This window comes from Intrasporangium zincisolvens (assembly GCF_034724055.1).
Classification (GTDB): domain Bacteria; phylum Actinomycetota; class Actinomycetes; order Actinomycetales; family Dermatophilaceae; genus Monashia; species Monashia zincisolvens.
The window spans coordinates 1-54,691 of sequence record NZ_JAWIIL010000014.1 but is presented as its reverse complement, the minus strand read 5'-3'; the positions used below and the strand labels follow the sequence as shown (position 1 = coordinate 54,691).

Below are 54,691 nucleotides of genomic sequence, written 5' to 3'. Positions count from 1 at the left end.
CGGGCCTCGCCCACGAGTCGGCGCGGCTGCTGCTGGGGGTGGGCTGATGTCCGACGGCCAGGAGCGCACCGAGCAGGCCACCGACAAGCGGATGCGGGAGGTCCGGTCCAAGGGCCAGCTCGGCCGGTCGCAGGACCTCACCGCGTGGCTCGCGGTCGGCATCGGTGCCGTCATGCTGCCGCTCACCGTGTCGCGCGCGGCCGACGCCGGGGCCGGGCAGCTGCTGACCCTCGGCTCGGTCGTCGCCGACCCGGACCCCGGCCGGGCGCTCGCCGCCCTCTCCGAGGGGCTCGGGTCGGTCGGGAGCACCCTGCTGCCGCTCGTCGGCGCGGTGTTCGCCGCGGTCGTCGTCGGCGGCATCGTCCAGGGCGGCGTGCACGTCAAGAAGCTCGCCCCGTCGTTCGAGCACTTCAACCTCGTCCAGGGGTTCGGCCGGATGTTCGGCAAGCAGGCCCTGTGGGGCGGCGCCAAGGCGATGCTCAAGACCGCGGTCGTCGGGCTCGTCCTCTGGATGGTCGTGCAGGACCTCGTGCCGATCCTGCTGACCGCGGGCGGCCTGCCGGTGTCGGGGCTGCTCGCCGCCACCGGTGACGGCGCCGCCTCGCTGCTGCGCTTCGCCGTCGGGGCCGGGCTCGTCCTCGCCGCCGCCGACGTCATCGTCGTCCTGCGCCGCAACCGGAACAAGACCCGGATGACCAGGCGCGAGGTCAAGGAGGAGACGAAGAGCAGCGAGGGCGACCCGCTGCTGCGCTCGCAGCGCCGCTCCCGGCAGCTGGCGATGTCGCGCAACCGGATGATCGCCGCGGTCTCCGGCGCCGACGTCGTGCTGCTCAACCCGACGCACGTCGCCGTGGCGCTGACGTACGAGCCGGGCAAGGCCGCCCCCCGCGTCGTCGCCAAGGGTTCGGGCACCATCGCCGCCCGGATCCGCAAGGAGGCCGAGGGCCAGCGGGTCCCGATGGTCCGCGACATCCCCCTCGCGCGGGCGCTGCACGCCGGCTGCGAGATCGGCCAGGAGATCCCCGTCGAGCTCTACACCGCCGTCGCCGGCGTGCTCGCCTTCGTCATGGCGCTCAAGCTCCGCGGCGCTGCCGCGGGCGTCCACACCGTTCCCCGACGCGTCAGCACCCCTGCCGCGCCCACGCGCCGCACCGCCCACCCCGGCGCACCCACCGCCCGACCAGGAGGAGCCACCTCGTGAACCGCGACCTCGCCCGGCTCGCCGTGCCGCTCGGCATCGTGGGCATCGTCCTGCTCCTCGTCGTGCCGGTCCCGGCGGCCCTGCTCGACGTGCTCATCGTGTGCAACATCGCGCTGGCGCTCGTCATCCTGCTGACGAGCATGTTCGTCACCAAGCCGCTCGACTTCTCGGTGTTCCCGTCGCTGCTGCTCGTCGCGACGCTCTTCCGGCTCGGCCTCAACGTCGCCTCGACACGCCTGGTGCTCGGCGAGGGCTTCGCTGGCCACGTCATCGAGGCCTTCGGCAAGGTCACCGTCGGCGGCTCGCTCATCATCGGCTTCGTCGTCTTCGTCATCCTCGTCGTCATCCAGTTCGTCGTCGTCACCAAGGGCGCCGAGCGCGTCGCCGAGGTGGGCGCCCGCTTCACCCTCGACGCCATGCCCGGCAAGCAGATGGCCATCGACGCCGACCTCAACGCGGGCCTCATCACCGACGTCGTGGCCCGCGAGCGGCGCGCCCAGGTGGCCGCCGAGGCCGACTTCTACGGCGCGATGGACGGCGCCTCGAAGTTCGTCAAGGGCGACGCGATCGCCGGCATCGTCATCATCGTCGTCAACATCGTCGGCGGCATCGGCGTCGGCATGGTGCAGCGCGGCCTGTCGCTCACCGACGCCCTCAACACCTACAGCCTGCTCACGGTCGGCGACGGCCTCGTGACCCAGATCCCGGCCCTGCTCATGGCCGTGTCGACCGGCATGATCGTCACCCGCTCCGGCGCCGAGACCGACCTCGGGCGCAGCGCCTCGGTGCAGCTGTCGCAGTCGCGCACCGCGCTGCTCGTGGCCGGGTGCGCGGCCATCGTCATGGCGCTGCTGCCGGGCATGCCGCCCCTGCCGTTCCTCGGCGTCGGCGCCGCCCTCGTCATCGCCTCGCGCCGGGTGCGTTCCGTCGCCGGCGCGGGCGCAACCGGGGCCGCCGGCACGGGGGCCGAGGGGGAGGGGCAGGCCGCCGAGCGCGACCCGAACGAGGAGATCATCGAGCGGATGCGGGTGCAGCCGCTCGAGATCCTCCTCGCGCCCGACCTCGTCGACCTCGTCGGCGGCTCGCCCGACGACCTGCTCGGTCGCGTCAAGGCCCTGCGCCACACCATCGCCATGGACCTCGGCATCGTCATCCCGCCGGTGCGAACCCGCGACAGCGTCGACCTGCCGCCCTCGACCTACGCGATCCGCGTCGCCGGTGTCGAGGCCGGCCGGGGCACCGCCCCTCCCGGCAAGCTGCTCGCCCTCGGCGAGGCCCTCGACGCCCTGCCCGGCGTCTCCGTCATCGAGCCGGTCTTCGGCCTCGCCGGCAAATGGGTGCCCGCCGAGCTGCGGCACAGCGCCGAGATGACCGGGGCCACGCTCGTCGACCGGGTCAGCGTCCTCGTGACCCACCTGTCCTCGATCGTCGGCGCCCACGCGTCGCGCCTGCTGTCGCGCGAGGACGTCCGCGTGCTCACCGAGGGCGTGCGCGGCATCAGCCCGGCGACCGTCGACGAGCTGACCCCCGCGCTGCTGTCGCTCGCCGAGGTGCACCGCGTCCTGCAAGGGCTGCTCGCCGAGCAGGTGCCGATCAACGACCTCACGCGCATCTACGAGGCGCTGACGTTGCGCGCCAAGGCCGGCGGCGACCCCGAGTCGCTCGTCGAGGCGGCCCGCGCGGCCCTCGGCCCGGCGCTCGTCGCGCGGTTCGCCGACGGTGGGCACCTGGCCGTCATCACCATCGAGCCGGGCCTCGAGCAGAGCCTCGTCCAGGACCTGCGGCCCGCGGAGGGGGGCAGCCAGCTCGTCGTCGACCCGACGCGTCTGGACGCGGTGCTCGCCTCGCTCAGCTCGGCCGTGGCCGCGGCGGAGTCGTCGGGGAAGTCGGCGGTGCTCGTCTGCGCGCCGGTGCTGCGCCCGGCCCTGCGCCGGCTGCTGCCGCCCGCCCCGCGCGGGGTGCCGGTCCTCTCCTACGCCGAGGTGACCTCGGCCGACGTCACCATCGAGACCGTCGGGGTGGTGCGCGTTGGCACCGCAGTTCCTGCTTGAGGGCCGCTCCCTCGACGAGCTGGCCCGCGAGGCGACGCACCTCTACGGTGACGGCGCCCGGATCGTGCGCGCCGAGCGGGTGCTCGACGCCGGGATCGCCGGGTTCCTCGGCCGTCGCCACCTCGAGGTCACCGTCGACGTGCCGGACAGCCGCGTGCCGCGCGTCGTGCCGATCCAGCCGGCCCTGCACGTGCTCGGCGACCGCGCCGGCATCCTGGCCCTGCTCGACAGCGCCGACCGCGCCGAGGACGACGTCAACGCCGACGTGACCGCCGCCGCCGACGCAGATGCCGGTCGCGACGGCGAAGCGCACGCCGGCCCGCACGTCGGGAGGGACGGCGACGGCGACCCGGTGTCGACCGAGTCCGCCGGCCTGTCGGACCTGCTCGCCCGCCTCGGTGACGACCGCGATCGCACGGGCCGGCCCGCCGAACGCATCCCGGTGCTGCTGTCGGCGCCCGGTGACCTCGTCCTCGTCGTGGGGCTCGAGGACACGGCGCGCCATGTCGCGGCCGGGATGGTCGACGCGTCGACGGCCGCGGACGGCCACGTCGGCTACGACCTCCACGGCTCGGGGGCCACCGACCCGCGCGGGCTCTCGTACCTGGCCGGCCGCTGGGACGCCGCCCGGGCTCGGGCGCTCGCCGTCGAGTCGGGCACGACGGTCCTCGTGGCCTGCGGGCTCGGGCCCACCTCCGCGGGCCTGCCGCACCTCGAGGCGGCCGCCGCACTCGGGGCCGACCAGGTGTGGCTCGTCGTGGACGCCCGCCACAAGCACGACGACACGAGCGCGTGGGTCGACCACGTGCTCGGGTCGGTCGAGGTCGACGCCCTCGCGGTCGTCGGTGCCGGCGATTCCCGCTCGGCGCACACGGTGAACGACCTCGGCCTTCCCGTAGGCTGGAAGGACGGGGAGCCGGCACCACGGACGGTGCTCTGAGCCGCGTCGGACCGGAACCACCCGGCACCGACCACCGCACCCACGGAAGGGGATCCATGCTCGTCCTGACCCGCAAGCCCGGCGAGAAGATCATGATCGGCGACGACATCGTCATCACGTTCCTCGAGAGCCGAGGCGGCGACGGCATCCGCATCGGCATCGACGCGCCCCGGCACCTCGAGATCAAGCGCGAGGAGATCTTCGGCGCTGTCGCGGACGCCAACCTCGAGGCCTCGAGGGCCACGGCCGACGACGTCCTGCGCGGCCTCGGCAACGCGCCGACGGACCGGCCGGAGCCGGGTTCCGGGCCCGCCGTGTCGTAACGTTTTTCCCGCACCTGCCGATAGATCTCCGTCGAATTTCGCGTTTTCGATACAAAACGGACAAATCGCCCCAAACTGGACTCATTCGAGGGGCACGGCAGACATCCTGCTCGCCCCTCGGTCGCGTGGTCATCGTGATCGTCAGAGGGGTCCAGTGGATAAAGCGGAGCGCAACCGTCTCGTCGTCGACAACCTTCCGCTCGTGGGCTACCTCGTCTCCGAGCTGTGCGGTCGGGCGACCCACCTGTCGCGTGAGGACCTCGCCTCGGTCGGGGCCATCGGTCTCGTGCTGGCGGCCGACGCCTACGACCCGTCGACCGGGGTGCCCTTCGGGGCCTACGCGAGACGCCGCATCACCGGGGCGCTCGTCGACGAGCTGCGCTCGCTCGACTGGGCCGGCCGCGGCACCCGCCAGCGCATCAAGTCGCTGCAGTCGATGACCGAGACCCTCGCCGCCCGCCTCGGTCGCACCCCGACCCACGACGAGATGGCCGCGGCCCTCGGCCTGACCCGCGAGCAGGTGCGAGCCTGCCTCGCCGACGCCGCCCGCACCGTCGGACCGCTCGACGGCGCTGCCGAGGCGCTGGCCGCCGAGACCGTCGCCCCCGAGGACTCGACGCTCGAGCGTGAGCGGGTCCGCTACCTCGGCGCCGCCGTCGAGGCCCTGCCGGAGCGCCTGCGCCTCATCGTCACCCAGATCTACCTCGAGGGCCGGGCCGTCAAGGACGTCGCCGCCGACCTCGGCCTGACCTCCTCGGCCGTGTCCCAGCAGCGGGGTGAGGCGCTGCGCCTGCTCCGTGGCGGACTCGAGCTGCACTACGCCGACGACGCCCATGACGCCCACGCGCCCGGTCGGGCCGGGGGTCCGGACCACGCCGCCGTGCCGACCCCGCGTCGGGCCGCGTACCTTGAGACCCTCGGTGAGACCGTCCACGGCCTGCGCTGCGTGCACGCCCGGCCCGCCGGCGTCGGGCACCCGGCACCCGCCGCGGTCCCCGCCCGCGTCCCTGTCACCGTCCCCGCCGCCGGCGCTGTCGCCGTCCCGGTGCCGGCCTCCCCGGTCGCCGCCGTGCCGGCCACGCTCGAGGCTGCCGGCTGATTCCCAGCCGGCGCGCAGGGTGGCGTCGGTGAGCGGCGCCTATCGTCGCCTGTGGGTACCCATCGCCTCGACGTCCGGCGGACGGTGCGGCTGCTCGCCGCCTTCCTCGCGGCGTCGGTCGCCGTCGGTCTCCTCGGTGCCGCGCTGTACGCGCCGACGGTCGCGGCGATCGGCGGGCTGTCGAACGCCGGCAGTGAGGCCTTTCTGTCGCTGCCGAGCACCTTCACGATGGCCCAGCTCGTCCAGGGCTCGCGGATCCTCGCCGCCGACGGTTCGGTCATCGCCACACCGCAGGACCAGTACCGCGTCGTCGTGCCCCTCTCGCAGGTCGCGCCGGTCATGCGCACCGCCCAGGTGGCCATCGAGGACAGCCGCTTCTACGACCACGGCGCCATCGACCCGCAGGGCCTGACCCGCGCCGTCATCCAGGACCTGCGCACGGGGCAGGCCAGCGAGGGTGCCTCGACCCTGACCCAGCAGTTCGTCAAGCTCTCGCTCCAGGCGCAGGCGCTGCGCAACGGGCAGGGGGGCGCCGCCGCGGCAGCCGTGGCCAAGACCATCCCGCGCAAGCTGACCGACCTGCGCTACGCGGTGGCCCTCGAGCGGTCGTGGACCAAGGACCAGATCCTGCAGGGCTACCTCAACCTCGCCTACTACGGCGACGGCGCCTACGGCGTCGAGGCCGCGGCCCGGCACTACTTCGGCGTCCCGGCCCGCCGGCTCACCCTGACCGAGGCCGCCACCCTCGCGGGCCTCGTCCAGAGCCCGAGCGCCACAGACCCGGTCACCCACGCGCAGGCCGCGCAGGACCGACGCGACGTCGTGCTCGCGCGCATGCGTGCCCTCGACGAGCTGACACCCGCGCAGTACGAGGCGGCCGTGCGGCGTCCCATCGCGAAGGACCTGTCGGTCACCGACCCGCCCGCGACGTGTGCCGCGTCGGCCGAGCCGTACTTCTGCTCGTTCGTCATCGCCTGGCTCGAGCAGCAGCCGGCGCTCGGTCCGACGCAGCAGGCCCGGCGCGACCGCCTCTTCCAGGGCGGGCTGACCATCCGCACCACGCTCGACCCGGCCGTGCAGGCCACCGTCGACAAGGCGTTGCGCAAGGTCGCGCCCGAGCACAACTCGCTCGGTGTCGCGGCCGCCGCGTACGTCACGGCGCCGGGGACCGGAGCGGTCGTGGCCCTCGGGCAGGACACGCAGTACGGCACGAGCGGTGGCGCGACCGAGCTCGACTACGCCGTCGACCAGCGGTTCGGCGGCTCCGGCGGCTTCCAGTTCGGCTCGACGGCCAAGGCGTTCTCGCTCGTCACGGCCATGGAGCAGGGACTGGGCACCAACGCGTCGGTCGACGCCCCGGCCGCCGACAACCAGCAGCCGGCCACGTTCCGTCCCTCGCAGTTCCCGCAGCCGTGCGGCCTCGGCAGCGACTGGAAGGTCTACAACGACGAGGCCTGGCGCGGCGGTCGGATGTCGCTCAAGCAGGCCACGGCGAAGTCGACGAACACCGCGTTCGTCGCGCTGGCGAGCCGCATCGGTGTCTGTGCCATCCACTCGACCATGCTCGACTTCGGCATCCACGGCGGCGACGGCTCGCCGCTCGGCACCTACCCGCCACAGGTGATCCTCGGGGCGCAGGCCATCTCGCCCCAGACGCTGGCCGACGCGTACGCCGGGCTCGCCGACAGCGGCACCGTGTGCCAGGTGCACCCGGTCACGAGCATCGCGCAGGCCGGCAAGACGCTGTGGACGCCGGCACCCAGCTGCCGGCAGGTGGCCGACCCGAGCGCGGTGGACCAGGCCACGCAGTACCTCGAGTACAACATGACCCACGGCTCCGGCATCCTCAACCAGCTGGCCGGCCGCCGCTCGGCCGGCAAGACCGGCACCGCCGACGGCAACGCGCAGTCGTGGTTCGTCGGATACACGCCGCAGCTGACGACGGCGGTGTGGGTGGGCAACCCGGTGAACCCGACCCGCCGGATGTTCAACGTGTCGATGGCCGGCAAGTCGTGCACGGCGATGACCGGCGCCTGCTACGCCGCGCCGATCTGGCGACGCATCATGGACGGCGCCCTCGCCGGCGAGCCCGCGCTGTCGATGCCGTGACCGCCGCGCGTGCGGCGCCTAGAGGGTGGTGCCGAGGGCGTAGCCGCCGAGGGCCGCCGCGAGGCCGGCGACGAGCGACACGCCGACGTTGGCCAGCGCGACGAGGACGGCCCGCGACTCGAGCAGCCGCAGCGTCTCGTAGCTGAACGTCGAGTACGTCGTCAGGGCCCCGCAGAAGCCCGTGCCGACGCCGAGGGTGACGGCCTCCGGCAGGTCGTGGACGACGGTGAGACCGATGAGGAGCCCGAGGACGAGGGAGCCGATGACGTTGACCGCCAAGGTCCCCCACGGCATGAGGCTGTCGTGGCGGGACTGGACGGCGCGGTCGGTGAGGTAGCGCGCGGGGGCGCCGACGGCGGCCCCGGCGCAGACGAGCAGGAGTGCCGTCACCGCTCCGCGCCCTCGGCGTCGGGGGAGGCGTCGGGGGAGGCGGCGTCGGAGGTCGACGCGTCGGGGCTGGGCCGGAAGGTGTGGTGCACCACGCGCACGTCGTCGATCGTGACCAGCCCCTCGCCGACGACCTCCTGCACCTGCGGCAGGAAGGTGTCGATGCGCTCGGCGGTGTCGATGACGACGACGGCGACCGGCAGGTCCTCCGACAGCGACAGCAGGCGCGAGGTGTGCACGAGGTGGGAGGAGCCGAAGCCCTCGATGCCGCGGAAGACGCTCGCGCCGGCCAGTCCGGCGGCGTGCGCCCGGTGCACGATCTCGCTGTGGACCGGGCGGTGGTGCCACGTGTCGGCCTCGCCGACGTAGACGGTGAGGCGGCGGGCGGGACCGTCGAGCGTGGTCATCGGGAACCTCCACGGGTGGCGAGTCGGTGCCGGGCGGCGAGGGCCGCGCGGGTGAGCAGGACGCCGGCCGCGACGCCGACGAGCGCCGCGACGGGCGTGCCGACGAGGTAGGCGACGGCGACGGCGGGGTGCCCACCGTGGAGCAGCACCGTCGTCTCCGACGTGTACGTGCTGAAGGTCGTGAACCCGCCGAGGACGCCGACGCCGAGGAACGGGCGCAGCAGCGGGTGGGCGCCGCCGACCTCGACGACGAAGACCATGAGGACGCCGATGAGCAGGCTGCCGGACACGTTGATCGACAGGGTCGTCCACGGGATGCTGCCGGGCTGGGCCGGGGCCGCCTGCGCGAGCCCGTAGCGGGCGCAGGCGCCGAGGACGCCGCCGAGGGCGATGACCGGCAGGACGTAGCGGTGGGCACCCCACTCGCGGCGCTGGGCGGGGACGGTGAGGTCGACGTCGGGGTCGACCGGGTCGGCGCGGTCGGCCGGTTCGACGGTCTCCTCGAGCTCCGGGTTCGGGCCGGGTCGTGCGGACATGCGTTCTCCTACCTGGACAGGCGAATTCGTCAGGTAGGGACTGTTGGCAGCGTCCGTGCTGCGGTTGTCGGCGAGCCCCACCGCCATCGGCTGGCAGTCTACGCGGAGCGCCACCCGGGCGCCGGGACCGTCAGCGGACCGAGACGACGCGCCCCTGCAGGGCGGGGTCGCCGAGCGCGACGAGCCGGCCGACGACCGGATGGCCGGGCAGCTCGCCGACGACGAGCAGGCCCCCGGAGGTCTGGGCGTCGGCGAGCAGCACCAGCTCGTCCTCGTCGACGGTGGCGGTGACGTGCGGGCGCACCCAGTCGAGGTTGCGGCGGCTGCCGCCCGGAACGTAGCCGGCGGCGTAGGACTCCCGGGCAGCGCCGACGTACGGCACGGCCGCCGCGTCGACGACGGCCCCGACGCCGCTGGCCCGGCACAGCTTGTAGAGGTGGCCGAGCAGCCCGAAGCCGGTGACGTCGGTGGCGCAGCGGACGCCTGCCGCGAGGGCCGCGCGGGAGGCGTCCCCGTTGGGCGTGGTCATGACGGCGACGGCCTCCTCGAACACCTCCCCGGTGGCCTTGTGGCGGTTGTTGAGCACGCCGAGCCCGAGCGGCTTGGTCAGGGTCAGCGGCAGGCCGGCCGCGCCGGCGTCGTTGCGCAGCAAGCGGTTCGGGTCGGCCAGGCCGGTGACGGCGAGGCCGTACTTCGGCTCGGGGTCGTCGATGCTGTGCCCGCCGGCGAGGTGGCAGCCCGCGGCACGTGCGACGTCGGCGCCACCGCGGAGCACCTCGGCGGCGAGGTCGAAGGGGATGCGGTCGCGTGGCCACGCGAGGAGGTTGAGGGCGACGAGCGGCTCCCCGCCCATGGCCCACACGTCGGACAGCGCGTTCGTCGCGGCGATCCGGCCCCAGTCGTAGGGGTCGTCGACGACGGGTGTGAAGAAGTCGGTGGTCGCGACGACGGCGCGCTCCCCGTCGAGGCGCACGACCGCGGCGTCGTCGCCCGTGTCGACGCCGACGAGCAGGTCGGGGCCCGCCGCAGGAGTCAGCGCGCCGAGGACGCGTTCGAGCTCGCCCGGTGGCACCTTGCACGCGCAACCACCACCGGACGCGTACTGCGTCAGGCGCAGGGCCGGGCCGGGGGCGGACGTCGTCGGGGTCGTCGGGGCGGTCACCTCGTCATCGTGTCACCAGCCCGACCCGGCAACCCGACCGGAGCCCGCTCAACTGCCCCGATCGCGAAAGGGCCACACGCACGCTGCCGCCCCTAGCATGCCGATGACGGGGGCGGGCCACCCGGGCTCGGCGACCCCGTGACAGGGGAAAGGGAAAGTCATGATCAGTGGCGTCAAGAGGCGTGCCGCGATGGCCGCCGCGTTCACCGGACTGCTCGCCGCAACCTCGGTTGCCGCAGCGGGACCGGCATCAGCCGACAGCTCCCTCACGTGGTACGGAGTCTGGCCGAACCGCCTCGCACACGCGTCGTTCAAGAGCTACGGCGAGGTCCTCTCGGTGAGCGACGACGAGTCCGACGGCCTTGCCGTCCGTGCCTACTGGGGCTACTCCGGCTCGGACGTCGTCCAGGCGTTCTGCACGAACACCGGCGGAGCCGGCACGACCAAGACGTGCAACTACAGCATCGCCGAGGGGCGTGGCATCTGGTGGTGCCTCGAGCGGGTCGACTTCGACGGCAGCGAGGGGCATGGCAAGGGTGCGGTCTGGACCTTCAAGTGCAAGAACGACACGGCCTGACGGTCCCCGGTCCGGGCCCGCGGCCCGGCAGCCGGAGTGAGCGTCCGCTCGGACGCTAGGGTCTGTGGCGGAGGCGTTTCCCGCCTGGTGACGGGCGCGGTCTTCAAAACCGTAGTGACCGGGTATCCCGGTCAGGCGGGTTCGATTCCCGTACGCCTCCGCCACACGTCCCGCCAGAGCCGGCGAGGCCGCCCACGAGCCCGACCGAGGGAGTCGCGATGCAGGACCCCCGACGCCGGGTGCCGCGCACCGACGCCGTGCTCGCCGACGCGGGAGTCGCCGCGGCCGCCGATCGCCTCGGCCGCGACCGGGTCAAGGCCGTCGTCGTCGAGGTGCTCGGCGCCTGCCGGTCGGGCGAGGTGGCGCCTGAGGACGTCGTGGCCGCGGTCCTCGCCCGGCTGCCGCAGGCACCCACCTCGATGCGACGCGTCGTCAACGCCACGGGCGTCGTCGTGCACACCAACCTCGGGCGGGCACCGTTGTCCGACGCGGCGGTCGAGGCCGTGACGATCGCCGCGGGTGCCACCGACGTCGAGCTCGACCTCGCGACGGGTCGCCGTGGCCGGCGTGGCGCAGCGACGCTCGATGCGTTCCGGCGCGCGGTACCGGCCGCCGGCGACGTCCACGTCGTCAACAACGGCGCCGCGGCGCTCGCGCTCGTGGCCCGGGCGCTGGCGCCCGACCACGAGGTCGTCGTGGCCCGGGGTGAGCTCGTCGAGATCGGCGACGGCTTCCGCATCCCCGAGCTCGTCGAGTCGGTCGGCGCACGGCTGCGCGAGGTCGGCACGACCAACCGCGTGCACCTGTCCGACTACGCCGAGGCGATCGGCGAGCGGACCGCCTTCGTGCTCAAGGTGCACCCCTCCAACTTCCGCGTGGAGGGCTTCACCTCGAGCGTCCCGGTGTCCGAGCTCGCGACCCTGGGGCCGCCCGTCGTCGCCGACATCGGCTCGGGCCTGCTTGCCCCGCACCCGCGCCTGCCAGACGAGCCGGACGCCGACTCGACGCTGCGCGCGGGCGCCGCGCTGGTGACGGCTTCGGGCGACAAGCTGCTCGGCGGCCCCCAGTGCGGCCTGCTCCTCGGCGACGCCGACCTCGTCCACCGGCTGCGGCGCCACCCGATGGCCCGGGCCCTGCGCGTCGACAAGCTGACGCTCGCGGCGCTCGAGGCCACGCTGACCGGCCCGCCGACGCCGGTGGCGCAGGCGCTCGACCGACGCCCCGAGGAGCTGCTCGCCCGGGCGCGGCGCATCGCGGTGGCGGTCGGCGCCGGGATGGCGCGGGCGGTCGAGTCGCAGGGACGCGTCGGGGGCGGGGGCGCACCGGGCGTGCCGCTGCCGAGTGCCGCGGTCGCCCTGCCGCACCGCCTCGCCGAGCCGCTGCGGCTGGGGGAGCCGCCCGTCGTCGGGCACGTCCACGACGGCCACCTGCTGCTCGACCTGCTCACGGTGCCCGAGGAGGACGACGACCTCATCGTCGAGGCGGTCCGCCGTGCGGCCGCGGCCGACCGCACCGCCTGAGCCCCGACCTCCCTGGGGCCCGGCCGCCTTGCGGGCTCGGCCGCGTTCTGGATGACGACCACGATGCTGTGCGGGCGGCCGGCCGCCCCGCACGAGCACGCAGCGCCTGCCGCGATGGTGGTCGTCATCCGGAACGGACGCGGCCCACGCGTGGCCGACGCCGCCGACGCCGGCGTCAGGCGTCGCGCAGGTGGATCTGCTCGCCCTGCGGGCTGAAGAGGGAGAGCAGCTCGACCGGGTGCTCGGTGGCGCTGCGCATCGAGTGCGGCGTGCGGGTCTCGAACTCGGCGGCCTCGCCCTCCTCGAGCACCGTGACGGTGTCGCCGAGGCGCAGCTCGAGCCTGCCGCCGAGCACGTACACCCACTCGAAGCCGTCGTGACGCTGCTGCTTCGGGACGGTGCGGCGCCGGCCCGGCAGGATCATCTTGAACGCCTGGATGCCCCCCGCACTCCGGGTCAGCGGGATGAAGACCATGCCACCCCGGCGCACCGGCCTGGGGTGCACGCGCGGGTCGCCCGAAGCCGGAGCGCCGACGAGGTCGTCGAGCGGCACGCGGTAGGCCCGCGCGAGCGGGAGGAGCAGGTCGAGCGTCGGGCGGCGCAACCCCGACTCGAGACGTGACAAGGTGCTGACGCCGATCCCGGTCTCGGCCGACACGTCGGCGAGGGTTCGACTGCGCTGCGTGCGCAGATGCCGCAGGCGGGGTGCGACGGCGTCGAGCGCCTCGTCGATGTCGTCACGATCGGTGGGCTTCTCGTCCATGTCCGCAGGATGCCCCGCGTTTGCTGTTCCCGCAAGGACGCTTGCAACCGGGGTGGTCGACGGGTCAGCATCGGGTCATGACGAGCGACGCGCACCAGCACCACCCAGGCCGCAGCGGCCACCACCCCGACCGGCACGGCGACCGCCCCAGCGACGCGGAGCAGTTCTGGGAGCAGCACTACGGCGGCCTGGCCGATGACTGGGGCACCCGCCCGAACGCGTCCCTCGTCCGGCTCGTCGAGGGGCACGCGGTCGTGCCGCCGCGGCCGGGCGCCCCGGCCCTGGATCTCGGCGCCGGGCACGGCGGCGACGCGGTGTGGCTCGCGGCGCGAGGTTGGTCGGTCACGGCCGTCGACGTCTCGGTGACCGCCCTCGGACGCGTCGACGCGCTGGCCGCGGCACGTGGCGTCGGCGACGGCGTGACGACCGCGCGGCACGACCTCGCCGAGTCGATGCCGCCGGGCCCCTTCGCCCTCGTCACCGCGTCGTTCTTCCAGACGCCGCTCGACCTCGACCGGGACGCGGTGCTGCACCGGGCGTCGCGCACCGTCGGCCCCGGCGGCTGGCTGGTCGTCGTCGACCATGCCGCCGCGCCGTCCTGGGCGGGCCCCGACCACGGGCACGAGTTCCCCACGGCTGCAGAGACGCTCGAGGGCATCGACCTCGGCGACGGCTGGGTCGTCGAGCGCAGCGAGCGGGTCACCCGTGTCGGCACCGGCCCCGACGGGCAGGAGGGCGAGCTCGTCGACAACCTGCTCGTCGCCCGCCGGCTCTGACGGCACGCTCCGGGGCACCGGCGGAGGGGCCGAGTCTGCGTCAGTGCTCGCTTTCACTGAGCAGTGACGCACCGGAGCCGCGGTCGGAGTGGTCGGCGCCGGCGCGGCCGAACCGCCACATCGCGACGGCGCCGGCGAGGGGGCCGGGCGCGAGCAGCAGGAAGGCGTACTGCCAACCGACGCGGGCGGCCAGCACCGCGGCCAGCTGGATCGTCACGACGGTGAGGGCGAAGCCGATCGCGGTCTGGACCGTCAGCGCCGTCCCGACGAAGCGCTGGTCCACGCTCTCGCTCAGTGCGGTCGAGAAGACCCCCGAGTCGGCGATGACGGCGGCGCCCCACACGGCGAGGAACGGCACGAGGGCCGGCTGCGGCCACGTGAACGCCCACGGCGAAGCGAGGCAGCATGCGCCGCTGACGACGAGGGCCGAGGTCGCCGCGAACGACCGTCCCCGCCGGTCCGCGACGACCCCGCCGACGAGGGCGCCCACCGCCCCGGCGATCCCGATGACGGCGAAGGTGAGCAGGCTGACCGCGGGTCCCGGTCCGCCCCGGCCGGCTGCCTCGCGCCCGGCGACGAGGAACGCCGACAGCCACGTCCAGAAGGCGTAGAGCTCCCACATGTGGCCGAAGTAGCCGAGGTTGGCCAACCGGGGCCGGCGCTCCCGGAAGACCTCGAGGGCGTAGCGGGCGTGGGGGCGGGCGGACGCGCTGAGCAGCGGGCCCGGTCGCACGAGCGTCCATGCGATGCCGGCGGCGACGAGCGTGATCGCCGACGCCACGAGCATGACCCCGCGCCACGGGAGGGGGCCGACGCTCGCGACGAGGTGCGGCATCGCCGAGCCGAGCGTCAGCGCGCCGATGAGCACCCCGAAGGCCCGGCCGCGCCCTTCCGAACCGACCCACGAGGCGGTGAGCTTCATGCCGACGGGGTAGACGCCCGCGAGGAAGAACCCGGTCAGGGCCCGCAGCGGGACCGCCAGCCCGGGCCCGTGCGCGGCGAGCGCGAGCACGGCGGTGCAGACGGCCGCGCCGAGGGCGCTCGCCGCCATGAGCCCCTGGGGCCGCACCCGGTCGGCGAGCCCGAGCGTGCTCGACGTGACCGCCCCCGCGGCGAAGCCGATCTGCACCGACGCGGTGAGCCAGACCGCGGCGGCCGTCGACAGCGACCACTCGGCGCGCAGGCTCGGTGCGATCGCCGTGGCCGAGAACCAGACGGCCAGGCCCAGCACCTGCACGAGCGCGACGAGCCGCCGCTGACCGCGGGCCGACGCCCCGACCCGGCCGCGGACGACGGTGCCGTCGCGTCCGGGCGGGTCGTCGGCGCGCAGCTGCATGTCGCCACCATGGCACGGCCACGACGCCGGCGCCCGTCCCCGGCCGAGCGCGTCAGGCGATGCGTTCGCGCAGCACCTGCAGGACGCGTCGGAGGGAGCGCGACACCTGCATCTGGCTGACCCCGAGGGCCTCGCCGATCTCGCGCTGGCTCAGGTCGTCGACGAACCGCCGGTGCAGCAGGTCACGGTCCGCGATCGACAGGTGTCGCACGGCGGCGCCGATGACGACGCGGTCGTCTGCGCCGTCGAGATCGACGTCGTCACAGGCGATTCCGCGCTCGACAGGGCGGTTGTCGTCGTCGCGCACCCGGTGCTCGAGCGGGTCGGCGTGGAAGTACCGACCCGTCGCCACGGCCTCGCGGACCTCCGTGGCGGTGCTCGAGAGCGACTGCGCCAGCTCGGTGTCCGTCACCGGGCGCCCGAGGTCCTGCTCGAGCCGCTCGCGCTCGGCGGTGACGTCGGCGCGCAGCTCCTGGAGCCGACGCGGCGGACGCACGAGCCAGGCTCGGTCGCGGAAGTGCCGCTTCAGCTCGCCGGTGATCGTCGGAACGGCGTAGGCGGCGAACGACGGACCGCCGCCCGGGCGGTAGCGCGCCACCGCGCCGACGAGTGCGAGCCGGGCGACCTGCACGAGGTCGTCCTGCTCTACGCCGCGACCGGCGTACCGGCCCGCGAGCGTCGCGCACAGGTCGAGGTAGAGGACGCAGATGCGTTCGACGACCGCGTCGTGCTCGGCCGGCGTCGCGGTGTCGGCCAGCTCGGCGAAGAGGGCGTCGGTGACCGCGTCGCGGTCGGTGTGGGTGGAAAGGCGGGTGCGGTCGGGCCCGGACACGCGGACGGGCGTGCCACGAGGCGGGGGAAGGGTGGACCGGTCGGCGGTAGGCGCCATGACTCGTCCGTTCACAATGGGCACGAGTCGGCCTTTTGGCTGGACCGCTCTGTCCCCGACCCTCGCACGCTGCGTGCAGGAACACAACAGCCCGGGACGGCAGGATCGGCGCAAGACGGCATGAAAGCGGACAAAGCCGCCCCGGGGCGGCTGTTCCGTTCCGCGGTGCGCGCCGGAGGAGGAGACTGCTGAGGAGGTCGCCACCCACCACGACGGCCGCCGCACGCGCTCACTGGGGGCTCGATGGCCGAACTCGAGCAACGCAACGACGACACGATCGACCGGGACCGGGCCGACCTCGAGGCGCGTCTCGCCGAGGCGCAGCAGCAGTTCCGGGCCACGAGCGACGTCCTCAAGGTCCTGACGAGCGCCACGCACACCGGACAGCCGGGTCGGGACCGGGTCTTCGACACCGTCGTGGACAACGCGCGGAGGCTGCTCGGTGCGCAGGTGGCGCAGATCTACCTCGTCGACGGTGACTCGTTCGTGCTGGCCCGCTCGAGCGGGCTCACGCCGGAGTTCGTCGACTTCGTCGCCGAGCACCCGATTGCCCGTGACCGGTCCACCCTGGTCGGACGTGTCGCGATGGACCGGGTCATCCACCGCATCGACGACGTCCTGGCCGACCCGGGGTACGGGCGCACGGACTTCCAGCGGCTCGGCGGCTACCGGACCATGATGGGCGCGCCCATGGTCGTGGGCAACGAGGTGGTCGGCGCGCTCAACGTGTGGCGCACCGAGGTCGACCCGTTCGACGCGCGGGCCGAGGAGCTGCTGACGACGTTCGCCGAGCAGGCCGCCCTCGCGCTGCGCCACGTCGAGCTCTTCGCCGCCGTCGAGAGCCGGTCGGCCGAGCTGGCCCGCAAGGTCGACCAGCTCGAGGCGCTCGCGGAGGTCGGCGCCGCGATCAGCTCGACCCTCGTGCCCGACGAGATCCTCGCCCTCATCGTCTCCCGGGCCGTCGAGCTGTCGGGGACCGACGGCGGGTCGCTCATGGAGTTCGACGAGCAGACCGGCCTGTTCGGCGTCCGCACCGTGTCGGGGACGAGCCCGGAGGTCATCGCCGCCCTCCGCGCTGCCGAGATCCACATCGACCGCACCTGGGTCGGGCGGTCCGCCCTGACCCGCGAGGTGCTGCAGATCCCCGACCTCGACGCGGAACCGCTGCCCCTCGACGAGCACCTCGCGGTGCTGCACGGCTCGGGGTGGCGCTCACTCGTGGCCATCCCGCTGTCGCGGGCGGACCGGGTCGTCGGGGCGCTCGTCGTGCGGCGCAAGTCGCCCGGCAGCTTCAGCACCGAGACGTGCGAGCTGCTGGCCACGTTCGCCAACCAGTCGGCCGTCGCTCTCACCAACGCCCGGCTCTACCAGCAGCTCGAGCAGCAGAGCGTCGAGCTCGCCGAGGCCAGCCGGCACAAGTCCGAGTTCCTCGCGAGCATGTCGCACGAGCTGCGCACCCCGCTCAACGCCGTCATCGGGTTCTCCGAGGTGCTGCTCGAGCGGATGTTCGGCGACCTCAACGAGCGCCAGGAGGACTACCTCCGGGACATCCACTCCGCCGGCCGCCACCTGCTCGCCCTGCTGGGCGACATCCTCGACCTGTCGAAGATCGAGGCGGGACGGATGGAGCTCGACCTCACGACCTTCCCGATGGAAGACGTTCTCGCGCAGGCCATCTCGCTCGTGCGGGAGCGCGCGACGCTGCACGGCATCGACCTCACCCTCGAGACCCCGGACGTGCTGGGCGCGATCACGGCCGACGAGCTGCGGCTCAAGCAGGTGCTGCTCAACCTGCTGAGCAACGCGGTCAAGTTCACGCCCGACGGCGGACGCGTCGAGGTGCGATCCTGGCGTGACGGTGACGACGTCTGCGTGACCGTCACCGACACCGGGATCGGGATCGACCCCGCCGACCAGGAACGGATCTTCGACTCCTTCCAGCAGGGCGAACGGTCGGCGTCGACGAGCGAGGGCACCGGTCTCGGGCTCACGCTGAGCCGCCGGATCATCGAGCTGCACGGGGGGCGGCTCTGGCTCTCGAGCACGCCCGGCGAAGGCAGCACGTTCGGCATCTCGGTGCCGCAGCGTGCACCCAGCGCGCCGTTCGAGGAGGACCGGTGGGCCGAGGAGGACGACGCCGCGTCGGGCCCCCTGGTCGTCGTCATCGAGGACGACGCGCGGTCGGCCGAGCTCGTCGGGCTGCACCTGCGCGTCGCCGGCCTGCGCGCGCTCGGGGCCTCGACGGGCGAGGAGGGCCTCGAGCTCGTGCGCACCCAGCTGCCCGTCGCCGTCGTCCTCGACATCCACCTGCCCGGGATGAACGGGTGGGAGGTCCTCACCGAGCTGAAGTCCGACCCGGTGACGGCCTCGGTCCCCGTCGTCATCGTCAGCGTCGAGCCCGAGCGCGGGCGCGGGTTCGCCCTCGGAGCCACCGAGTACCTCGTCAAACCGGTCAGCGGCGAGCACCTGCTGGCGGCCGTCTCGCGCGTGCTGCCGCACCGGGCGCCGGAGGACGGTGCCCCCGGGCCTCGCCTCAGCGTCGTCGTCGTCGACGACGACCCGCTCGCCCTCAAGCTGGTGCGCAGCACGCTGGAGCCGCTGGGATGGGAGGTCCACACGTGCACGGGAGGCCGGGAGGCCGCCGACGTCGTCCGAGAGGTCGCACCGTCGGTCGTCGTCATCGACCTGCTCATGCCGCAGGTCGACGGGTTCGCCGTCATCGACGAGCTGCGTCCCGAGCGCGACTCGGACGGGCCGCCGATCGTCGTGCTCACCGCCAAGACCCTGACGCCCCAGGACCGCTCGCGGTTGGAGGGTCGGATCGAGTTCGTGGCGCAGAAGGCCGGACTCGACCTGCCCGGGCTCGCCCGACGGTTGGCGGCCGTCGCCTCCGCCCACGACGACGAGGACTCGCCGTGACCCGCCCACCCGTCGTGCTCCTCGTCGAGGACAACGAGCGCAACCTCAAGCTCGCCCGCGACGTGCTCGAGTACGCGGGGTTCACCGTCGTCGTCGCCACCACCGGGGAGGAGGGCGTCGAGCAGGCTCGAGAGGCGATGCCCGACGTCATCCTCATGGACCTCCAGCTGCCCGGCATCGACGGGTTCGCCGCCCTCGAGCAGATCCGCAGCCACGCGCCGACCGCCGACATCCCGGTCGTGGCGCTCACTGCCTTCGCGATGCGCAGCGACCGCGAGCGGGTGCTCACCTCGGGCTTCTCGGGCTACCTGGAGAAGCCGATCAGCGTGCGGGAGTTCCCGGCTCAGGTGCGACGCCACCTGCCGCACCGGGACGGGGCCGTGGAGCGCTGATGGGCATCTCCGCGGACGCCCTCGCGCAGCCCCTGACGGGGGTGCGGGTGCTCGTCGTCGACGACCTCGAGCAGAACCGCAAGCTGATGCACGCCGTCCTCGAGCCGCGCGGCTTCGTGGTGCGCTCGGAGTCCTCGGGCGATGCGGCGCTCGAGGCACTGGAGCAGACCGAGGTCGACGTCGTGCTCCTCGACGTGCTCATGCCCGGCCTCGACGGCTACGAGACGTGCGCCCGCATCAAGTCCGACCCGCGCACGGCCCTGCTCCCCGTCGTCATGGTGACCGCGAGCGGCGCGCAGCAGCGGGTCCGGGCGTTGGAGGTGGGGGCCGACGACTTCATCACCAAGCCCTTCGACGCGGCCGAGCTGCTGGCTCGCGTCCGGTCCCTCGCCCGCGTCAAGCGGCTGCACGACGTCGTCCTCGAGCAGTCGCGGGCGCTGGAGCGCTGGAACGCCGAGCTCGAGTCGCGCGTGGCCGCACAGGTGGAGGACCTCGAGCGGCTCGGGCGTCTGCGCCGCTTCCTGTCCCCGCAGATCGCCGGGCTCATCGTCGAGTCGGGCGACGAGTCGTTCCTCGAGAGCCACCGGCGCGACATCACGACGGTCTTCACCGACCTGCGCGGCTTCACGGCGTTCGCCGAGACCGCCGAGCCCGAGGAGACGATGACGGTCCTGCGCGAGTACCACGCCACCCTCGGCGACCTCGTCTTCGCCTACGGGGGGACGCTCGAGCACTTCGCCGGCGACGGCCTCATGGTGTTCTTCAACGACCCGCCGCCGTGCCCCGACGCGCCCCGCCGAGCGGTGCTGATGGCCCTGGAGATGCGCGACCGCGTCGACGCGCTCACCGACGCGTGGCGCAGGCGCGGCTACGACCTCGGCTTCGGTGTCGGCATCGCCCAGGGCTACGCGACGCTCGGGCGGGTCGGGTTCGAGGGGCGCTGGGACTACGCCGCGATCGGCACGGTGACGAACGTGGCCGCCCGCCTCTGTGCGTCCGCGGCCGCGCGCCAGGTGCTCGTCAGCCCACGCGTCCTCGCCGGCCTCGACGACCGTTTCGAGACCCGGTCGCTCGGCCTGCGCGAGCTGCGCGGCATCGCGCGACCCCTCGAGGTCCACGAGGTCGTCGGCGTCACCGATGCCGCCATTGCCGCCGACGCCGCCGGTGCCGCCGGTGTCGACGGTGTCGACGGTTTCGCCGGTGGCCGCGCGGATGACACCGCCGCCCCGGGCCCGGGACGGGAGCGAGCCAGGGGAATCGGCACGGTCGAGCAGGAGGCCACACCATGAACGAACCGAGGACCGACGCAGCCACGGGTGGGCTCGCCGACCTGGACGAGGCCGACGTCGAGCGCCTCTTCGACGCCCTCCAGGCCCGGCTGCCCGCCGTCTGGCGGCTCTGGCATCAGGACGACCCACGCGAGTCGGTCGTCGTCGTCCCGTCGATGAGCATCGACCGCATCGGTCCGTCGGCAGGTGCGATGAACCAGGCCCTCGAGGAGCGGCTCCTCTTCCTGCTGCTGCTCCTGCGCCAGCCGCGGCTCCGGATGGTCTTCGTGACCTCGATGCCGGTCAGCGAGGCGATCATCGAGTACTACCTCTCGCTGCTGCCCGGCGTCATCCCGAGCCACGCCCGCTCCCGCCTCGAGCTGGTCGCCGTCGGCGACTCCTCCGCGACGCCCCTCACCGACAAGCTGCTCCGACGCCCTCGGCTGCTCGCCCACATCGCCTCACTCGTGCCCGACCCCGAGCGGTCGCACCTCATCCCGTACAACACCACGATGCGGGAGCGCGACCTCTCGGTGCTGCTCGGCATCCCGATGTACGCCGCCGACCCCCGCCTGTACCCGCTGGGGACGAAGACCGGGTGTCGGAGGGTCTTCGCCGAGGCCCGTGTCGAGCACCCCTACGGCGCCGAGGACCTGCACTCGACCGACGACGTCGTCGACGCGCTGCTCGACCTGCACGCCGTGCGGCCCTCGGCCGAGTGGGCCATGGTCAAGCTCAACGAGGGGGTGTCCGGCTCGGGCAACGCCCTCGTCGACCTCCGTGGTCTGCCGGCCGTGCCCACGGCCACCACCGACGCGCCACCCGACCCGCGCACCCGTGAGGCGATGCAGGACCGGCTGCGTGCGATGCAGCTCGAGGACGCGACCGTCCCCGTCGACGCCTACCTGCGTCGCCTCGAGGAGAACGGCGGGATCGTCGAGGAGCGCGTCGTCGGCGACGAGGTGCGCAGCCCGAGCGTCCAGCTGCGGGTCACCCCGCTCGGCGAGCTCGAGATCCTCTCGACCCACGACCAGATCCTCGGGGGCCCCACCGGCCAGCTCTACCTCGGGGCACGTTTCCCGGCCGACCCCGCCTACGCCACGACGATCACCCGGGACGCCGAGCGGGTGGGCCGCGTGCTGGCCGAGAAGGGCGTGCTCGGACGCTTCGCCCTCGACTTCGTCGTCGTGCGGCACGGCGACGAGTGGGTGGCCCACGCGATCGAGATCAACCTGCGCAAGGGCGGTACCACGCACCCGTTCCTCACGCTCCAGTTCCTCACCGACGGTGAGTACCTCCACGAGGCGGGCCGGTTCCTCACGCCGTCCGGGCAGGAGCGCCACCTCGTAGCCACCGACCACCTCGAGGACCCGGCGCTCAAGGGGCTGCGGGTCGACGACCTCTTCGACCTCATCGCACGGTCGGGCCTGCACTTCGACCAGTCGCGACAGACCGGGGTCGTCTTCCACATGATCAGCTCGATCACCGAGTGCGGCCGGGTCGGGATGACGGCGATCGGGGACACGCCAGACTCCGCCCAGGAGGTGTTCGACCGGGCGGAGTCGGCGTTGCTCACCGAGGCGCGCGCCTCCCTGCGGCCGCTACCGCTACCGCGTCCGGCACCGGCTTCCGTGCGCCTCGGCGAGGGTCTGCGGTGAGGGGTCAGGGGGCGATCGAGGCCGAGTGGATCAGCGCGCCGATGAAGGCCTGCCGCCAGCTGAGGCGCGTCACGGCGGCCCGTGCGGAGGCTCCTCCGCACTCGCACCGCCAGGTCCACTCGCCGCGTCGCGTCCGGCTGACCCGCGGGTGGTGGTGGGCCAGGTCCGGGTGCCCGTGCCGTGCGGTCGTGGTCGTCATGTCGCCCTCCTGCCTCCGCGAGGGGTTCGCGGCCCCTCGACCTCCGGATGTGCTCGGACACGACGATCCCGGTTCGGCAGCCGCCCGTCTGTGCCCGCGGCGACACGACGCGTGTGCCCGGGGGCACGCGGCGACGGCTCGACGGACATGACCACGGCTCCCGGCCTGCTGGCCGACCTCGGCCCTGAAGAGCGCCGCGCGGTGCTCGCCCGCATGCATCGGCGGACGTTCGCCGCGGGTGAGATCGTCTGCCACGAGGGCGATCTCGCCGAAACGGTGCACTTCGTCGTCGAGGGCCGGGTCGTCGCCTGGCGGGCGTCGGACTCAGGAGACGTGCACGCCTACGCCGTCATGGGCCCGGGACAGACCTTCGGTGAGCTGGCGATGATCCGGCGTGACGGCCGGCGCACGGCGACCGTCGAGGCGATCGAGCCGACGGTGACGATGACGCTCTCCTTCGTCGAGTTCGAGCGACTCTGCGCGGCGCACCCGGAGGTCAACCGGCTGCTCCTGCGGCTGCTCGCGGCCCGCGTCGCCCGCCTCACGGACGCCCTCATGGAGGCGCTGCACCAGCCGGCGGAGCAGCGGGTGGTGCGACGCCTGGCCGGACTGTGCGACGTCTACGCGTCGCGGTCCCCGGCGTCGTCACCGGTGCGCGACCCGGTGACGGTCCTCGTCCCGCTGAACCAGACCGACCTGGCCGAGCTGGCCGGGGTCACCCGCCCGACGGCCAACCGCGTGCTGCGGCACCTCGAGGCCGAGGGCGTCGTCGAGCTGCTCCGTGGGCGCATCTCGGTGCGGGACCCCGACGCCCTCCGGCGCCTGGCCGGCGCCGGACGCCAGGCCCGTCACGGGTGACCCCACCCGTCGGTCCCGAGCCCGGCGCCGGCCCGGCGGCTCAACGGGACAGGCCGTACCGCGCCGAGTCCATGGTCAGCGGCACCGGTTCGGTGAACCGCGTGCACCGGCCCTGGGCCGAGCAGGTCGCGAGTACGTTCCTCGCCCCGGGCCGGCCGACGTCGAGCAGCACCTCGAGCGCCAGCGTCCCGCCGGGCAGGAAGCGCGCCTCGGGGAGCCCGGCGCCCTTGAGCCGCAGGTCGATCCGGCCGGAGGCGATGTCGAGCACCTCGATGACCGCGGCTCCCTCACCGTCGGTCGTGACCGGGTAGCCGACGAGGCTCGTGCCGTCCGGCGAGAAGCCGGTGGGCACGAACTCGCCGCACGAACGTGCCCTGAGCACCGGCTCGGCGCCGCTGACGTCCACGACCTCGGTGCACCCTGCAGTCACGTCGGCGTTGGGCGTCCAGAGCGCCGCCAGGCCGCGGGTGCCGTCGACGGCGCGCACCACCCCGGCGTCGGTGTAGCGGTCGATGACGTTGCTCGACAGGTCCCAGACGTAGCTCCGGCCGACCACGCGGTTGCCGAGCAGCACCCGCTGGCCGACGAACCCGGCCAGCTCGACGTCGTGGAGCAGGTTGGTCTTGGTCTCGACCTCACGACCCCGGGCGTCGAAGACGGTGGCGGACGCGTCGGAGCCCGAACCCCCGGGTACGCGCACCAGGACGGCGAAGCGGGTGCCGTCGGCGTCGGCCACCACCTGGGCGGCATGCCGCGGCGGGACGGTGAGCGCCGTGGCCACGGTGGTGCCGTCGGCGCGCACGATCCGGACCGGGCCCCCGGTGTCCCAGGCGTCGGGGAGCACGACGCCCGTCCCGCCGGCGAGGGAGGTCCACGTCCAGCGCTCCGGCACGTCGAGACGTGCCGAGGAGCCCCCGACGTGGATGGTGTCGTCGAGCCGCCAGGCGACGTCGGGTGCGGGACCCGCCGCGAGCGTCGACCCGAGGGTCACGGTGCGTCGGGGCGTGCGGGTGTTGTCCCGGGTGACGACCGGTGAGCCCGCCGACGTGGCAGCGGTCGCGGGGCGCGTGGCCGGCGTCGCGGGGGCCGTGGTGCCGGACGGGGCGGAGGAGGTGGGGATGCTCGTGGTCGTCGTCGGCTCTGTCGTGGTGAGGCTGCTCGTCGTGGCCGGGACCACCGGCGCCCGGTCCGCGCGCAGGCTGCTCCACGCGATCGGCGTCGCGACCGCGAGCACCGCGACCGCGGCGACCACGCTCGTCCCGACGGTGCGGTTGCGGCGGATGGCGCGCGAGCGTCGCACGGCGCCGCCGGTGAGGTCGGTCGACGCGGCGACGCGGTCGAGGTGGCCGTGCAGGGCAGCCCCGAGGCGCTGCTGCAGGTCGTCCGGGGTCGTGGGGTCGGGGTTCATCGGGTCGGTGGTCATGCGGGGACCTCCTCGAGCTTGGTCCGGAGGGATGCGAGGGCGCGGTGGGTCTGGCTCTTCACCGTGCCGATGGAGCAGCCGAGGATCTCGGCGGTCTGGGCCTCGGAGAGGTCCTCGTAGTAGCGCAGGGCCACGGCGGCTCGCTGGCGTGGTGGGAGGGCGAGCACCTGACGCCACAGGTCGTCGTCGACCCGGCCGTCGGCCGACCCGCCGGGCGCCGGGCGGGCGTCGGAGTGCGCGGCGTCGAAATCGAGCCGTTCACGGTGGCGCCAGGCCCGGCGCCACCAGTTCGTGTGCTCGTTGACCATGACCTTGCGCACCCAGGCCTCGACGGCCTCGGTCGAACGGATCGTGTCCCACTTGAGGTAGAGCCGCGCGAGGGCGGTCTGGGTCAGGTCCTCGCCGCTCATCCGGTCGCCGGTGAGGAGGTAGCCGAAGCGCACGAGGGCGTGCTGGCGGGCCCGGACGAACGCGGCGAAGTCGTCCTCGGCCTGGGGTGACTGCATCGTGAGTGCCTCTCTGGCGGCTCCCCCTGTGGAGCCGTCGACCGCAGGACGCGGTCGGCCCCCGAAATGGTTGCACCTCACGGGGTCCCGTCCGGACCGTGACCCCATCGTGACCGACGCTGCCGACGGACGGGACGAACGGCAGGTCCCGGCGCGTGGCGCCGGAACCTGCCGTCGGGTGGTGCGCGGTGCGGCCTCAGCTCACGGGAGCTCGAGGAAGGCGTTGCGCAGGAGGGGCTGGTTGTTGACGAACCCGTAGCCGGCGCAGGCGGATGCGCTGCACGAGACCCGCGAGTCGACGCCGACGCGCATGTCGATGTGCAGGTGCGAGTCGGTGCAGAGGGCGTGGTACTTCGTGCCCACGTAGCCGATGCGCTGGCCCTTGCTCACCGACTGGCCGACCGACACGACGGGCGCCGGGCTGTCGTCCATGTGCGCGAAGTACCAGAGGCGCCCGAACCCGTCCTTGACCGTGACGGTGCTGCCGACGCTGTTGCAGGCGGTGCTGCCAGCTCGGACGTTCCTCGTCATGACGGTGCCGTTGACGGGGGAGAGCACGGAGGTGCCGGTCGCGGCGAAGATGTCGGACGCGTTGTAGTCGTGGTGGCAGTTGACCTTGCTGTCCCAGCACCAGTGCGGCGTCCGGTTCTTGATGTCGGCTTGGTTGACGGCCAGCGGGAAGCGCAGCGACGCGTCTCCGACGATCTGAGAGGCGTTGTTGTTCTTGACGTTCGCGTTGAGGTCGACCTTGGCCCCGTCCGGGATCTGGTCGTACGTGCCGCCGAAGTCGCTGTTGTAGAAGACGTACACCGGCTTGCCGGTGCGGTTCCACACCGACGCGGTGTTGTTCTTGACGCACTGGCCCTGGCCGGCGCCGCTGCTGACGAACTCGATGCAGCCGGAGCCGCTGCCGTAGTCGCGCTGGGAGTTGACGAGGTCGACGCGTGAGCCGGCGTTGTCGCTGTTGTAGTAGAGGCAGAACTCGCCGTCCTCGCAGACGCCGTTGCGGGCGGTGGCGCTGGCCGATGGGGCGCCGGCGACGAGGGCGGCGGCCAGGGCCGCCATGGCGACGACGGCCGTACCGAACTTCCTGAGCATGGGAGTGACCTTTCCCGAGCAGAAGCAGTGGTGCTGCGGACCCTCCGCACTGAACCCCTCTCGGCTAACAAGCCGCTAACCGGCGTCGTCCGGGACGGGGCGTCATGATGGGCCGGTGACGATCTACCACCTGGCCGAGCAGTCCCACTGGGAGCAGGCCCTGCGCGACGGCGCCTACACACGGTCGACGCGGCAGCTGTCCCTCGAGCAGGAGGGCTTCATCCACGCGTCGACGGCGCAGCAGTGGCCGGTGGTGCGGCGACGCTTCTACGGCGATGTCACCGAGCCGCTCGTCCTGCTCGAGATCGACGAGTCGCGGCTCGGGTCGCGGGTCGTGTACGAGGTCGGCGACCCGGAGACGGGCGAGGAGTTCCCGCACGTGTACGGGCCGGTCGAGGTCGACGCCGTCGTGGCCACCACGGTGCTGCCGCCGCCGCACGCCTGAACCCCAGACCGTCGAGCGGCCACGTCCGGCGCTCTCCCTCTCGTCGAGAGGCCGCGTTCGGCGAGGTCAGTCGGGGCGGATGCGGCCGCGCCCCGACTTGACCTCGCTCCGGCGCTTCTTGCCGGCGAGGCGCCGGTGCTGGGAGCCGCGGGTCGGCTTCGTCGCGCGCCGGGCCGGCGGCGGGGGAGCGAGCGCATCGCGCAGCAGCGCCTCGAGGCGCTCGCGGGCGGCTGCGCGGTTGCGCAGCTGGGACCGGTGCTCCGACGCGACGACCGAGACGCGTCCGGCGACGAGCCGCCCCGCGAGGGCCGCGACGGCGCGCTCGCGCTGGGTCGGCGTCAGGGCGCTCGACGTGCCGGGCTCGAAGAGCAGCTCGACGCGGCTGTCGGTCGTGTTGACGCCCTGGCCGCCCGGACCGGACGACCGGCTGAACCGCTCGAGCAGCTCGGCCGCGGGGATGACGAGGCCGCGTCGCAACCCGGGACCCGGGGCGACGACGAGGTCCTGGCCCGGTTCGCTCACCCCGCCATTGTGCGGGACGACGCCGGGTCAGCGCGGGGGCATGCGGAGGGCGCCGTCGAGGCGGATGACCTCGCCGTTGAGCATCGGGTTGTCGACGATGTGGCGCACCAGCGAGGCGTACTCCACCGGGTTGCCGAGGCGCGAGGGGTGCGGCACCTGCTTCTCGAGGATCTCCTTGACCTCACCCGGCAGGCCGGCGAGCATCGGCGTCTCGAAGGTGCCGGGCGCGATGGTCATGACGCGGATCGCCTTGTCCGCCAGGTCGCGTGCGGCCGAGAGGGTCAGCCCGACGATGCCGCCCTTGCTCGCGGCATAGGCGGCCTGGCCGATCTGCCCGTCGAACGCGGCGATGCTCGCGGTGTTGACGATGACGCCTCGGTCGCCGTCGACGAGCTCGTTGCCGAGCATCGCCGCGGCGGCGAGGCGCAGCACGTTGAACGAGCCGACGAGGTTGATGTCGATGACGGTGCGGAACGTGTCGAGCGAGAGCGGACCGCCTCGGCCGATGACCCGGCCCGGGGTGGCGACGCCGGCGCAGTTGACCGCGATGCGCAGCTCGCCGAGCGAGGTGGCGCGGTCGACGGCGGCCTGCACCTGCGCCTCGTCGCGCACGTCGGCGGGGACGAAGACGACGTGGTCGCCGCCGAGCTCGTCGACGAGAGCCGGGGCGGTCGAGCCCTCGAGGTCGATGACGACAGCCTTGGCGCCGTCGGCCACGAGGCGCCGCACGGTGGCCCCACCGAGGCCCGAGCCTCCGCCGGTCACGAGGGCGACGGTCGAGGAGTTCAGCTGCATGGCAAGGCCTTTCGGTTCAGGGGCGTCGTTCGGAAGTGGCCGTGGGTGGCCGGCAGGTCAGCGGACCTGGGCGAGCAGGTGGCGGGACACGACGAGGCGCTGGATCTGGTTGGTGCCCTCGAAGATCTGGGTGACCTTGGCCTCGCGCATGTAGCGCTCGAGCGGGAAGTCCTCGGTGTAGCCGGCGCCGCCGAGCACCTGGACCGCGTCGGTCGTCACCTTCATCGCCGCGTCGGTGGCGACGAGCTTGGCGACGGCTGCCTCCTTGCTGAAGGCGCGGCCGGCGTCCTTGAGGCGCGCGGCGTGCAGGTAGGTGGCGCGGGCGCTCGTGACCGCGGCCTCCATGTCGGCGAGGAGGAAGGCGAGGCCCTGGAAGTCGGCGATCCGGCGTCCGAACTGCTCGCGCTCCGACGCGTACCGCGCGGCGGCGTCGAGGGCGGACTGGGCGAGGCCGGTGGCGGCCGCGGCGATGCCCAGCCGGCCGGCGTCGAGGGCCGAGAGGGCGGTCTTCATGCCGTCGCCCTCGGCTCCGACGAGGCGGGCGGCCTCGACGGGGACGGCGTCGAACATGACCTGCGCGACGGGGTCGCAGTGCAGGCCCATCTTGCGCTCGGGCTCGGCGAAGGTCAGCCCGGGCGCGTCGCCGGGGACGACGAACGTCGACAGGCCCTTGCCGCCGTCGTCGGAGGTGCGGGCGAAGGTCGTGTAGTAGTCGGCGTGGCCGGCGTGGCTGATCCACGCCTTGGTGCCCTTGAGGCTCCAGCCGTCGGCGGTGCGCGTGGCGCGGGTCGTCATCGAGGCGATGTCGGAGCCGGCGAGCGGCTCGGACAGGCAGTAGGCGCCGAGCTGCTCGCCGGAGAGCATGCCGGGCAGCAGCGCCGCCTTCTGCACGTCCGTGCCGTAGGTCGCGACGGGGTAGGCGGTGAGGCTGTGGACGCTGACGCCGACGGCGACGCTCATCCAGACCGACGCGATCTCCTCGACGACCTGCAGGTACACCTCGTAGGGCTGGTCGGCCCCGCCGAACTCCTCCGGGTAGGGCAGCGACAGCAGCCCGGCCCGTCCGAGCGTCCGGAACGCCTTCTCGGGGAACTCGCGGCCGCGCTCGGCGGCGTCGACCTGCGGGGCGAGGTCCTTGCGGCAGATCTCGCGCGTCAGCTCGATGAGGTCGGCGGCGTCGTCGGTGGGCATCAGCCTCGTCGCTGGCATGGCGAAATACTAGGACGTCCGAGCATCTCGTCCAAAATGTGGGACGCATCGGACGGCCCGGCCCGACAAACGCGGTGCGCGAAACCCTGCGACGGTCCTACGCTCGGCGCGTGCCGAGAGTGCCGAACCTCCTGCTGCGGCCGCTGCGCCCGGCCGATGCGAGACGCACCTTCTACGCGCTGACGGCGGTCAGCGCGTTCGCGTTCTCGGCCTGCTTCACACTCAACCTCGTCTTCCAGTACCGCGTCATCGGCCTCGACCCGTTCCAGATGGTGCTCGTCGGCACGGTCCTCGAGGCCACCTGCTTCCTCTTCGAGGTGCCCACGGGTGTCGTGGCCGACCTCGTCAGCCGGCGGCTGTCGGTCATCATCGGCTTCTTCCTCATCGGCGTCGGCTTCGCGTTCGAGGGCGTCGTCGCGACCTTCGCGGCCGCCGTCGTCGGCAACGTCGTGTGGGGGATCGGCTACACGTTCACCTCGGGTGCGCTCCAGGCCTGGATCACCGACGAGGTGGGGGAGGAGGCCGTCGGGCCGGTCTTCACCCGCGAGACCCAGGTCGACCTCGGCGCGAGCGTCGTCGGCACGCTCGCCGCGGGTCTCCTCGGGCTGGTGGCGCTGCGCGTGCCCGTCGTCGTGTCGGGTGTCGTGCTCATGGGGCTCGCCGTCGGCCTGCTGCTCGTCATGCCCGAGCGCCACTTCCACCCGACGCCGCGCGGGGAGCGGGAGACCTTCGCCCACCTGCGCGCCCAGCTCGTCGGCGGGCTGCGCGTGGCGCGGCACCGACGCGTCGTGCGCGCCTTCCTCCTCGTCAGCCTCCTCGTCGGTCTCTCGAGCGAGGTCTTCGACCGGCTCTGGCGGGTGCGGCTGCTCGACACCTTCGCGATGCCGGACGTCTTCGGCGGCGACGAGGCGCTGGCCTTCACGGCCTTCGCCCTCGTCGGCACGCTCATCTCGCTCGCGGCATCGCTGGCCAGCGGCCGGTGGCTGCCGCGTCGGTTCGTCGACGAGCACCCGGCCGGGCCCGTCGTCGTCGCGGTGACGGTCCAGGTGCTGGCCGTCGTCGGCGTCGCCGTGCTCGGCAACCTGTGGCTCGTCCTCGCATGCGTGTGGCTCCGGGGCGCCGGGCAGGCCTTCGCCGGCCCGATCCAGGCCGCGTGGCTCAACCGCAACCTCGAGTCGGGGACCCGGGCGACCGTCCTGTCGATGAACGGCCAGGCCGACGCCATCGGCCAGGTGGCCGGTGGGCCACCGCTCGGGGCGCTCGCGTCGTGGGCCTCGATCCCGGTGGCGCTGCTCGTGGCGGCCGTCGTGCAGGCGCCGTCGGCCCTCGCCTTCCTGCGGGTGCGCCGCAGCAGCGGCCGTCCCGACGCCGAGCCGGTCGGCGACGTCGCCCCGGCTCCCGCCACGTGACCTGCGGGTCAGCGAGGGTAGGTGCGCACCTCGGTGGCCTTGACCGCGGCCCACAGCTGCTCGCCGACGCGGATGCCGAGGCCGGCCACCGACTCGAGCGTCACCTCGGCGGTCAGGGCGAGGTCGCCCTCGAGCCCGACGCGTGCCGACTGGCCCTGCATCGTCACCGACGCCACCCGCAGCGGCCACGTGTTGCGGGGTGAGCCGTCGGGCCGCGAGCGGTGCAGCGCGACGCCCTGTGGCGGGACCGTCGCCCACACCGGCCCCTCCGTGGGGTCGGTCGTCACGAGGAGCGCCCCGGTCGGGGTCGTGACGTGTCCGTGCGAGTCGCCTTGTCCCGCATAGAGGTTGAGCCCCACGACGGTGGCCACGTACGGACTGCGCGGCTCGCCGAGCACCTCGGCCGGCGTACCGGCCTGCGACACGCGTCCGTCCTCGACGAAGACGAGGTGGTCGGCGAGCGTCAGGGCATCGAGCGGGTCGTGGGTAACGAGAACGGTGACGCCCTCGTAGCCGGCGAGGCGTGCCGCGAGGTCGCTGCGGGTGCGGGCGCGGGTGTCGGGGTCGAGGGCGGCGAGGGGCTCGTCGAGCAGCAGGAGCGACGGGTCGGTGGCCAGGGCCCTTGCCAGCGCCACGCGGGCCTGCTGGCCCGACGACAGCTCGCGCGGGCGCGCGTCAGTGCGCTCGGCGAGGCCGACGCGTCGCAGCTCGTCGACGGCCCGCTCGCGGGCGGTGTGCCGGTCGACGCCGCGGCTGCGCGGTCCGTACGCGACGTTGTCGACGGCGCGCAGGTGCGGGAACAGGAGGCTGTCGGCGAGCATGAGGCCGACCGCGCGCTGCTCGGGCGGGACGCGTCGGTCGCCGTCGTCCCACACCTGCGCCCCGACGCGGACGTGCCCCGCCTCGAGGGGCAGCACGCCGGCGAGGGCGAGGACCGTCGTCGTCTTGCCGCCACCGTTCGGGCCGAGCACGCCGATGACCTGCCCCGGCTGCGCAGACAGTGCGACGTCGACCTCGGTCTGCCCGCGGCGCAGGCGAACCCGAGCGTCGAGGTGGCCAGCACCCTGCTGCGTCGAGGCACTCATCGCAGCCACCGTCCGCGGAGGACGCCGAGCACGAGCACGCTCACACCGAGCAGCAGGATCGAGATCGAGATGGCCACCTGCGGGTCGCGCTCCAGCTCGACGTAGACGAGCAGGGGGAGGGTCTGGGTGCGGCCCTGGAAGTTGCCGGCGAAGGTGATCGTCGCGCCGAACTCGCCGAGGGCACGGGCCCACGCGAGGGCGAGGCCGCTCGCGATGCCCGGCAGCACGAGCGGGATGCCGACGGTGCGCAGGTAGCGCAGGTCGCTCGCGCCGAGGGTGCGGGCCACCGACTCGAGGCGCGGGTCGAGCCCGCGCATGGCGCCCTCGACAGCGAGCACGTAGTACGGCATCGCGACGAACGTCTCGGCGAGCACGACCGCCACCGTCGTGAACGGGATCTGGATGCCGAACGGCGAGAGGTACTGTCCGAGAAGGCCGTTGCGCCCCCACGTCATGAGCAGGGCCACACCGCCGACCACCGGGGGCAGCACGAGCGGCACCGTGAGCAGGGCCCGCAGCCAGCTCGTGGCGGTGCTGTCCGAGCGTGCGAGGAGCCAGGCGAGCGGCGTGCCGAGCAGCAGGCACAGGACCGCGGTGCACGACGTCGTCGTCAGCGACAGCCGCAGGGCCGGCAGCACCGTCGGCGTCGCAAGATCGGACGGGATGCGCGCCCAGTCGGCCCGCAGCAGCAGGGCCACGAGCGGCACGACGAGCAGCAGCAGCGCCACCGCCGCCGGCACGCCGAGGGCGACGCGCGAGCGCCAGCCTCCGCCCTGCCTCATGTCACAGCATCCTGCCCGCGCGGGGCGGGCCCGGCGCTCAGGGCGCGCCGAACCCGAACGACTGCACCGTGGCCAGACCCTTCGCGCTGAGGACGTATGCGACGAAGGCCTTCGTCGCGGCGTCGTCGGCCAGCGTGATGACGGGGTAGTCGAGCGTCGTGTTGTCCTTCGCCGGGATCTCGACGCCCTCGACCGCGTCCTTGGCCGACACGACGTCGGAGTGATAGACGACGGCGGCGTCGGCCTCGCCGAGCTTGACCTTGGCCAGCGTGGCCTTGACGTCGACCTCCTTGCTCACGACGTTGGGCGTGATGCCGGCCTTGGTGAAGACCTTCTGGGCCGCCTTGCCGCACGGCACGGTGTCGGCGCAGAGGACGACCTTGACGTCGGGCTTGGCGAGGTCGGCGAGCGTGGTGACCTTGGCCGGGTTGCCCGGCGGGACGGCGATCTCGAGCACGTTGGTCGCGAAGTTCTTCGTGCCCTTGACGAGGCTCTGGTCGAGCGGGTCGGCGGCCGCGGTGCCGGCGAGGGCGAGCACCGATGCGGGGGCGCCGTTGTTCGCCTGCTGCACGAGCGTCGCGCTCGAGCCGTAGGAGGTGTCGACGCTGACGCCGGGGTTGGCGCCCTCGAAGTCCTTCTTCAGCTGGTCGAACGACTCGGTGAGCGAGGCGGCTGCGAGGACCGTGACGGTCCCCTGGAGGGAGGCCGCCGGGGCACCGGACTTCCCCGGCTGTCCGGTGCCGTCGGCGGACGAGGGGGTGGTGCTGCCGCACGCGGCGAGCACCAGGGCCGTGAGCACGGGGACCGCCGGGAGGAGAGCGGCACGGGTGCGGTTCATGCGGGGACCTCCACGACGACGTGGGTGGACTTGACCGAGGCCACCGCGACCGACCCGACCTCGAGACCGAGGTCGTCGACGGACTCGCTCGACAGCAGGGAGACGATGCGGAAGGGCCCGCACTGCATCTCGACCTTGGCCATGACGGTGTCCTTGGTGATGGCGGTGATGATGCCGCGCATCCGGTTGCGGGCGGACGCGCCCCCGATGGCGCCGACCGCAGCCGGATGCGCGAGCTCCTGGGCGACGGCGGCCAGCTGTGCACCGTCGACGGTGCGACGCCCGGCCTCGTCGGTGCCGCCCGCGAGGCGTCCGGCGTCGACCATCCGGCGGACGGTGTCGTCGGAGACGCCGAGCAGGGCGGCGGCCTCGGTGATGCGCAGGTGCGGCATGAAGATGACTCTACACACGCATCTGCGGCTGGACGATGGGATGTCCACCCGCAAGGCGACGCCTCGAGTGCCAGGGGTTGACGCGGCGGCTTCGTCGGCGTTTAATCAACGTATCGATTGATCAAGGAGTTAGTTGACAATGATTCTCTCGCCGGTGTCCGAGGCCGACCTCGACCGCGCCTTTGCGGCCCTGGCCGACCCGGTGCGGCGCGCGATCATCGCCCGCCTCAGCCGGGGCGCCGCGACCGTCAACGAGCTCGCCGAACCGTTCTCGATCAGCAAGCAGGCCGTGAGCAAGCACATCCAGGTGCTCGAGACCGCCGGACTCGTGAGCCGGACCCGCGACGCGCAACGGCGTCCGGTCCACCTCGAGGCCGCCCGGCTCGAGGCCCTGACGGCCTGGATCGACCGCTACCGCCTCGTCGCCGAGCAGCGCTTCCGCAGCCTCGACGCCGTCCTGGCGCGCACCCAGAGCAGCACCGACAGCACCACCAGCAGTACCGACAGCACCATCACCCCCAACCATCAGGACACCACCGAGGAGCACCAGAAATGAACAACCCGCTGAACATCGACGCCCCCGCCGGCGTGCCGTGGATCGACTTCACACGCGAGTTCGACGCCCCCGTCGACGCCGTCTTCAACGCCCACCGCGACCCCGAGCTGGTCCGCCAGTGGCTCGGCCCGCGCGGCTACGAGATGGTCATCGACCACTGGGACTTCACCTCAGGCGGCGGCTACCGCTACACCCACCGCGACGGCGACAACGTCTACGGCTTCCGGGGCACGTTCCACACGGTCCGCGACAACGAGCTCGCCATCCAGACCTTCGAGTTCGAGGGCGCCCCCGACGAGGTCGCCATCGAGTTCATGCGCTTCGTCGACCTCGGCGACGGCCGCTGCCGGCTCGAGGGCCACAGCGTCGGCCCCACGGTCGAGGGTCGCGACATGATGATCCAGAGCGGCATGGAGAAGGGCATGGTCGAGGGCTACGAGCGCCTCGACGAGCTCGTCGCAGCCTCCTCCAGCGCGCCCGCCGACGCCGCGTCGAAGGGCTGAGCGCCGTGGACTGGACCCTCGAGGTCGTCATCGTCCCGGTCAGCGACCTCGACGCCGCGATCGCCTTCTACCGCGACCAGGTGGGGTTCCACCTCGACCACGACACGAAGAACGAGCACATGCACGTCGCCCAGCTGACGCCGCGCGGCTCCGGCTGCTCGATCGTCGTCGGCAACATCCCTGCCCAGCAGGAGATGGCGCCGGGATCGCTCAAGGGCGTCCAGCTCGTCGTGGCCGACGCCGAGGCGGCCCGCGCCGAGCTCGTCTCGCGCGGCGTCGAGTGCTCGGAGGTCCAGACCATCGACCCCCGCGACGGTGGCACGTTCTTCGGGTTCGCCGACCCGGACGGCAACACGTGGGCGGTCCAGCAGATCAAGGCCCGGGCCGAGCAGCCGCTCATCCCCGCCGACCACCGCGGCCGGTTCGGCGAGGGCGTCGAGCTCTGACCCGACATGCAGGTGGCCGGCGGCGCGACGACAGGGTGTGCCGCCGGCCGTGCCACACCAACCAGGAGAGAAGCCATGAGCAGGGTCGTCTTCGACATCAGCCTGTCCCTCGACGGGTTCGTCACCGCAGCACCGCAGAGCGCCGAGGAGCCCCTCGGCCCCGGCGGCGAGCAGCTCCACGGCTGGCTCGTCGACCACGACTACCTCGAGCGCGCCGTGGCCGACCTCGGCGCCGTCATCACCGGCCGCACCAACTACGACCACGCGGTCCCGTCCTGGGGCCCCGACGGTCCGTCCGGCGACGCGCGTCGCCCGGTATTCGTGCTCACGCACGAGCCGCCCGACCCCGGAGCGGTCCCCGAGGGCGGCGTCTACACCTTCGTCACGGACGGCCTCGAGTCGGCCCTCGACCAGGCGCGGGCCGCCGCCGAGGGCCGCACCGTCACCGTCATGGGCGGCGCCGACGTCGGCCGCCAGTACCTCGCGGCCGGACTCGTCGACGAGCTCTCGCTCCACGTCGCGCCCCTGCTCTTCGGGTCGGGCACCGCGATGTTCAAGGGCCTCGACGTCGGGCAGGTCCGGCTCGAGCTGCTCGAGTGCGTCGGCACTCCGGAGACCGTGCACCTGCGCTACCGGGTGGCCGGCCCGGTGCCCTCCACCGCCTGACCGGTCTCGGAGGTCGACGACGCGTTCGGTCGTGGAGGATGCCCTTCGCCGCTGAGTCCGTGACCGAACGCGTCGCTCGTGCACGGAATGAGTGGTATCGGCCGCGCCCACCCCGCTTTCCGGAACGCGCCCCCGGGCGGCATACTGACGCGCATGAGCAGCGTCCCCCAGCAGCGTGTCCTCCGGACCGCGATCCCCGGCCCCCGCTCGGTCGAGCTCCAGCAGCGCAAGACCGCCGCCGTGTCCGCCGGTGTCTCCACCGGCCTGCCGGTGTACGTCGAGAAGGCCGGCGGGGGCATCCTCGTCGACGCCGACGGCAACCAGCTCATCGACTTCGGCTCGGGCATCGCCGTCACGACCGTCGGCAACGCCGCCCCGCGCGTCGTGCAGCGGGTCACCGCGCAGGTGCAGGACTTCACCCACACGTGCTTCATGGTGACGCCGTACGAGGAGTACCTCGAGGTCGCCGAGGCCCTCAACGAGCTGACGCCCGGCGACCACGAGAAGCGCTCCGCGCTCTTCAACTCCGGCGCCGAGGCCGTCGAGAACGCCGTCAAGGTGGCCCGCCACTACACCGGCCGCAACGCCGTCGTCGCGTTCGACCACGCCTACCACGGCCGCACCAACCTGACGATGGCGCTGACGGCGAAGAACATGCCGTACAAGCACAAGTTCGGCCCCTTCGCCGGCGAGGTCTACCGCGCGCCGATGAGCTACCCGTACCGCTGGCCGGGCGGCCCCGCAGACTGCGCCAAGGAGTCGTTCGACGTCTTCGTGTCGCAGGTGCACGCGCAGGTGGGCGAGGAGAACCTCGCCGCCGTCATCCTCGAGCCGATCCAGGGCGAGGGCGGCTTCATCGTGCCGGCGCCCGGCTTCGTCAAGCAGGTCTCGGAGTGGTGCCGCGACAACGGCATCGTCTTCATCGCCGACGAGGTGCAGACCGGCTTCTGCCGCACCGGCGACTGGTTCGCCAGCGAGCACGAGGACGTCGTCCCCGACCTCATCACGACGGCCAAGGGCATGGCCGGCGGCCTGCCGCTCGCCGGCGTCACGGGCCGCGCCGAGATGATGGACGCCGTCCACGGCGGCGGCCTCGGCGGCACCTACGGCGGCAACCCCGTCGCGTGCGCATCCGCCCTCGGCGCCATCGAGACGATGAAGGCCGACGACCTCTGCGGCCGGGCCAAGCAGGTGGAGGCGCTCTTCGTGCCCCGGCTCGAGGCGCTCGCCGCGAGGTACCCGCAGATCGGCGACATCCGCGGCCGCGGCGCCATGCTCGCGGTCGAGCTCGTCAACGGCGAGGGCGACCTCACCCCGAACGCCGCCCTCACCGGGGCCGTCAACAAGGCCTGCCACGCGGCCGGTCTCGTGACGCTGACCTGTGGCACGTACGGCAACGTCTTCCGCTTCCTGCCGCCGCTCGCCGCGAGCGACGACCTGCTCTCCGAGGGCCTCGACATCTTCGAGGAGGCGTTCGCCGCCAGCGTCTGACAGGCTGTACGACGCATCGAGGCCGACCCGCGTTCGTGGCGGGTCGGCCTCTGCGCGTCCGGGCACCCGCGCCGGGAGGGCTGCTCGGGCCGGCCGGTCCGGCCGGTCGGTGCGTCGCCGCTCAGACGACGTCGAACAGCTCGGTGTGGATGCGCCGCGACGGCGCGCCCCGGTCGCTGACGATGCGCGTCGCGGCCGCGACCATCGGGCCCGGCCCGCAGATGAAGTAGTCGACGCGCTCCTTCCGGCGCCGGGTCGGCAGCGCGGCCTCGAGCGTCTCCTTCGTGAAGCGTCCGACCTCGCCCTCCCAGTCCTGCGGCGGCTCCTCGAGGATCTCGACGAGCTGCAGGTCCAGGTTCTCCTCGAGGTGCTCGCCGTCGGCGCGGTGCAGCATGTCGTCGGCGGTGCGCCCGGCCACGACGAGCAGCACCGGGCGCCGGTCGCCGCGCGCGGCCAGGGTGCGCAGCATGCTGAGCATCGGGGTGATGCCGACGCCGCCGGCGATGAGGACGAAACGGTCCGAGCGCAGCCCGTCGAGGGTGAACGCGCCGTGCGGCCCGTCGAGGAAGACGTGCCGGCCCGGCCGCAGCCCCGCGACGATCTCGCTGAAGTCGCCCAGGCCCTTGATCGTGAACTCCTTGCGCCACGGCTCGGTGGCGTCCGACGAGATGGTGAACGGGTGCTCCTCGAAGACGAACGGGGAGGCGCCGATCTTGAGCCAGGCGAACTGCCCCGGCCGGAACGGCACCCCACGGTGACCGACGGCCCGCAGCACCAGCGTCGTGGCCCCGGGCGCCGGCTGGCGCACCTCGTCGACGACGTACCGGTTGCGCAGCGCCCGCAGCGGTCGCCAGACCCAGCGGTGGGCGACGGCGAGCAGCATGGCGACGCCGAGGGCCATCAGCCAGTAGCGGGTCTGGTCCCAGCGCGTCAGGTCCTGCAGCCAGAGCACGTGCAGCGCGGTGGCGAGCAGCGCGACGTTGGCGAGGAGCACGTGCACGAGCCGCCAGCCCTCGTAGCGGGGCCGGCGCCGGCGGCGGGTCAGCCCCAGCGTCACGAGGCCGATGAGCGCGAGGGTGGCGATGCTCGCCGCCCACACACGAGGAGGGGCGGTGCGCAGGTCGAGGACGCCGAGGCCCGGCCCCGGGCGCAGCAGCACCGCGACGACGTGGGCCAGTACGAGCGCGACGGCGATGAGCGCGAGCGCGCGGTGGCTGCGCAGCAGTCGCTCGACGCCGAGGTAGCCCGTGATCGGCCTGAAGCGGCTCGGCAGCACGAACGTCAGCAGCAGCAGCGAGGCCGCCGCGAGCGCTGCGATGAGGGACGCCACCCGCCAGAAGCCCTGGTGCGAGGACTCAGGCGCCGTCCAGAGGATGCGCAGCGGCACCCCGATGGCGGCGATGACGAGCAGCACCCACATCGTGGGGGCGAGGAGCCGTCGGGTCGCGCCGCCCCGGAGGCGTCGCGGGGCCGTGCTCGAAGGCGTCTGGGAGGGCAGTGACGCCGCGTCCTCGGACGCCGGATCGCGGTGCACGGCGGCTCCTTCCCGCGCGCCGCGCTGCGTCCCGTCGGCGTCCGCGCACGGTGCGACAGCGGCAGCCTAGGAGCGGCGTCCCGCGCGGGACTTCAAGCCGGTGTTAAGCCCGGCCTAAGGCAGCGGGGACGGACCACCACGGTTCGGGCGCATCGGGCGAAATGCCTGCGCCGCAGAGGTTCTCGCCGTCGGTCAGTCCGGCTCGACGGGCGTGACGTCGGGGCGCTTGGCCGAGCGTTGGTCGCCGGAGGAGCGGCCGGTGAGGCGTCGGTGCACCCACGGCCCGACGTACTCCCGAGCCCACTGCGCGTTGGCCTGGAGCGCCTCGCGGCGGCTGATCGGGGGAGCGGGGTCGAGTGGCGTCTCCCACCCGGCCTCGGACGGTGCGTGCCCGAGCGCCTCGAGCGCGGCGAGCGAGACGCGTCGGTGCCCCTCGGGCGTCATGTGGATGCGGTCCTCGGACCACATCCGCCAGTCGCGCAGCGCGTGCAGGCCCCACTGGTCGATGACGTGGGCGCCGTTGCGGCGGGCGATGCTCCAGATGTTGGCCGAGTGGATCGCGGCGCGGCCGCGGGTGGCCTTGACGAGCGGCGCGTCGGCCGGGTCGACCGGCGTGGCCATGAGGACGTCGGCGCCGGTCGCGCGGATGCGGGCCACGGCCGCCTCGAGGCGCGCGGCGAGACCGTCGAGGTCGGCCTTGGGGCGCAGGATGTCGTTGCCGCCGCCGACGATGCTGACGAGGTCGGGCTCGAGGGAGAGCGCGTCGTCGAGCTGCGGGCCGACGACGTCGGCGAGCTTGCGACCCCGCACGGCGAGGTTGGCGTAGCCGAAGTCCTGCCCTGCGGCGGTGGCGATCCCGGAGAGGTGGGCGGCCAGACGGTCGGCCCAGCCGGCGAACTCACCGTCGTGCGCGAACGTCGGGTCGTCGTCGCACATGCCCTCGGTGAAGGAGTCGCCGATGGCGACGAAGCGGGTCCAGACGCGCGGCACGTGGACGCCGGGTGCGGGCTGGGTCATGTCAGGCTCCAGTCGATGGGGTCGGCCCCCTGCCCGGCGAGCAGCTCGTTGGTGCGGCTGAAGGGCCGCGACCCGAAGAAGCCCGACCGCGCCGAGAGCGGTGAGGGGTGGGCGGACTCGATGCGCGGGACGTCGCCGAGCATCGGCGCGAGCGACTGCGCCTGGCGGCCCCAGAGGATCGCGACGAGCGGGCCGCCGCGCTCGACGAGAGCCGAGATCGCCTGTGCCGTCACGGTTTCCCAGCCCTTGCCCTGGTGGCTCGCCGACTTGCCCGGGCGCACCGTGAGCACGCGGTTGAGCAGCATGACGCCGCGCTCGAACCACGGCGAGAGGTCGCCGCTGGCCGGAGTCGGCAGGCGCAGGTCGGTGCCGAGCTCGGTGTAGATGTTCTGCAGCGAGCGCGGCACGGGGCGCACGTCGGGGGCGACGCTGAAGCTGAGGCCGACGGGGTGGCCGGGCGTCGGGTAGGGGTCCTGGCCGACGACGAGCACGCGCACGTCGGGCAGCGGCAGCGAGAAGGCCCGCAGCACGGCGTCACCGGCAGGAAGGTAGCCGTGACCGGCCTGGACCTCGCCGCGGAGGAACTCGCCCAGCGCGGTGAGGGTGCCGGCGACGGGTTCGAGGGCGGGCACCCAGGTCGGGTGGACGAGCTCGCTCAGGGGTCGCGCTGGCACGGCCACACGCTACCCCCGCGCCCGGTGCGACAGAATCGACCCCGATGGACCTCACACTGCGCGGCCCCGCCCTCGTCGGCGACACCGTCCTGCCCGACGTCCTCGTCCGGGTCGAGGGGGAGCGGATCGCCGCTGTCACCCCGTTGGCCCCCGGCGCCGAGCCGCCGGCCGACGCCCGTGCTGCCGAACGCGCCGACCGCATCGAGCGGGTCGAACGCGTCGACGGCACCCTGCTGCCCGGCTTCGTCGACATCCACTGCCACGGCGGCGGGGGCACGGCGTTCACCGACCTGCGCGACGCAGCGGCCGAGGCCACGGCGCGCCACCACCACGAGCGCGGCTCGACGAGTGTCGTCGCCAGCCTCGTGACGATGGCGCCCGCCGACCTCGAGCGCGGCGTCGCGATGCTGGCCGAGCTCGCCGACGACGGCCTCGTCGACGGCATCCACCTCGAGGGCCCGTGGCTGGCCGAGGCGCGCTGCGGAGCCCACGACCCGACGCTGCTGCGCGACCCCTCGCTCGCCGAGGTCGAGCGGCTCCTGCACCTGGCCCGCGGCCACCTGCGCCAGGTGACGCTCGCGCCCGAGCGCACCCACGGCCTCGACGCCGTCCGCTGGTTCACCGACGCCGGAGTGCACGCCGCCGTCGGCCACACGACCGCCACGTTCGCGCAGGTCGAGCAGGCCCTCGCGGCCGGCGCCGACGTCGCGACCCACCTCTTCAACGGCATGGACCCGTGGCACCACCGCGAGCCGGGCGCCGTCGCCGCGCTGCTGCGGGCCGGCGCCCGCGGGGCCGCCACGGTCGAGCTCATCGCCGACGGCGCGCACGTCTCCGACGACACGGTGCTCACCGTCCTCGACCTCGTCGGCGTCGACCGTGTCGCCTTCGTCTCCGACGCCATGGCGGCTGCCGGCGTCGGCGACGGCCGGTACGTGCTGGGCGGCCTCGACGTGGTCGTGCGCGACGCAGTGGCCCGCCTGGCCCACGATCCGGACGGCTCGTCACCGGGCTCGATCGCCGGTGGCACGGCCCACGTCGCCGACGTCGTCGCCCGGGCCGTCGCGTCCGGTGTGCCGCTGTCCTCGGCCGCCCGCAGCGGGTCCCGAACTCCCGCAAGGGCGCTCGGTCTGGAGGGCCGCGGCGTGCTCGCCGAGGGCGCGCGGGCCGACCTCGTGGTGGTCGACGCGTCGGCCCGGGTGGGACGGGTCATGCGCGCCGGGCGCTGGCTCGGCTGAGCCCTCCAGGCCCTAGGCTCGGCCGGTGACCTCTCCCCGCTGGACCACCGCCGTCTTCGACCTCGACGGCACCCTCGCAGACACGATCCACCTCATCGTGGAGTCGTACCAGCACGCGTTCCGCACCGTGCTCGGCTGCGAGGAGGACCCCACGGTCATCCGCTCGTGGATCGGCCGTCCGCTCATCAACGCCTTCCGCGACCACTCGCCGGAGCACGCCGACGAGCTCTACGCCACCTACCTGCAGTGGAACGCCGACAACACCGAGCGGCTCATCCGCGGCTACGACGGCGTGCGCGAGGTGCTCGGCGACCTCCGCGCCGCCGGCGTCCGCGTCGGGGTCGCCACCTCCAAGCGTCGCGAGTCGGCCGAGCAGGCGATGGACATCCTCGGGCTGTCCGAGCACGTCGAGGACCTCGTGGCGATGGAGGACACCGAGCGCCACAAGCCCGACCCGACCCCGATCCTGCTCTGTCTCGAGCGCCTCGGCCGCGGCTCCAACGACGCCGTCTACGTCGGCGACGCGGTCGTCGACGTGCTCGCCGGCAAGGCTGCCGGGGTCGACACCCTCGCCGTCACGTGGGGCGCCGGCACGACCGAGTCGCTGCACGGGGTGCGGCCCACCGTCGTCGCGCATGACGCGGCCGGGCTGCGCGAGGCGCTCCTCGGCTGATCCGCGCTGCGCCGGGGTGTCGGAGGACCCCCGGTGAGGCCCTAGCATCGGCGGGTGCACAGCTTCGACAAGGACGCCGACCACGTCGCCGTCGACAAGGTCCTGAGCTACGCGCGCGAGCGCCTCCTCATGGACCCGATCCCGCTCGACGGCGCCCAGACGCAGGAGTACCTCCACGCCGCGGTCGGCCAGACGATCACCCCGACGGGCCTCGGCTCGACGCGGGCCATGGAGCTCTACGAGCACACGCTCGCCCCGGCCTGCCTGTCCACCGACCACCCTCGCTACCTCTCCTTCATCCCGTGCGCCCCGACGCGTGAGGCCGCGGCCTTCGACGTCGTCGTCGGCGCGTCGTCGATCTACGGCGGCTCGTGGATGGAGGGTGCCGGCGCGATCTACGCCGAGAACCAGGCGCTGCGCTGGATCGCCGACCTCGTCGGCCTGCCCGAGTCGGCCGGGGGCGTCTTCGTGCCCGGTGGCACGGTGGGCAACCTGTCGGCGCTCGTCGTGGCCCGGCACACGGCCCGGGCCCGGGCGAAGGAGGCCGGCACCGGCGCGCGTCCGTACCGCATCGCGGCCACCGACAACGCCCACTCCTCGGTCGTGTCGATGGCGGCCGTCATGGACGCCGAGGTCGTCGGGGTGCCCGTCGACGAGAAGCTGCGCCTCACCGGCCCCGAGCTGCGCCAGGTGCTCGAGGAGCACGGCCCCGAGTCGTTCTTCGCCGTCGTGGCCACGTCGGGCACGACGAACTTCGGCGTCGTCGACGACCTCGCGTCGGTGGCCGAGGTGTGCCGCGAGTACGGCATCTGGCTGCACGTCGACGGCGCGTACGGCGGCGCCGGGCTCGCCGCACCGTCCGTGCGCCACCTCTTCGCGGGCATCGAGCACGCCGACTCCTTCATCGTCGACCCGCACAAGTGGCTCTTCGCGCCGTTCGACTGCTGCGCGCTGCTCTACCGCGACCCCCAGGTGGCGCGCGTGGCCCACACCCAGGAGGCCGGCTACCTCGACGTGCTGACCTCGGCGCCGGAGTGGAACCCGACCGACTACTCGATCGGCCTGACGCGGCGCGCCCGCGGCCTGCCGTTCTGGTACTCGCTCGCCGTCCACGGCACCGACGCCTACGTCGAGGCGATCGAGAGCACCCTCGAGGTGACCCGGTTCGCCGCCGACGAGATCGGCCGCCGGTCCTACCTCGAGGTCGTCCGCGAGCCGGACCTGTCGGTCGTCGTGTTCCGGCGCCTCGGCTGGGGCCCGGAGGACTACGCGGCGTGGACCGACCGGCTCCTCGGCCAGGAGTTCGCCTTCGTCGTGCCGACGACCTTCCGCGGCGAGACCCTGACGCGCTTCGCCATCGTCAACCCGCACACGACGAAGGAGGACGTCTCGGCGATCCTCGATACGATGTCCTGACGCCCGCCCGACGACAGCTCGGTAGGGGTCGTACACGGTGTGACGTATGCGGCTCCTGGGGCTGTGGTGACCGGTGTGGCAGCGTTGCCGACATCGCCCCACCGAAACCCGGTGACACCCCGGCGAGCCTCCCGCAGGCTGAATGACACCTCTGTCATTTGCGTCTAGGGTTGGCCCCGGAGCCAACGCAGCAGCACCCGTGCTGCTCACCGCCACCGGGGGTGGGTCGGCACCGGCGCGGCCCGTCGTCGACGCAGCCGCACCGGGCCCGGCCCCGCGGTGGGCGAGCAGGACAGCCGAGCACGGCAGTCAGCAGGACAGCACGGACCGAGCCGCACGACGCGACGAGACGGGGACATGAGCACAGAACACGCCACGGCGCAGCCGCACCGCCACGAGTCCGAGGGTGGCCTCAGCGAGCGCGACCTCGAGATCCTGGCCTTCGAGCGCCAGTGGTGGAAGTACGCGGGCTCGAAGGAGCAGGCCATCAAGGAGCTGTTCGACATGAGCTCCACGCGCTACTACCAGGTGCTCAACGCCCTCCTCGACGACCCGCAGGCACTCGAGGCCGACCCGATGCTCATCAAGCGGCTGCGCCGGATGCGCGCCAGCCGCCAGCGGGCCCGCACGAGCCGGCGCCTCGGCATCAACGTCTGACGCGTCGCCCGACGGGGACGGAGCCGACCGGCGCCTGCCGTCCTCTGGCGTCCTCCTGCGTCCTCCGGGTGTCCTCCTGAGCGTCTCCGGCTGTGCACGGCCGGGCCCCGCGCGCCAGCGCGGACGTGCGCCCCTGCGCGTCGCCAGCGTGGTTCACTTCCCCCATGGCCGAGGTGACGATCCGCCGCGCCGGGGCCGACGACGCGTTCATCGTCGCCGCGCTGCACCTGCAGTTCGCCCGCGAGCTGGGCATGCCGTCCGAGCCGGGCTACCTCGACCGGTTCGTCGACGCCTGGCTGCAGGAGCGGCCCGACCGCCCGACGTGGATCGCCGAGAGCCGTGGTGAGCACGCCGGCATCCTCGAGACGCGGCGCATCCGGGCCCTGCCCTGGCCGGGCCGGCGCGACGTCAGCTGGCTGCACGTCGGCGGCCTCTTCGTCGCCCCCACGTGTCGCGACCGCGGCGTCGGGCGCGCGCTGACGGAGGCGATGATCGAGTGGTCACGCACGACCGACGTCAAGTGGATCCGCCTCAACGCCCCCGACGCGCAGGCCCAGGAGTTCTACGCGCGGCTCGGCTTCACCTCGCCGGGCACGCTCATGGAGTTCGACCTGCGAGACCCATCGTGACCGCTCGCCCCGGCCCGACCAACTCGCTCGTCGACGTCGCAGGCCTGCGCGTCGGCCACGCGACGCGCGACGAGCCGGGCTGGCTCACCGGCGCGACCGTCGTGCTGACGCCGCGCGGTGGGGCCGTCGCCGGCGTCGACGTGCGCGGCGGCGGGCCCGGCACCCGCGAGACCGACCTGCTCGACCCGCGCAACCTCGTCGACCGCGTCGACGCCGTCGTCCTCGGGGGTGGCTCGGCGCTCGGCCTGGCCGCTGCCGACGGGGTAGCCGGCGGCCTGCTCGCAGACGGCCGCGGCTGGCCGATGGGGGAGGGCCACGTCGTGCCGATCGTCCCGGGCGCGATCCTCTTCGACCTCGGCCGTGCCGGCACGTGGGAGCACCACCCGGGAGCCGACGAGGGTCGCGTCGCCTACGAGGCGGCGCGTGACGCGTCCGGCGAGGCGGCGCCCCTCCAGGGCTGCGTCGGTGCCGGCACCGGGGCCAAGGCGGGCGGGCTCAAGGGCGGGGTCGGCTCGGCCAGCGTCGTGCTCGAGTCCGGCGTCATCGTGGCGGCGCTCGTGGCCGTCAACGCGGTCGGCTCGGCCGTCGACCCGGCCACCGGGGTGATCCACGGTGTCCGCTACGGCCTCGACGACGAGTTCTCCGGCGTCGGCATCCCGGCGGCCGACGAGGTCGAGGCAGCGCGGGAACGCGGTGACGCGCTCGCCGCTGCCCGGGTCGGGATGCCCGGGCTGGCCACGACGATCGGGGTCGTGGCCACCGACGCCACGCTGACGAAGGCCCAGTGCGCCAAGCTCGCCGGCATCGGCCACGACGGCTTCGCCCGGGCCATCAAGCCGGTCCACACGCTCTTCGACGGCGACACGCTCTTCGCCCTCGCCACCGGCAGCGGCCCGGCGCCCGACCCCGTCGGGCTCACTGTGCTCATGGAGGCGGGTGCCGACTGTGTCGCGCGGGCCATCGCGCACGCGCTGCTCGCCGCGACGTCGGTCGAGCGCACCGCCGACGGCGGCGTGGCCCTGCGGTCGTGGCGCGAGGCCTTCCCGTCCGCGACGCACTGAGGCCCGGTCCCTGAAGGGCCGGCGATCGAGGTGGGGCCCGACGCGCCCGCGAACCTCGTCGCGAGTGCCACGAGTGCCTAGAGGTGGGACTCGAGCAGGTCGTCGCGCACCGACCGGGACAGGCCTCGGCGCAGGCCGGCGAGCTCGGCGCTCGCCGCGACCTCGAGGGCGGCGAGGGTGGCGGTGGCCGAGCCACGGCCGGTCAGGACGCCCGACGGTGTGCCCGGCAGCGCCTCGAGGAGGCTGATCCGCAGGTCGTCGCGCGGGTGCGAGTCGTCCCACCGGCGGCCCGACTCGGCCGCGAGGCGGCGTGCCGCGGCGAGCTGGCCCGGGCCCAGGGCGGGGCGGGCGGCCACGGCCTCGAGCGCGTCGAAGGGGTCCTCGCCCCGGCGCACCGCCGCAGCGACCGTGGTGTGGACGCCGGCCAGGCCGCTCACGGTGAAGAGGAGCCGCACGACCGCGGCAGGTCCGGCCACGCGCGCGGCGGCGAGGTCGGCGAGGTACTCGCGGCGCTGGGCGTCGACCGAGACGAGCCGCTCGAACCCGAGCAGCAGCGCGACGAACGGCAGCGACACGACGCGCAGCAGGGCCGCGCCCATCCGGTTGCCGAAGGCGCTGGACACCCCGACCGTCGGGGACAGCCATTCGAGCTCGCCGAAGGCGCCGCGGGGGAGGGGTACGAGCAGGGTCGCGAGCCGCTCGAGGACCCGGTGGGCCTGGCCGACGAGCGCTGCCGTGAACGTGTCACGACCCCGGAGGTGGCCCAGCTCGTGGGCGAGGAGGGCGAGGCGCTGCTCGGGCCGCAGCATCGTCCACAGGGGCAGCCCGACGACGACGGCGGGTCGCATCCGCCAGCCGACGTTGGCCACGCCTGCGGCCAGGTCGCCGTCGACGGCGACGACGCGAGGGGCCGTCGTGCCGACAGCCTCGGCGACGGCGGAGACGAGCCGGTGGGTGGCCGGGTGCGTCGACGCGTCGAGCGCCTCGGCCTCGAGGCGCACCGGGCGCGGCGCGACGTGCGCGACCACGACCCAGCCGAGCGCGACGAGCACCCAGCCCCACAGCCCCTTGTCGGCGAACGTCGCCCGGGCCAGCAGCGCGACCGCGGCCAGGACGAGTCCGAGCACGACGACCGACGCCGCGACGACCGCGGTGCCCTGCGCCGTCCGCGTCGCGGGGGCCCGCCCCGAGGCGACGAGGCGGACGAGCTCGGCGTGGCCGGCGTGCGCCGCCCGGTCGACGGCCTCGCGGCGCCGACGCGTGAACCACGGCTCCCGGGTCGGCCGCGACGCTGATGGGATCGTCGGCGCGGTCGTCGTCGTGGCCGCGGCGGGCGCGTCGGGCGAGGCGGGATGCAGGTCGGACACAGGGCTCCTCGGGCTGGGGTGAGCGCGCGAACTCTAGCCGCGGGTCGACGCGCGTGTGCCCGGTTCGCCCGGATCCGCAGCTTCCTGCAACGGCGGCCGTGTTCCTGCGGGACGCCTCAGGTCGGCCGGGGCAGCGGGGGCAGCTGGGCGTAGCCGCGGCGGAAGGCGTCGGCCAGCCCCTCGACCGGGTAGGGGAGCCGCGGGTCGGCCTCGCGCAGCGCGTCGTCGACGTCGGACCCGGCGTCCCGGCGCTCGCGGACCACGGCCGCGACGGCGGCGACCTCGTCGCGCTGCCGGGCGACGAAGGCGACGTCGACGGGCCGGCCGTGCCCGGGCACGACGACGGTGTCGTCCGAGGTCTCGACGAGGTGCTCGGACAGCGTGTCGGCCCAGTCGAGCGGCCAGCAGTCGTCGCCGAACGACGGCGGGGCGCTCTCCTCGACGAGGTCGCCGAGGAAGAGCACGTCGGTGTCGGGCACGGTGACGGCGATGTCGCCGTCGGTGTGGCCGCGTCCGTGCCAGGCCATCGTCACGACGCGGTCGCCGAGGTCGATCGTCGCGTGCGTGCCGAAGGTGCGGTCCGGGCGCCGGACGCGCGTCGCGAGCACGTCGGCGACGTCGCGCGCCGTGTACCCGGCCTCCGGTGCGTCTCCGGGGTCGGCCCGGAACAGGGCCCGGTAGCGCTCGGCGTGCGCCTCCAGGGTGCGCCCGACGTTGTCGTGGGCATGGATCGTCGCGGCCTCGAAGGCGATGTTGCCGAAGGTGTGGTCGAAGTGGACGTGGGTGTTGACGACGTGGGTCACGACGATGTCGCGCCCGAGCCGGCGCACGTCCTCGAGGACCCGCCGGCCCTGCGCGCCGCTCGCGCGGGTGTCGACGACGACGGCGCCGTCGCGGCCGAGCACGAGGCCGACGTTGACGTCCCACTCGGGGTAGCGCGCGACGAGGACCCGGTCTGCCACCTCGACGAACCCGGCGGGGCGGGAGGGGTGCCCGGGTGTGATCCGCGTCTCGGAGTCCATGCCCGCCACGCTAGCCCTGAACCGTCGGCACGGGCTCGAGAGGCGCAGAGCGCGCGATTCGTCTAGTTTTGGGGCCCATGTCCTTCGACTCCGGGGCTCGCCCTCCACGCGCCAACCGTCGTCTCGTGCTCCTGCTGTCCGCGCTCGCCGCCATCGTCCTGGCCGGCGTCGGCGGCGTCGCCCTCTTCTCGGGCGACAGCTGGCGCGACGAGGCGATGTCGTCCGGCGTCTTCCCGAGCCTGCCCGGCAGTGAGTTCTCGAGCACCGCGACCGACGAGCCGTGGTGGACCTCCGCGGGCGACTCGTCCTCGTCCTCGAGCGCCGCCACGTCCGTGCCCGCCGCGACCGCCACCATCGTGCCCGCGACGGCGTCGGCGACCGCCGACCCGAGCACGAGCGCCGTCTCGACGAGCACGGCGCCGGCGCCGCCCACGACGCAGGCACCCTCGACGCCGCCGTCGACCGGGACGCCGTCGCCGTCCTCGACGAACGGTCCGAAGCCGAAGCCGCACCCCAAGCCGAGCTCGTCGACCCCGCCGGCCCCGCCGTCGCCGACGCCCTCGCCCACCTCGAGCAAGCCCGGCTGCTGGCTGCTCATCTTCTGCTGACGCCTCATCAGCTGCTGACGCGTCGGGATCGGCCGAGGCCTGCGGGCCGGTGTCGTCCCGGCGTGGCAGCCTGAGCGCATGGACTGCGTGTTCTGCTCCATCGTCGCGGGTGACCTGTCGGCCGACGTCGTGCTCGACGAGCCCGACCTGCTCGGCTTCCTCGACCGGCGGCCCGTGTTCAAGGGGCACGTGCTCCTCGTTCCGCGCCAGCACGTCGACACGCTCCTCGACCTGCCGGCGACGCTGCACGCGTCCCTGCTCGGTGCCGCGCAGCGGCTCGCCGGTGCCGTCGTCGAGGGTCTCGGGGCCCAGGGCAGCTTCGTGGCGATGAACAACGTCGTCAGCCAGTCGGTGCCGCACCTGCACGTCCACGTCGTGCCGCGGACCAAGGGCGACGGCCTGCGCGGTTTCTTCTGGCCCCGCACGACCTACGCCTCCGAGGCCGAGTCGGCCGACTACGCGGCCCGCCTCGCAGGAGTGCTCGCGCCGCCGGCGGAGCCGGCCCGGGCCTGACGCGTCGCCGTGCGGGACGCGTGCGGGACGCGTGCCGCCCCGGCGGGGCCGCCCTGCTGTTTGCACTCTCCGGGTGAGAGTGCCAATAATGGCGTTAGCACTCTCCCTGTGGGAGTGACAGAACTGGGCCGCACGCCGAGGGGCTCGGGCCCGCAGCGACGTGAGCTGCCGGGTCCGGCCCCGTCCGTCGCGGGCGTCGTGCGGGCCGCCACCATCGATTCGCGTGGGAGGAACCACCCGAATGGCCAAGACCATTGCGTTTGACGAAGAGGCGCGTCGCGGTCTCGAGCGCGGCATGAACACCCTTGCCGACGCCGTCCGCGTCACCCTCGGCCCGAAGGGCCGCAACGTCGTCCTGGAGAAGAAGTGGGGCGCCCCCACGATCACCAACGACGGCGTCTCGATCGCCAAGGAGATCGAGCTCGACGACCCGTACGAGAAGATCGGCGCGGAGCTCGTCAAGGAGGTCGCCAAGAAGACCGACGACGTCGCCGGTGACGGCACGACGACGGCCACCGTCCTCGCCCAGGCCATGGTGAAGGAGGGCCTGCGCAACGTTGCCGCGGGCGCCAACCCGATGGCCCTCAAGCGCGGCATCGAGAAGGCCGTCGAGGCCGTCTCCGCCTCGCTCCTCGAGTCGGCCAAGGAGGTCGAGACGAAGGAGCAGATCGCCTCCACCGCCAGCATCTCGGCGGCCGACGAGGAGATCGGCGGCCTCATCGCCGAGGCGATGGACAAGGTCGGCAAGGAAGGCGTCATCACCGTCGAGGACTCCAACACCATGGGCCTCGAGCTGGAGATGACCGAGGGCATGCGGTTCGACAAGGGCTACATCTCGGCCTACTTCGTCACCGACACCGAGCGCATGGAGACCGTCCTCGACGACGCGTACGTCCTCGTCGCGAACAGCAAGATCGGCTCCGTCAAGGACCTTCTGCCCCTCCTCGAGAAGGTCATGCAGTCCGGCAAGCCGCTGCTCATCATCGCCGAGGACATCGAGGGCGAGGCCCTCGCGACTCTCGTGGTCAACAAGATCCGCGGCACCTTCAAGTCCGTTGCCGTCAAGGCCCCGGGCTTCGGCGACCGTCGCAAGGCGATGCTCACCGACATCGCGATCCTCACCGGTGGCCAGGTCATCTCCGAGGAGGTCGGTCTCAAGCTCGAGAACGCCACCCTCGACCTGCTCGGCAAGGCTCGCAAGGTCGTCGTCACCAAGGACGAGACGACCATCGTCGAGGACGCCGAGGACCGCAGCCAGATCGAGGGCCGCATCGCCCAGATCAAGGCCGAGATCGAGAAGTCGGACTCCGACTACGACCGCGAGAAGCTCCAGGAGCGCCTCGCCAAGCTCGCCGGCGGCGTCGCCGTCATCAAGGCGGGCGCGGCCACCGAGGTCGAGCTCAAGGAGCGCAAGCACCGCATCGAGGACGCCGTCCGCAACGCGAAGGCTGCCGTCGAGGAGGGCATCGTCGCCGGCGGTGGCGTCGCACTCATCCAGGCCGCCAAGGCGCTCGACGCCCTGACGCTCGAGGGTGACGAGGCCACCGGCGCGAACATCGTCCGCGTCGCCACGGAGGCCCCGCTCAAGCAGATCGCGATCAACGCGGGTCTCGAGGGTGGCGTCGTCGCGGAGAAGGTGCGCGGTCTCGAGGCCGGCAGCGGCCTCAACGCCGCCACCGGCGTGTACGAGGACCTCCTCGCGGCGGGCATCATCGACCCGGTCAAGGTGACGCGCTCTGCCCTGCAGAACGCCGCCTCGATCGCGGCGCTGTTCCTCACCACCGAGGCCGTCATCGCCGACAAGCCCGAGAAGGCTGCCCCGGCCATGCCGGGTGGCGACGACATGGGTGGCATGGGCGGCATGGGCTTCTGAGCCCCACCTGAGCCACACCGCATTGCCCGGGCCACGGCCCGTCGAACGAACCGGAGGGCGGTTCCCCAGCAGGGGAGCCGCCCTCCGGCGCGTCCCGGCCCACCCGATGGGGCTCGTCCGGAAACCCGGTCGTGCGCCTGACGCGTCGGCGCTAGCGTCGCGGGCATGCCGACCCCCACCGAACGACGCCGCCCGCCCTATGTCGCCGACGAGCGGACCCAGCTCGTCGGCTGGCTCGACCTGCAGCGCGAGATCGTGCGCTGGAAGTGCGAGGGGCTGTCGGACGCCCACGCGCACCGCGTCGTGCTGCCCACCTCGCCGCTCATGACGGTGGCGGGCATCGTCAGCCACCTCCGGTGGACCGAGAACACCTGGTTCGAGGTGGCCTTCCTCGACCGGCCCGAGGACGGCCCCCAGTTCGACGAGCCGGACGACGGCAGCGACGAGGACCTCGACAACGACATGCGCGTCGATGGCGTGCCGCTCGCGCAGCTGCTGGATGACTACGAGCGGCAGTGCGCGCTGTCGAACGAGATCATCGCGGCGCACTCGCTCGACGACGTCGGCCGCCACGAGGCCTGGCCGTCCGGCACGGCGAGCCTGCGGTGGATGCTGCACCACATGCTCGAGGAGACCGCGCGGCACGCCGGCCACCTCGACATCGTCCGCGAGCTGCTCGACGGCGGACGCGGGTACTACTGACACGATCGCGCCGGGGCGGCGACCCGTAGGAGCGGGTGGCCGCCCCGGCGCGCGGGCCGGCGTCGGGGGAGGGCCGGCCGGCCCGGCTCGGGGGCTGAGGGGCTCGAGGACTCAGGGCCCTCAGCGGTCTCGGCGGTCTCAGCGGGCGAAGAGGGCCCGGGTCGCGGTCTCGTGCTCGGCGTACGCCTGCGAGGCCTTGAGCGTCAGGCGGCCGATGTCGCCGAGGGACTCCGTCATCTGGGCCTGGACGCGCTGGTAGTCGGCCATGACGCGCTCGAACTCGACCTTGGCCGGCCCCTGCCAGTCGCCGCCCAGGCCGGCGAGGCGGCCCCGCAGCTCGGCGGCGCTGCTCGTGATGGAGTCGGCGAGACGGTTGATGTCGGCTGCGGCAGCGGCGATGCGCTCGGTGTCGACGACGGAACGGGTCATGGTGTCCTCCTGCTCGATCGGGTGGCCGACCGGTCGGTGGCCTCGGGTCCGAGGCTAGGTCGGTGCCGCGACGGGCGTCGGGCGTCATCCACAGGCGCGGGCCTCGACGTCGTGGCCTAGGCTCACGGGTCATGACCGTGTGGATCGACCAGCCGATCTGGCCCGCCCACGGCCGACTCTTCGCGCACCTCGCGAGCGACACCTCCTACGAGGAGCTGCACGCCGTGGCTCGTGCGGCGCAGCTGCACCCGCGGGCCTTCGACGGCGACCACTACGACGTGCCGGACGCGCGATGGCAGGACGTCGTCGACGCCGGCGCGACGCCGACCGACGGGGCCGACCTCGCCCGACGGCTCAACGCGTCGGGGCTGCGGCTGCGCAAGCGCAAGCGCGACCGGGGCGTCCGGCGGATCCTCGACGTGCGGTTCCCCAACGGCGCGAGCGACGTCGACCTCGTTGCCTCCGACGACCCGCTCGACCCCGAGCGGGTCCTCGCGGCAATGGTGTTCGTCCGCGACCGCCGGGGCGACTTCGTCGTCGTGCACAGTGTCCGCCGCGCCGAGTGGGGCTCGCCGGGCGGTTGGCGCGAGGGCGACGAGACGCCGGTGGAGAACGCCGTGCGCGAGACCTTCGAGGAGACCGGCCTGCGGCTGCGCCACCCCGAGGTGCTCCCGTGCGGCTACGAGCGGTTCACGCCGCGCACCGACGACAACCTCTTCACCCGCGAGAAGCCGTTCCTCCAGGTGTTCCGCACCCGGCTCGAGGACGTCCGGCCCGCCCTCACCGACGGCGACGACGGCATCCACGAGACGCGATGGGTGCCCCCACAGGAGTACGCGCAGCTGTGCGGGCACCTCTTCTGGTGGCCGCTGGCCGTCGAGGTGTTCCCCGACCTCCGGGGGCTGGCACCCGCCTCCTGACGCGACCCTCGAGACGGCGAGTGCCGCCCACCCGGAGGCGGACGGCACGCGTCGGTGCGGCTGGCGGGTCTGCCTGCGGCGCAGGCGGACCCGATGCGTCAGCGCTGGTTGGTGAAGGTGAGCGCGACGTCGAGGTCGGCCTCACGCAGCATCCGCTGGACGGCCTGGAGGTCGTCACGGCTCTTGCTCGACACGCGCAGCTCGTCGCCCTGGATCTGGCTCTTGACGCCCTTGGGGCCCTCGTCGCGGATCAGCTTGTTGATCTTCTTCGCGTTCTCCTGGGAGATGCCCTCCTTGAGGGGCGCGTCGAGGTGGTACTCCTTGCCGGACAGGCGCGGCCCGGCCTCGGGGACGTCGAGGTGCTTGAGGCTGACCTTGCGCTTGACGAGGTGGGTCTGCACGACGTCGAGCACTGCGAGGCAACGCTCCTCGGTGTTCGCCTTCATCTTGATGACGTCGCCGGCAAGGTCGACGGACGCCCCGACGTTCTTGAAGTCGTAGCGCGTCGCGATCTCCTTGCTCGCGCTGTTGACCGCGTTCGCGATCTCCTGCTTGTCGAACTTGCTGACGATGTCGAAGGAGGAGTCGGCCATCGGTGGGGTCCTTCCGCATGCTGTGGTCTGGTCTGTCGGGGCGGTGCGACTGGCGCCTCGTGAGGCCCGCGGACACGACGAAACCATCGCCGTGGCCCCGATTCGGACCGCGCCCGATCTCTTGCTATCCTTCCAGACGCACCAAGGCAGGTTGTCCGAGCGGCCAATGGAAACGGACTGTAAATCCGTCGCGAAAGCTACGAAGGTTCGAATCCTTCACCTGCCACCC

58 protein-coding genes and 2 tRNA genes (1 of these 60 cut by a window edge) are annotated in these 54,691 nt (G+C 73.4%); 35 read left to right on the top strand and 25 right to left on the bottom strand.

The annotated features are described in order from the left end of the window. The 7 genes from RY076_RS22570 to RY076_RS22540 form a co-directional block, all read left to right on the top strand. Positions 1-47 carry the final stretch of a flagellar biosynthetic protein FliR gene (locus tag RY076_RS22570; protein ID WP_323102049.1) on the top strand. Its footprint begins 712 nt before the window's first position, so the window shows 47 of its 759 coding nt (coding positions 713-759); its start codon lies beyond the left edge, outside the window; its stop codon occupies positions 45-47. Next, entirely contained in the window at positions 47-1,201 is a 1,155-nt protein-coding gene (locus RY076_RS22565; RefSeq protein WP_323102046.1) for an EscU/YscU/HrcU family type III secretion system export apparatus switch protein, read from the top strand. The genes RY076_RS22570 and RY076_RS22565 overlap by 1 nt, the downstream gene beginning before the upstream one ends. Then, the gene (locus tag RY076_RS22560; RefSeq protein WP_323102044.1) at positions 1,198-3,252 is read left to right on the top strand and encodes a flagellar biosynthesis protein FlhA; all 2,055 of its coding nucleotides are present in this window, start codon (positions 1,198-1,200) and stop codon (positions 3,250-3,252) included. The genes RY076_RS22565 and RY076_RS22560 overlap by 4 nt, the downstream gene beginning before the upstream one ends. Continuing rightward, positions 3,230-4,192, top strand: a complete 963-nt coding sequence (locus RY076_RS22555; protein ID WP_323102039.1) for a hypothetical protein — start codon at positions 3,230-3,232, stop codon at positions 4,190-4,192. Before RY076_RS22560 ends, RY076_RS22555 begins: the two co-directional genes overlap by 23 nt. 56 nt (positions 4,193-4,248) lie before the next feature. Continuing rightward, positions 4,249-4,515 (top strand): carbon storage regulator, encoded by a 267-nt coding sequence (locus tag RY076_RS22550; protein ID WP_323102036.1) that lies wholly within the window; start codon positions 4,249-4,251, stop codon positions 4,513-4,515. 154 nt (positions 4,516-4,669) lie between these two features. After that, the gene (locus tag RY076_RS22545) at positions 4,670-5,614 is read left to right on the top strand and encodes a sigma-70 family RNA polymerase sigma factor (protein WP_323102033.1); all 945 of its coding nucleotides are present in this window, start codon (positions 4,670-4,672) and stop codon (positions 5,612-5,614) included. A gap of 51 nt (positions 5,615-5,665) precedes the next feature. Beyond that, entirely contained in the window at positions 5,666-7,723 is a 2,058-nt protein-coding gene (locus tag RY076_RS22540) for a transglycosylase domain-containing protein (RefSeq protein WP_323102032.1), read from the top strand. 18 nt (positions 7,724-7,741) lie between these two features. Here the strand turns inward: RY076_RS22540 and crcB (RY076_RS22535) are convergent, their stop codons facing one another. The 4 genes from crcB (RY076_RS22535) to selD all read right to left on the bottom strand — a co-directional run bounded on the left by crcB (RY076_RS22535) (position 7,742) and on the right by selD (position 10,215). After that, positions 7,742-8,113, bottom strand: coding sequence for a fluoride efflux transporter CrcB (gene crcB, locus RY076_RS22535; protein ID WP_323102029.1), 372 nt, complete (start codon positions 8,111-8,113; stop codon positions 7,742-7,744). Then, positions 8,110-8,517: a DUF190 domain-containing protein gene (locus RY076_RS22530; RefSeq protein ID WP_323102027.1), complete on the bottom strand. Its 408-nt coding sequence runs from the start codon at positions 8,515-8,517 to the stop codon at positions 8,110-8,112. Before RY076_RS22530 ends, crcB (RY076_RS22535) begins: the two co-directional genes overlap by 4 nt. Continuing rightward, positions 8,514-9,053, bottom strand: coding sequence for a fluoride efflux transporter CrcB (gene crcB, locus RY076_RS22525; protein WP_323102025.1), 540 nt, complete (start codon positions 9,051-9,053; stop codon positions 8,514-8,516). The genes RY076_RS22530 and crcB (RY076_RS22525) overlap by 4 nt, the downstream gene beginning before the upstream one ends. A gap of 130 nt (positions 9,054-9,183) precedes the next feature. Continuing rightward, positions 9,184-10,215, bottom strand: a complete 1,032-nt coding sequence (selD, locus tag RY076_RS22520; protein WP_323102023.1) for a selenide, water dikinase SelD — start codon at positions 10,213-10,215, stop codon at positions 9,184-9,186. Between the two features lie 160 nt (positions 10,216-10,375). Between selD and RY076_RS22515 the strand changes: the two genes are divergently transcribed. The 3 genes from RY076_RS22515 to selA all read left to right on the top strand — a co-directional run bounded on the left by RY076_RS22515 (position 10,376) and on the right by selA (position 12,312). Further along, complete coding sequence (locus tag RY076_RS22515; RefSeq protein ID WP_323102021.1) at positions 10,376-10,792, top strand: hypothetical protein; 417 nt, start codon at positions 10,376-10,378, stop codon at positions 10,790-10,792. 69 nt (positions 10,793-10,861) lie between these two features. Beyond that, positions 10,862-10,956: transfer RNA gene (locus RY076_RS22510), tRNA-Sec, on the top strand. A 54-nt stretch (positions 10,957-11,010) separates the two neighbouring features. Continuing rightward, positions 11,011-12,312, top strand: coding sequence for an L-seryl-tRNA(Sec) selenium transferase (gene selA / locus RY076_RS22505; protein WP_323102018.1), 1,302 nt, complete (start codon positions 11,011-11,013; stop codon positions 12,310-12,312). Positions 12,313-12,487: 175 nt separating this feature from the next. Here selA and RY076_RS22500 read toward each other — a convergent pair whose 3' ends face one another. Beyond that, entirely contained in the window at positions 12,488-13,075 is a 588-nt protein-coding gene (locus RY076_RS22500; protein WP_323102016.1) for a helix-turn-helix domain-containing protein, read from the bottom strand. Between the two features lie 77 nt (positions 13,076-13,152). Between RY076_RS22500 and RY076_RS22495 the strand changes: the two genes are divergently transcribed. After that, positions 13,153-13,851 (top strand): class I SAM-dependent methyltransferase, encoded by a 699-nt coding sequence (locus tag RY076_RS22495; protein ID WP_323102014.1) that lies wholly within the window; start codon positions 13,153-13,155, stop codon positions 13,849-13,851. Positions 13,852-13,891: 40 nt separating this feature from the next. Here the strand turns inward: RY076_RS22495 and RY076_RS22490 are convergent, their stop codons facing one another. Further along, the gene (locus tag RY076_RS22490) at positions 13,892-15,187 is read right to left on the bottom strand and encodes an MFS transporter (RefSeq protein ID WP_323102011.1); all 1,296 of its coding nucleotides are present in this window, start codon (positions 15,185-15,187) and stop codon (positions 13,892-13,894) included. A 52-nt stretch (positions 15,188-15,239) separates the two neighbouring features. Beyond that, complete coding sequence (locus RY076_RS22485; protein ID WP_323102006.1) at positions 15,240-16,019, bottom strand: sigma-70 family RNA polymerase sigma factor; 780 nt, start codon at positions 16,017-16,019, stop codon at positions 15,240-15,242. A 300-nt stretch (positions 16,020-16,319) separates the two neighbouring features. Between RY076_RS22485 and RY076_RS22480 the strand changes: the two genes are divergently transcribed. Genes RY076_RS22480 through RY076_RS22465 form a run of 4 tightly spaced genes read left to right on the top strand, consistent with a single transcriptional unit; the run spans position 16,320 to position 22,313 of the window. Next, on the top strand, positions 16,320-18,995 hold the full coding sequence (locus RY076_RS22480; RefSeq protein WP_323102003.1) for a GAF domain-containing protein: 2,676 nt from the start codon (positions 16,320-16,322) through the stop codon (positions 18,993-18,995). Beyond that, positions 18,992-19,387 (top strand): response regulator, encoded by a 396-nt coding sequence (locus RY076_RS22475; protein ID WP_323102001.1) that lies wholly within the window; start codon positions 18,992-18,994, stop codon positions 19,385-19,387. The genes RY076_RS22480 and RY076_RS22475 overlap by 4 nt, the downstream gene beginning before the upstream one ends. Beyond that, positions 19,387-20,676: a response regulator gene (locus RY076_RS22470; protein WP_323102000.1), complete on the top strand. Its 1,290-nt coding sequence runs from the start codon at positions 19,387-19,389 to the stop codon at positions 20,674-20,676. The genes RY076_RS22475 and RY076_RS22470 overlap by 1 nt, the downstream gene beginning before the upstream one ends. Continuing rightward, entirely contained in the window at positions 20,673-22,313 is a 1,641-nt protein-coding gene (locus tag RY076_RS22465; RefSeq protein ID WP_323101997.1) for a peptide ligase PGM1-related protein, read from the top strand. Before RY076_RS22470 ends, RY076_RS22465 begins: the two co-directional genes overlap by 4 nt. Before the next feature lie 4 nt (positions 22,314-22,317). Here the strand turns inward: RY076_RS22465 and RY076_RS22460 are convergent, their stop codons facing one another. Beyond that, positions 22,318-22,512, bottom strand: a complete 195-nt coding sequence (locus RY076_RS22460) for a hypothetical protein (protein ID WP_323101995.1) — start codon at positions 22,510-22,512, stop codon at positions 22,318-22,320. Positions 22,513-22,659: 147 nt separating this feature from the next. Here RY076_RS22460 and RY076_RS22455 point away from each other — a divergent pair, with 147 nt between their 5' ends. Further along, positions 22,660-23,370 carry a Crp/Fnr family transcriptional regulator gene (locus RY076_RS22455; RefSeq protein WP_323101993.1) on the top strand — a complete coding sequence of 237 codons (711 nt, stop codon included), beginning with the start codon at positions 22,660-22,662 and terminating at the stop codon, positions 23,368-23,370. Between the two features lie 40 nt (positions 23,371-23,410). Here the strand turns inward: RY076_RS22455 and RY076_RS22450 are convergent, their stop codons facing one another. From RY076_RS22450 to RY076_RS22440, 3 genes are all read right to left on the bottom strand, one after another. After that, positions 23,411-24,793 carry a hypothetical protein gene (locus RY076_RS22450; protein ID WP_323101991.1) on the bottom strand — a complete coding sequence of 461 codons (1,383 nt, stop codon included), beginning with the start codon at positions 24,791-24,793 and terminating at the stop codon, positions 23,411-23,413. Beyond that, positions 24,790-25,299: a SigE family RNA polymerase sigma factor gene (locus RY076_RS22445; protein WP_323101989.1), complete on the bottom strand. Its 510-nt coding sequence runs from the start codon at positions 25,297-25,299 to the stop codon at positions 24,790-24,792. Before RY076_RS22445 ends, RY076_RS22450 begins: the two co-directional genes overlap by 4 nt. Positions 25,300-25,500: 201 nt before the next feature. After that, the gene (locus RY076_RS22440; protein WP_323101986.1) at positions 25,501-26,397 is read right to left on the bottom strand and encodes a peptidoglycan DD-metalloendopeptidase family protein; all 897 of its coding nucleotides are present in this window, start codon (positions 26,395-26,397) and stop codon (positions 25,501-25,503) included. Positions 26,398-26,512: 115 nt separating this feature from the next. On the opposite strand from RY076_RS22440, the gene RY076_RS22435 reads away from it, so the two are divergent. After that, entirely contained in the window at positions 26,513-26,842 is a 330-nt protein-coding gene (locus tag RY076_RS22435; RefSeq protein ID WP_323101983.1) for a DUF952 domain-containing protein, read from the top strand. A 66-nt stretch (positions 26,843-26,908) separates the two neighbouring features. On the opposite strand, the gene arfB is transcribed toward RY076_RS22435, so the two are convergent. The 3 genes from arfB to RY076_RS22420 are packed head-to-tail and all read right to left on the bottom strand — an operon-like array spanning position 26,909 to position 29,368. Next, positions 26,909-27,364 carry an alternative ribosome rescue aminoacyl-tRNA hydrolase ArfB gene (arfB, locus tag RY076_RS22430; protein ID WP_323101981.1) on the bottom strand — a complete coding sequence of 152 codons (456 nt, stop codon included), beginning with the start codon at positions 27,362-27,364 and terminating at the stop codon, positions 26,909-26,911. 27 nt (positions 27,365-27,391) lie between these two features. Further along, positions 27,392-28,159, bottom strand: a complete 768-nt coding sequence (locus tag RY076_RS22425) for an SDR family NAD(P)-dependent oxidoreductase (RefSeq protein ID WP_323101978.1) — start codon at positions 28,157-28,159, stop codon at positions 27,392-27,394. 57 nt (positions 28,160-28,216) lie between these two features. Then, positions 28,217-29,368: an acyl-CoA dehydrogenase family protein gene (locus RY076_RS22420; RefSeq protein ID WP_323101976.1), complete on the bottom strand. Its 1,152-nt coding sequence runs from the start codon at positions 29,366-29,368 to the stop codon at positions 28,217-28,219. A 110-nt stretch (positions 29,369-29,478) separates the two neighbouring features. Between RY076_RS22420 and RY076_RS22415 the strand changes: the two genes are divergently transcribed. Next, on the top strand, positions 29,479-30,777 hold the full coding sequence (locus RY076_RS22415; RefSeq protein WP_323101972.1) for an MFS transporter: 1,299 nt from the start codon (positions 29,479-29,481) through the stop codon (positions 30,775-30,777). 8 nt (positions 30,778-30,785) lie between these two features. Here the strand turns inward: RY076_RS22415 and RY076_RS22410 are convergent, their stop codons facing one another. The 4 genes from RY076_RS22410 to RY076_RS22395 are packed head-to-tail and all read right to left on the bottom strand — an operon-like array spanning position 30,786 to position 33,874. After that, positions 30,786-31,862: an ABC transporter ATP-binding protein gene (locus RY076_RS22410; RefSeq protein WP_323101970.1), complete on the bottom strand. Its 1,077-nt coding sequence runs from the start codon at positions 31,860-31,862 to the stop codon at positions 30,786-30,788. Further along, positions 31,859-32,644: an ABC transporter permease gene (locus RY076_RS22405; protein WP_323101968.1), complete on the bottom strand. Its 786-nt coding sequence runs from the start codon at positions 32,642-32,644 to the stop codon at positions 31,859-31,861. The genes RY076_RS22410 and RY076_RS22405 overlap by 4 nt, the downstream gene beginning before the upstream one ends. Before the next feature lie 37 nt (positions 32,645-32,681). Further along, on the bottom strand, positions 32,682-33,482 hold the full coding sequence (gene modA / locus RY076_RS22400; RefSeq protein WP_323101966.1) for a molybdate ABC transporter substrate-binding protein: 801 nt from the start codon (positions 33,480-33,482) through the stop codon (positions 32,682-32,684). Beyond that, entirely contained in the window at positions 33,479-33,874 is a 396-nt protein-coding gene (locus RY076_RS22395) for a TOBE domain-containing protein (protein WP_323101964.1), read from the bottom strand. Before RY076_RS22395 ends, modA begins: the two co-directional genes overlap by 4 nt. 139 nt (positions 33,875-34,013) lie before the next feature. Between RY076_RS22395 and RY076_RS22390 the strand changes: the two genes are divergently transcribed. The 5 genes from RY076_RS22390 (at position 34,014) to gabT (ending at position 37,536) form a co-directional block, all read left to right on the top strand. Beyond that, positions 34,014-34,430, top strand: a complete 417-nt coding sequence (locus tag RY076_RS22390) for an ArsR/SmtB family transcription factor (protein WP_323101962.1) — start codon at positions 34,014-34,016, stop codon at positions 34,428-34,430. Further along, entirely contained in the window at positions 34,427-34,933 is a 507-nt protein-coding gene (locus tag RY076_RS22385) for an SRPBCC family protein (protein WP_323101960.1), read from the top strand. The genes RY076_RS22390 and RY076_RS22385 overlap by 4 nt, the downstream gene beginning before the upstream one ends. A 5-nt stretch (positions 34,934-34,938) precedes the next feature. Further along, positions 34,939-35,379, top strand: a complete 441-nt coding sequence (locus tag RY076_RS22380; protein WP_323101958.1) for a VOC family protein — start codon at positions 34,939-34,941, stop codon at positions 35,377-35,379. Positions 35,380-35,454: 75 nt separating this feature from the next. Next, on the top strand, positions 35,455-36,045 hold the full coding sequence (locus RY076_RS22375; RefSeq protein ID WP_323101957.1) for a dihydrofolate reductase family protein: 591 nt from the start codon (positions 35,455-35,457) through the stop codon (positions 36,043-36,045). Positions 36,046-36,198: 153 nt separating this feature from the next. After that, entirely contained in the window at positions 36,199-37,536 is a 1,338-nt protein-coding gene (gene gabT, locus RY076_RS22370) for a 4-aminobutyrate--2-oxoglutarate transaminase (protein ID WP_323101955.1), read from the top strand. 121 nt (positions 37,537-37,657) lie between these two features. On the opposite strand, the gene RY076_RS22365 is transcribed toward gabT, so the two are convergent. The 3 genes from RY076_RS22365 to RY076_RS22355 all read right to left on the bottom strand — a co-directional run bounded on the left by RY076_RS22365 (position 37,658) and on the right by RY076_RS22355 (position 40,761). After that, positions 37,658-39,070, bottom strand: coding sequence for a ferredoxin reductase family protein (locus RY076_RS22365; RefSeq protein ID WP_323101953.1), 1,413 nt, complete (start codon positions 39,068-39,070; stop codon positions 37,658-37,660). A 192-nt stretch (positions 39,071-39,262) separates the two neighbouring features. Then, positions 39,263-40,087 (bottom strand): SGNH/GDSL hydrolase family protein, encoded by an 825-nt coding sequence (locus tag RY076_RS22360; protein ID WP_323101951.1) that lies wholly within the window; start codon positions 40,085-40,087, stop codon positions 39,263-39,265. Then, positions 40,084-40,761: a uracil-DNA glycosylase gene (locus RY076_RS22355; RefSeq protein WP_323101949.1), complete on the bottom strand. Its 678-nt coding sequence runs from the start codon at positions 40,759-40,761 to the stop codon at positions 40,084-40,086. Before RY076_RS22355 ends, RY076_RS22360 begins: the two co-directional genes overlap by 4 nt. A 44-nt stretch (positions 40,762-40,805) precedes the next feature. On the opposite strand from RY076_RS22355, the gene RY076_RS22350 reads away from it, so the two are divergent. The 6 genes from RY076_RS22350 (at position 40,806) to RY076_RS22325 (ending at position 46,435) form a co-directional block, all read left to right on the top strand. Beyond that, on the top strand, positions 40,806-41,999 hold the full coding sequence (locus RY076_RS22350; protein WP_323101948.1) for an N-acetylglucosamine-6-phosphate deacetylase: 1,194 nt from the start codon (positions 40,806-40,808) through the stop codon (positions 41,997-41,999). Positions 42,000-42,024: 25 nt separating this feature from the next. Further along, entirely contained in the window at positions 42,025-42,672 is a 648-nt protein-coding gene (locus tag RY076_RS22345) for an HAD family hydrolase (protein ID WP_323101945.1), read from the top strand. Between the two features lie 54 nt (positions 42,673-42,726). Further along, positions 42,727-44,088, top strand: coding sequence for a pyridoxal phosphate-dependent decarboxylase family protein (locus RY076_RS22340; protein WP_323101942.1), 1,362 nt, complete (start codon positions 42,727-42,729; stop codon positions 44,086-44,088). A gap of 357 nt (positions 44,089-44,445) precedes the next feature. After that, a complete protein-coding gene (locus tag RY076_RS22335; protein ID WP_323101940.1) occupies positions 44,446-44,745 on the top strand; it encodes a DUF3263 domain-containing protein in 300 nt (99 codons plus the stop codon). Between the two features lie 164 nt (positions 44,746-44,909). After that, complete coding sequence (locus tag RY076_RS22330) at positions 44,910-45,374, top strand: GNAT family N-acetyltransferase (protein ID WP_323101938.1); 465 nt, start codon at positions 44,910-44,912, stop codon at positions 45,372-45,374. Continuing rightward, on the top strand, positions 45,371-46,435 hold the full coding sequence (locus RY076_RS22325; protein WP_323101936.1) for a P1 family peptidase: 1,065 nt from the start codon (positions 45,371-45,373) through the stop codon (positions 46,433-46,435). The genes RY076_RS22330 and RY076_RS22325 overlap by 4 nt, the downstream gene beginning before the upstream one ends. Positions 46,436-46,512: 77 nt before the next feature. On the opposite strand, the gene RY076_RS22320 is transcribed toward RY076_RS22325, so the two are convergent. Next, positions 46,513-47,802: a M48 family metallopeptidase gene (locus RY076_RS22320; RefSeq protein ID WP_323101934.1), complete on the bottom strand. Its 1,290-nt coding sequence runs from the start codon at positions 47,800-47,802 to the stop codon at positions 46,513-46,515. 116 nt (positions 47,803-47,918) lie between these two features. Continuing rightward, complete coding sequence (locus RY076_RS22315; protein WP_323101932.1) at positions 47,919-48,824, bottom strand: MBL fold metallo-hydrolase; 906 nt, start codon at positions 48,822-48,824, stop codon at positions 47,919-47,921. A 77-nt stretch (positions 48,825-48,901) separates the two neighbouring features. Between RY076_RS22315 and RY076_RS22310 the strand changes: the two genes are divergently transcribed. From RY076_RS22310 to RY076_RS22295, 4 genes are all read left to right on the top strand, one after another. Continuing rightward, on the top strand, positions 48,902-49,432 hold the full coding sequence (locus RY076_RS22310; RefSeq protein ID WP_323101929.1) for a hypothetical protein: 531 nt from the start codon (positions 48,902-48,904) through the stop codon (positions 49,430-49,432). Positions 49,433-49,510: 78 nt separating this feature from the next. Further along, complete coding sequence (locus RY076_RS22305) at positions 49,511-49,945, top strand: HIT family protein (RefSeq protein ID WP_323101926.1); 435 nt, start codon at positions 49,511-49,513, stop codon at positions 49,943-49,945. A 241-nt stretch (positions 49,946-50,186) separates the two neighbouring features. Continuing rightward, on the top strand, positions 50,187-51,818 hold the full coding sequence (gene groL / locus RY076_RS22300) for a chaperonin GroEL (protein WP_323101923.1): 1,632 nt from the start codon (positions 50,187-50,189) through the stop codon (positions 51,816-51,818). Between the two features lie 165 nt (positions 51,819-51,983). After that, the gene (locus RY076_RS22295; RefSeq protein WP_323101922.1) at positions 51,984-52,520 is read left to right on the top strand and encodes a DinB family protein; all 537 of its coding nucleotides are present in this window, start codon (positions 51,984-51,986) and stop codon (positions 52,518-52,520) included. 138 nt (positions 52,521-52,658) lie between these two features. Here the strand turns inward: RY076_RS22295 and RY076_RS22290 are convergent, their stop codons facing one another. Then, positions 52,659-52,949 carry a WXG100 family type VII secretion target gene (locus tag RY076_RS22290; protein ID WP_323101921.1) on the bottom strand — a complete coding sequence of 97 codons (291 nt, stop codon included), beginning with the start codon at positions 52,947-52,949 and terminating at the stop codon, positions 52,659-52,661. A gap of 131 nt (positions 52,950-53,080) precedes the next feature. Here RY076_RS22290 and RY076_RS22285 point away from each other — a divergent pair, with 131 nt between their 5' ends. Then, the gene (locus tag RY076_RS22285; protein WP_323101919.1) at positions 53,081-53,869 is read left to right on the top strand and encodes a DUF4031 domain-containing protein; all 789 of its coding nucleotides are present in this window, start codon (positions 53,081-53,083) and stop codon (positions 53,867-53,869) included. Positions 53,870-53,967: 98 nt separating this feature from the next. On the opposite strand, the gene RY076_RS22280 is transcribed toward RY076_RS22285, so the two are convergent. Further along, entirely contained in the window at positions 53,968-54,462 is a 495-nt protein-coding gene (locus tag RY076_RS22280) for a YajQ family cyclic di-GMP-binding protein (RefSeq protein ID WP_323101916.1), read from the bottom strand. Positions 54,463-54,607: 145 nt separating this feature from the next. Between RY076_RS22280 and RY076_RS22275 the strand changes: the two genes are divergently transcribed. After that, positions 54,608-54,688, top strand: a tRNA-Tyr gene (locus tag RY076_RS22275). Positions 54,689-54,691 lie beyond the last annotated feature (3 nt).

Bases quoted from the DNA above. Each gene is read 5' to 3' on its own strand.
- RY076_RS22565 (WP_323102046.1), top strand. From the start codon at position 47: ATGTCCGACGGCCAGGAGCGCACCGAGCAGGCCACCGACAAGCGGATG.
- RY076_RS22550 (WP_323102036.1), top strand. From the start codon at position 4,249: ATGCTCGTCCTGACCCGCAAGCCCGGCGAGAAGATCATGATCGGCGAC.
- RY076_RS22530 (WP_323102027.1), bottom strand. From the start codon at position 8,517: ATGACCACGCTCGACGGTCCCGCCCGCCGCCTCACCGTCTACGTCGGC.
- crcB (WP_323102025.1), bottom strand. From the start codon at position 9,053: ATGTCCGCACGACCCGGCCCGAACCCGGAGCTCGAGGAGACCGTCGAA.
- RY076_RS22515 (WP_323102021.1), top strand. From the start codon at position 10,376: ATGATCAGTGGCGTCAAGAGGCGTGCCGCGATGGCCGCCGCGTTCACC.
- selA (WP_323102018.1), top strand. From the start codon at position 11,011: ATGCAGGACCCCCGACGCCGGGTGCCGCGCACCGACGCCGTGCTCGCC.
- RY076_RS22500 (WP_323102016.1), bottom strand. From the start codon at position 13,075: ATGGACGAGAAGCCCACCGATCGTGACGACATCGACGAGGCGCTCGAC.
- RY076_RS22495 (WP_323102014.1), top strand. From the start codon at position 13,153: ATGACGAGCGACGCGCACCAGCACCACCCAGGCCGCAGCGGCCACCAC.
- RY076_RS22490 (WP_323102011.1), bottom strand. From the start codon at position 15,187: ATGCAGCTGCGCGCCGACGACCCGCCCGGACGCGACGGCACCGTCGTC.
- RY076_RS22480 (WP_323102003.1), top strand. From the start codon at position 16,320: ATGGCCGAACTCGAGCAACGCAACGACGACACGATCGACCGGGACCGG.
- RY076_RS22470 (WP_323102000.1), top strand. From the start codon at position 19,387: ATGGGCATCTCCGCGGACGCCCTCGCGCAGCCCCTGACGGGGGTGCGG.
- RY076_RS22465 (WP_323101997.1), top strand. From the start codon at position 20,673: ATGAACGAACCGAGGACCGACGCAGCCACGGGTGGGCTCGCCGACCTG.
- RY076_RS22460 (WP_323101995.1), bottom strand. From the start codon at position 22,512: ATGACGACCACGACCGCACGGCACGGGCACCCGGACCTGGCCCACCAC.
- RY076_RS22455 (WP_323101993.1), top strand. From the start codon at position 22,660: ATGACCACGGCTCCCGGCCTGCTGGCCGACCTCGGCCCTGAAGAGCGC.
- RY076_RS22450 (WP_323101991.1), bottom strand. From the start codon at position 24,793: ATGACCACCGACCCGATGAACCCCGACCCCACGACCCCGGACGACCTG.
- RY076_RS22445 (WP_323101989.1), bottom strand. From the start codon at position 25,299: ATGCAGTCACCCCAGGCCGAGGACGACTTCGCCGCGTTCGTCCGGGCC.
- RY076_RS22440 (WP_323101986.1), bottom strand. From the start codon at position 26,397: ATGCTCAGGAAGTTCGGTACGGCCGTCGTCGCCATGGCGGCCCTGGCC.
- RY076_RS22425 (WP_323101978.1), bottom strand. From the start codon at position 28,159: ATGCAGCTGAACTCCTCGACCGTCGCCCTCGTGACCGGCGGAGGCTCG.
- RY076_RS22420 (WP_323101976.1), bottom strand. From the start codon at position 29,368: ATGCCAGCGACGAGGCTGATGCCCACCGACGACGCCGCCGACCTCATC.
- RY076_RS22410 (WP_323101970.1), bottom strand. From the start codon at position 31,862: ATGAGTGCCTCGACGCAGCAGGGTGCTGGCCACCTCGACGCTCGGGTT.
- RY076_RS22405 (WP_323101968.1), bottom strand. From the start codon at position 32,644: ATGAGGCAGGGCGGAGGCTGGCGCTCGCGCGTCGCCCTCGGCGTGCCG.
- modA (WP_323101966.1), bottom strand. From the start codon at position 33,482: ATGAACCGCACCCGTGCCGCTCTCCTCCCGGCGGTCCCCGTGCTCACG.
- RY076_RS22395 (WP_323101964.1), bottom strand. From the start codon at position 33,874: ATGCCGCACCTGCGCATCACCGAGGCCGCCGCCCTGCTCGGCGTCTCC.
- RY076_RS22390 (WP_323101962.1), top strand. From the start codon at position 34,014: ATGATTCTCTCGCCGGTGTCCGAGGCCGACCTCGACCGCGCCTTTGCG.
- RY076_RS22385 (WP_323101960.1), top strand. From the start codon at position 34,427: ATGAACAACCCGCTGAACATCGACGCCCCCGCCGGCGTGCCGTGGATC.
- RY076_RS22375 (WP_323101957.1), top strand. From the start codon at position 35,455: ATGAGCAGGGTCGTCTTCGACATCAGCCTGTCCCTCGACGGGTTCGTC.
- gabT (WP_323101955.1), top strand. From the start codon at position 36,199: ATGAGCAGCGTCCCCCAGCAGCGTGTCCTCCGGACCGCGATCCCCGGC.
- RY076_RS22360 (WP_323101951.1), bottom strand. From the start codon at position 40,087: ATGACCCAGCCCGCACCCGGCGTCCACGTGCCGCGCGTCTGGACCCGC.
- RY076_RS22350 (WP_323101948.1), top strand. From the start codon at position 40,806: ATGGACCTCACACTGCGCGGCCCCGCCCTCGTCGGCGACACCGTCCTG.
- RY076_RS22335 (WP_323101940.1), top strand. From the start codon at position 44,446: ATGAGCACAGAACACGCCACGGCGCAGCCGCACCGCCACGAGTCCGAG.
- RY076_RS22330 (WP_323101938.1), top strand. From the start codon at position 44,910: ATGGCCGAGGTGACGATCCGCCGCGCCGGGGCCGACGACGCGTTCATC.
- RY076_RS22315 (WP_323101932.1), bottom strand. From the start codon at position 48,824: ATGGACTCCGAGACGCGGATCACACCCGGGCACCCCTCCCGCCCCGCC.
- RY076_RS22310 (WP_323101929.1), top strand. From the start codon at position 48,902: ATGTCCTTCGACTCCGGGGCTCGCCCTCCACGCGCCAACCGTCGTCTC.
- RY076_RS22305 (WP_323101926.1), top strand. From the start codon at position 49,511: ATGGACTGCGTGTTCTGCTCCATCGTCGCGGGTGACCTGTCGGCCGAC.
- groL (WP_323101923.1), top strand. From the start codon at position 50,187: ATGGCCAAGACCATTGCGTTTGACGAAGAGGCGCGTCGCGGTCTCGAG.
- RY076_RS22295 (WP_323101922.1), top strand. From the start codon at position 51,984: ATGCCGACCCCCACCGAACGACGCCGCCCGCCCTATGTCGCCGACGAG.
- RY076_RS22290 (WP_323101921.1), bottom strand. From the start codon at position 52,949: ATGACCCGTTCCGTCGTCGACACCGAGCGCATCGCCGCTGCCGCAGCC.
- RY076_RS22285 (WP_323101919.1), top strand. From the start codon at position 53,081: ATGACCGTGTGGATCGACCAGCCGATCTGGCCCGCCCACGGCCGACTC.
- RY076_RS22280 (WP_323101916.1), bottom strand. From the start codon at position 54,462: ATGGCCGACTCCTCCTTCGACATCGTCAGCAAGTTCGACAAGCAGGAG.